This is a genomic window from Streptomyces sp. YIM 121038, from assembly GCF_006088715.1.
Classification (GTDB): domain Bacteria; phylum Actinomycetota; class Actinomycetes; order Streptomycetales; family Streptomycetaceae; genus Streptomyces.
Map to the genome: position 1 here is coordinate 2345406 of NZ_CP030771.1, position 57128 is coordinate 2402533.

Here is a 57128-nt window from a genome sequence, read left to right on the forward strand (position 1 = left end):
GTTGACCCAGCGTGGTCACGCCTAGTCGTCCCCTCGCCGGTCCCCGTTGCAAACACCGGGTGCGAGCGGGCGGTGGGCAGCGGGTGAGGACTAGTCCTGTCCGGATTCCGTCAGTCCGGTGGCGTCGGACGGCACGGCGGGACCGGTGGTTGAAGATTCCACTCCGCTTTCCGGCGGGGCGGCGGCGGGCGCGGGGGCGGCGGCGGGCGCGGGACCCGACGGCCCGGCCCCCGTCTGCGCCCGTTCCAGGAAGCGCAGGAGTTCGACGGGGAAGGGCAGGACGAGGGTGGAGTTCTTCTCGGCGGCGACGGCGACGACGGTCTGGAGCAGGCGCAGCTGGAGGGCGGCGGGCTGCTCTGACATCTCCTTGGCGGCTTCGGCGAGTTTCTTGGAGGCCTGGAGTTCGGCGTCGGCGTTGATGACGCGGGCGCGGCGTTCGCGGTCGGCCTCGGCCTGGCGGGCCATGGAGCGCTTCATGGTCTCGGGCAGGGAGACGTCCTTGATCTCGACGCGGTCGATCTGCACGCCCCAGCCGATGGCGGGGCTGTCGATCATCAGCTCCAGGCCCTGGTTGAGCTTCTCGCGGTTGGAGAGCAGGTCGTCCAGGTCGCTCTTGCCGATGATCGAGCGCAGCGACGTCTGCGCCGTCTGGGAGACGGCGAAGCGGTAGTCCTCGACCTGCACGATCGCGTTGGCGGCGTCGACGACCTTGAAGTAGACGACGGCGTCGACCCGGACGGTGACGTTGTCCCGGGTGATGCCCTCCTGCGCGGGCACGGGCATCGTCACGATCTGGAGGTTGACCCGGCGCATCCGGTCCACGATCGGCACGACCGTCGTGAAGCCGGGGCCGCGCACCGTCTGTTGGAGCCGCCCGAGGCGGAACACGACACCGCGTTCGTACTGCTTGACGACACGCGCCGCGGACAGCAGGTACAGCAGTCCGGCGGACGCGACGGCCGCTCCGGCCGCCACCAGTTCCTCGACCACGACGGCCCCCGGGGTCTCATGGGGCGAATAGGGCATGCAGTACGAAGGTAACGCGCCACCCATCCCAGGGCGAGCCCCGCGTCATGCCAAGGGCGAGCCCCCGCCCGGGAGTTGGGCGGGGGCTCGCCGGGAGCGGCTCGGAGCGCGGCGTCAGAACACGCTGACGTTGTACGCGCGCAGCGCCTCGGTGACCGGCTGGAAGAAGGTCGTACCGCCGGAGGAGCAGTTGCCGCTGCCGCCGGAGGTCAGGCCGAGCGCGGTGGAGCCCGCGTACAGGGGGCCGCCGCTGTCGCCGGGCTCGGCGCACACGGTGGTCTTGATCAGGCCGCTGACGACGTCACCGCCGCCGTAGTTCACGGTCTGGTTGAGGGCGGTGACGCGGCCGCTGTGCGTGCCGGTGGTCGAGCCGCGCCGCGTCACGCTCTGGCCGACCGTCGGGTCGGCGGCGCGGGTGATGTCCTGGCTGCCGACCGTGCCGGACTTGGTGACCGAGTCATTGGTGTACTTGACGATGCCGTAGTCGTTGCCGGGGAAGCTGGAGCCCGAGGTGGTGCCGAGCACCGTCGTCTTCGCGGAGTTGGCCCACCACGTGCCCGCGCCGTCGGTGCAGTGCCCGGCGGTGAGGAAGTAGTAGGTGCTGCCGTTGCGCACGTTGAAGCCGAGCGAGCAGCGCCAGCTGTCGGCGTAGGTCGCGTCGCCGCCGGAGATGTACTTCTGGAAGGTGCCCGGCGTGCGCTCGATCCTGAGGGCGCCCGCCTTGTCGCCCGCCGCGCTCTTCACCCGGGCGATCTCGGCCGCGGACACCGTGCTGTCGGCGGTCACGACGACCTGTCCGGTCTTCGCGTCGACGCCCCATGCGGTGCCCGCCACGTCCGCTTCGAGGACGGCGTCACTGGCGGCCGTGAGGTCGGACGCGCTGTACGTACGGGCCTCGTCGGCGCTGGCGGCGGGCACGGCGAGCGCCGCCGCGGCCACCAGGCCGGTCGCGAGGGCGGCGGTGCGGAGGTGTCTCGTCGGGGTGCCGCGGGGGGTGGTGCGCTTGATCCTCACTGCTGGTTCCTCCCGAGGGAAGTCAGGGGGCCCGTGGGGGCGGGGCCCGTGAGGCGCAGCCATCGGACACGACGGATTCCGGCTACGCCGTGCCCCTGACAAGCGCTGCACGGGAGTATTCGGCGGGGTGACGCACCGCACAAGGTGCCGTTTCCAGCCACCGCGGCCCGATGCCGACGAGCGCGCCCCGAAGGGGCTCGGGGCTGCTTCTCCCAGCGACTCCGCCGGGCGGGCGCGACCGGCCGCGCCGGGGCCGCGGACACCCGACGGCGAGTCGAAGCGTCCCGGCCCCGGCGACAGGTCAGCGAAGCGCCACGTTCCGCTCCCCCGCGGCGATCTCGACGGGCAGCGTGTTGCCGGGCGGCGGGAACGGGCAGATGAAGTGGTCGGCGAACGCGCACGGCGGCAGCAGCACGCGGTTGAGGTCGACCGTGACGCGGCCGTCGGCGCCGGGCGCGGCGGGCCGCAGGAAGCGGAAGCGGTAGCTGGAGCCCCCGCTGGTGGCGTCCGCGAAGACGGCCCACAGCGAACCGTCGGCCTCGACGCTCACCTGGAGCGTGTGGTCCTGCCCGGCGAGGCGGAAGGCGAGTTCGCCGCCGAGCCCGAGCCCGCGCTCCACGCCGTCCGCGTTGGACACCCGCACGGTGCGGTCCTCCCCGTACGGGGTGAAGCGGCCCTCCACCGCGAACCGCGGGTCGTACGAGGTGGCCTCGATGCCCGTGAAGGCGCGGCGCGCCGGTGCGCCGGGGTCGAAGTCGCGCACCGCCCACAGCCCTTCGCGGCGCAGCACGACCAGGCGCCGCTCACCGAGCGCGAGGCGCGCGGCCGTGACCGGGCCGGGGTCCGCGGTGAGCCGGGCCGTGCCGGGGAAGGGCCGTCCGTCGAGGGTGAGGCCGTCCTCGGGGCCCGTGGTCAGGACGACCTCGTCGCCGTCCTCGGCCCAGCGGCCCGGGAGGCCGGGCAGGGCGCCGTCCGGGTGGTCGGCGAGCCAGTGCGTGCCGGTGAGGGACAGCGGGCCGTAGGGCGCGGACACCGTCTCGACGCGCTGTGCGTGCCACTGCTTCCAGTCCCGGAGCGCGTCCTCGGTGGTGCTTGTCGTACTCATGGTGCATCAACCCTTCCGTGCGGGCTCGGACAGCCCGAGGTGTGAGCGCAGCGTCGCGCCCTCGTATTCCGTGCGGAACGCGCCGCGCTCCTGCAACAGCGGCACCACCCGTTCGACGAACTCGTCGAGCCCGCCCGGCGTCAGGTGCGGGACGAGGATGAAGCCGTCGGCGGCGTCGGTCCGTACGAACTCGTCGAGCTGTTCGGCGACGGCGGCGGGCGTGCCGATGAACGACTGCCGCGCGGTCGTCTCGATGACGGTCTGGTGCAGGGACAGGCCCTTGGCGCGGGACAGCGCCCGCCACTTCTCGGCGACGGCCAGCACGTCGCCGACCCGCACCCGGCCCTGGACGAGCGTCGACTCCGGGTCCGGGTCGATGTCGGGCAGCGGCCCGTCCGGGTCGTACGCCGACAGGTCGACGCCCCACACCTGCTCCGCGGCCAGGAGGGCGTTCTGCGGCGAGACCTGTTGGCGGCGGATCTCGGTGGCCCGCTCCTGCGCCTCGGCCGCGGTGTCGCCGAGGACGAAGGTGACACCGGGCATGATCTTGAGGTCCTCGGGCCCGCGGCCGTACCGGGCGAGGCGGCCCTTGACGTCCGCGTAGAACGCGCGGCCCGCCTCCAGGGTGCCGTGCCGGGTGAAGATCACATCGGCGGCCGACGCGGCGAACTCCCGGCCCTCGGGCGAGTCCCCGGCCTGGATCACGACGGGGTGCCCCTGCGGCGGCCGGTCCACGCCGAACTCCCCGGAGATGGCGAAGTGCCGCCCGCTGTGCGCGAAGGGGCGCGGCCCGCCCGGGGCGCCGTCCGCCCCGGGCGTCCAGGAGTCCCACAGCTCCCGGGCCGTGGCGACGAACTCGGCCGCGCGGGTGTAGCGGTCGGCGCGGTCGAGGAAGCCGCCGCGCCGGAAGTTCTCGCCGGTGAAGGCGTCGGAGGAGGTGACGACGTTCCAGGCGGCGCGGCCGCCGCTGAGGTGGTCGAGCGAGGCGAGCCTGCGGGCCAGTTCGTAGGGCTCGTTGAAGGTCGCGTTGACGGTGGCGGCCAGGCCGAGACGGTCGGTGACGGCCGCGAGGGCGCTCAGGACGGTGAGGGACTCGGGCCTGCCGACGACGTCCAGGTCGTGGATGCGGCCCTTGTGTTCGCGCAGCCGGAGGCCCTCGGCGAGGAAGAAGAAGTCGAAGAGCCCGCGCTCGGCGGTCCGGGCCAGGTGCTCGAACGACGAGAACTCGATCTGCGAGCGCGACCGGGGGTCGGCCCACACGGTGGTGTTGTTCACGCCGGGGAAGTGGGCGGCGAGGTGGATCTGCTTGCGCGCGGGGGATCCGGCCGTACGGGACCCCCGCGCGGGAGGCCCTGGCGTACGAGACCCCTGCGCGGGAGGCCCTGGCGTACGAGACCCCTGCGCGGGAGGCCCTGGCGTACGGGGCCCTTGCGGAGCGGATCCGTGGGTGCCGGACGTCATGACGCCTCCCTCGCGTGCGCCGCGTAGCGGTTGGCGGGCCGGGCGAGGCCCAGGTGGTCCCGGAGCGTGGCGCCCGGGTAGAAGGTGCGGAACAGGCCGCGGTGCTGGAGCAGCGAGACCGTGCCGTTGACCAGGCGCTCCAGGTCGCGCCGCGGCTCCACGGGCGTGAGGTGGAAGCCGTCGGCGGCGCCCGCCGCGTGCCAGGCGGCGATGAGGTCGGCCAGGTCGACGGGCCCGCCCCGGTAGAGCGGTCCGTCGGCGGTGGGGTGCGGGCCACCGCCGTGCCCCGGCTGCGCGGCGTGCTCGCCGCCGCCGAGGTCGACGACGAGCGCGGCGAGCACCCGCAGCGCCTCCGGGTCCCGCCCGAGCGCGGCCGCGCGGCCGCGCAGCTCGGCGCGCGCGGCCCCGGCCTGGGCCGGGCTCGCGGCCCGGACCAGGGCGACGTCCGCGTGCCGGACGGCCACGTCCCGGGTGTGCTCGGCGGTGGCGTCGACGACGACCACGGGGTGGCCCTGCGGCGGCCGGGGGACGATGGAGGGCCCGCGCACGGAGAAGGCGGCGCCCTCGAAGTCGACGTGGTGCAGCTTGTCCCGGTCGACGAAGCGGCCGGTGGCCGCGTCCCGGATCTCGGCGTCGTCCTCCCAGCTGTCCCACAGCCGCCGGGCGACGTCGGCGACCTCGCCCGCCTCGCGCCACAGCGCGTCGCGCGGGGCCGCCCGGCGCCGCCCGAACAGCCTGGCCTCGGCCTCGGTCGCGGACACCTCGACGGCCCACCCGGCCCGGCCGTGGCTGACCCAGTCGAGCGTGGCCACGGCCGCCTGCACGTGGAAGGGCTCGGTGTGCGTGGTGGTCACGGTGGGCACCAGGCCGACGCGGCCGGTGGCCGGCGCGACGCGGGAGAGCACGGCGAGCGCGTCGAGCCCGCGGCGGGCGAAGCCGTCGCCGAGGGTCACGAAGTCGAGGGCGCCGTGCTCGGCGAGCCGGGCGAGTTCGACGAAGGGCGCGGCGTCGTGTGCGCCGGGCAGGTCGACGGCGGCCGCGAGATGCAGCGGGCCCCGGCCTGGGGGTGGGCTTGCGGACATCGGAGTACACCTCTCTCGGGCGGCGGTCACCGCCCGGCCTCGTGCAGGAAGGTGAGGACGGCGCGCGCGGTGGCGTCGTTCTGCCGGAAGGAAGGGCTGTTGGTGCGCGGCCGCGTGAAGGCGCCCGCGCCGCGCGCGTCGGTGTGCGGGCCGAGGGCGAAGCGGCGCGGGTGCGGGCTGCCCGCGCGGTCCCGGACACGGCCGTCGGCGGGGTCGACGGCGAGGAGCCCGTCGGGCGTCTCGGCCACCCCCTCGGCGTGCAGGGCGCGCAGCAGCGGGTCGCGGGTGCGGGCGAGCGTGGGCTGCGGAAGGCGCGCCTCGACCAGGGCGCGGGCGTCCACGTGCTGTCCGGGCACGGTGGCGCTCGTCGCCCGGAACACCCCCTCGCGCGCCTCGATGCGCAGGTCCGCGCCGAGGAACCGCACGATCCCCGCGCGGGACAGGGCGAGCAGCTGGCGCAGACGCGGTCCGGGCGGCCCCGAGGCGAGGTAGCTGAAGTAGCCGTGCCACCAGGGCCCGATGTCGCCGAGCCGGGTGAGCTGCCCGTAGACGGAGAGCAGGCCGAGGAAGACGGCCAGGTCGGGGCTGTGCGCGGGGTCGTGACGGCGGGTGAGGTCGGCGGTGACGTAGGCGCGCAGGCCCTCCTGGAGCCCCGCGTACGAGGAGTGGCGGACGCCGTCCAGCGGATGGTCGAGGGCGGTGAGGTCGAGCCGGTCGGCGGGGTCGGGCACGGCGGCGGAGACGAGCGCGTGCAGCTCGGGGCTGCCGGGCGGGCAGGCGGCGTACTTCTCGTCGAAGTCGTGCCAGGCGGTGGCCGTGCGCTCGGGGTGCGCGCCGAACAGGCGGTGGTAGTGGGCGAAGCCCAGCTCCTTCTCGACCAGCGGCCACACGTCGCGCCCGAAGTCGAAGCCGCCGGGTCTGGCGAGCAGCTCGTCGATCTGCGCGGGCCCCAGGTAGCGGGGCAGCGGCGGCCGTTCGCCGTCGTCCCAGGTGTAGCCGAGCTTGGAGTGGTAGGGCACGCCGCGCCGCGAGCCGACGTACAGGACCGGCTCGCGGCCCGAGGGCACATACGTGTCGCCGTCGTAGCGCCCGCCGCGCCCCTCGGTGAGCAGCACCATGAGGTCGACGAAGGCCAGGCCGAAGCCGCGGACCAGCACCTTCTGGCCCGCTTCGAGGGCGCCGAGGTCGCTGTCGGCGGTGAAGTCGGGCGGCAGGTGCACGAGCCCGTGCTCCCGGGCGTGCCGCGCCAGGCGGAGCTGCTCGGCGTCGGGGTCGGCGTCGAGGTGGCCCTGGGCGAGGATCACGAGGTCGCCGAGCAGCGGGCGCGGGCGGCCTTCGAGCCACACCCGCTGGCGGCCCGCGCGGGGCCCGGTCAGACGCAGGGCGCGCCGGGCGTGGTGGTGCACGGTGATGCCCGGCGGCAGCGCGGCCACGGAGGTCTCGTACACCCAGCGCAGATAGGCGCCCTGGGTGCGGCGCCCGGCGAAGGTCTGTCCGTCGACGCCCGCCCACTCGTGCAGCGCGGGGCCCGGCCGGACGGGTCCCGCGAGGTCCACGGTGTCGTCGGTGAAGAGGGTGACGTCCTGTGCGTGCGAGTTCATCCACAGGAGCGGCGACTGCCGCTCCCGCCAGATGCGCCCCGGCCCCGGTGGGTAGGGGTCGACGAGGTGGATGTCCAGGCGCGCCCCGGCGTACAGGGACGGCGCGTTGGCGGCGATGCGCTCGATGAGGCCGGTGGCGCGCGGGCCCGCGCCGACGATCACGAGGGTGGGCGTCCCCGCCACCGTCGACGAGGCCGTCGCGGTGCTCATCGGGCGAGCTCCGAGCCGCGCGCGTAGTGCCGCTCCACGTAGTACTGCCCGACGCTGAGCACGGAGGTGACGGCGACGTACCAGAGCGTGGCGACGAGCAGGAGCGGGATGACCTGGTAGGTGCGGTGGTACACGAGCTGCACGGAGTACAGCAGGTCCTGTACGGCGATGACGCTGACGATCGAGGTGCCCTTGAGCGTGCCGATCAGCATGTTGCCCGCCGGGGGGACGATGGAGCGCATGGCCTGCGGAAGAACGATTCTCCGGAAGCGGCGCGCGCGACCGAGCCCGAGCGACTGCGCGGCCTCGGTCTGTCCCCGGTCGACGGAGAGGATGCCGCCGCGCACGACCTCGGCGGCGTACGCGGCCTCGTGCAGGGTGAGCCCGATGACGGCGATGGTGACGGGCCCGAGCAGGTCGACGGTCTTGATGCCGAGCAGCGTCGGGTACAGCGCGCCGATGTTGAACCAGAAGAGGAGCTGCACCAGGATCGGCATCGACCGGAAGAACCAGACGTAGCCCCAGCTGACCGCCCGCAGAACGGGGTTGCTGGAGAGCCGGCCGAGGGCGAGCAGGGTGCCGAGGGCGAAGCCGAGGACCATCACGACGGCGGTCAGCCACAGCGTGAGCCACAGTCCGCGCAGCACGGCCGCGGTGGTGAAGTAGTCGCCGACGACCCCCCACTGGAAGGCTTCGTTGCGCACGACGGAGTTCAGGGCGAGCGCGAGCGCCGCGACGACGACGGCCGCGGCCGCCCACTGGCCGAGGTGGCGCCGGGGCACGATGCGGGGTTCGGCCGGATGCTGTCCGGGAGGGTCGGGCCGGTGGACGGCCACCTTGGTGAGGGCGTCGGATGACATGCGAAGGCTCCGATGGTGCGAGTGATGCCTTCACATGCGCCGCGTGCGACACGCGGGCCACGGTGGGCCGGGGGCCCGCACGGCGCGAGCCCCTCAGCACGCGTCCGTCTCCTGAGACTACGTGGCACGTCGCGCCCGCTGTCAAGGCCGCCCGCCGCGCCGTCTCACGCGTCTGTCCAGAATATGAGCCGTACGTCTCAACGCAGTTGACGCCTTTCCGGATGCCTGTTCCACTTGTGCTCATGCATCCGCAGCAGTGGCTGGTCACGCGCTCCCACATCGACTTCGGTCGCGTGTGGTCGGCGTCTTGTTGATGCTCCTCTGAGCCGACCGCCCCGCCGCGCCACCGGGCCCTTCGCCCACCGCGTCCCACTCTTCGGACCGGTCGTCTCACCGTTCTCCGGTACTCCCGCACTTCCCCTTCCCGCGTTCCCGCACGTCCGTGCGCGGCGCGCCCGTACCCCCGTACGGACGCCGTCCCGTACGTCCGCCCTGCCGTAACTCCCGCGCGTCCGCGCGCGGTTGCCCCCGTCTTCACACGCGTCCGTGGACGCGGCCACGCCCCTCCCCTCGCCCGCCCCTCCTTCCGCCGCCCTCGTGCCCCGACACCGGAGAACGTCACGCCATGCGCACGTCCCGCACGTCCCTGTCCGCCTTCGCCCTGATCACGACCGCCGCGCTCGCGCTGACCGCGTGCGGCTCCGGCGGCTCGTCCGACGCCTCGGCGGGCGCGGCGCCCGGGGGCAGGAGCGGCAAGCTCCCGACGACGGACGTGGTGTCGTCGGTGACGAAGAACGAGAAGGCCGCGGCGCTCCTGCCCGCCGACGTGCGCGAGCGCGGCACCCTGAGAATCGGCAGCAGCGTCGGCGGCACCCCACCGGGCTCGGCCTATCTGGAGGACGGCAAGACGGTGGTCGGCCAGGACATCGACTTCGCCGATGCCGTCGCCAAGGCCCTCGGGCTGCGCCTGAAACGGGAGACCGCGAGCTTCGAGGCGATCCTGCCGGCGCTCGGCAGCGGCAAGTACGACCTGGGCACCGGCAACTTCGGCGTGACCGAGGAGCGGCGCAGGACGATCGACTTCGTCACCTACATCAACGACGGCCAGGGCTTCGCCGTCCGCGACGACAGCAAGCTCAAGAAGGTCACGGACTTCCGTCAGCTGTGCGGTCTGAACGTGGCCACCGGCGCGGGCACCACGTTCGAGGTGACCCTGGAGGACAACAAGCACGTGTGCGCCGACGCGGGCGAGAAGCCGTACAGCGTCAAGACGTACACCGAGCAGGGCGCGATCTGGGGCTCCCTGCAGCAGGGCCGCAGCGACGTGGTGATGTCGACGATCAACGGCCTGCGGTACGCGGTGAAGCAGCAGCCGGGCCTGAAGTTCCTCGGCGAGTTCCACCGCCTGGACGTGGGCTTCGCGTTCAAGAAGGGCACGAAGCTGGCGCCCGCGTTCCAGGCGGCGGTCAATCAGCTCATCGCGGACGGGACGTACGACCGCATCCTGAAGAAGTGGGGCACGCGGGCGTCGGCGATCGACGCGTCCCGGATCTCACCGCGGGAGATCAAGGACTGACCCGGCGTCACCCCGGCGGGGCCGGGCCGCGGCTAGCAGTCGCACGCGCAGCACTCGCAGCACTCGCACGGGCAGTCGCAGTCCCGGCAGGCGCCCTTGCGCTTCTTCCGGGACCACGGCCCCTCGTACTCGCGGGCGCAGCACAGCTGGCACGTGCAGCACAGGCCGATCGCGACGAGGCAGCCCGCCCAGAACCCGCGCGGCTTCTTCGGCTCCCCCGACCAGGGGCCGAAGCCCCCGCCGCCGTGCCCGCCCCCGCCGGCCGCGCCGCCGTGTCCGCCCCCGGCCGCGTCGCCGTAGGGCGACCCGCCGCCGTACGGCCCGCCGCCGTACGCGCCGGAGCCGCCGTAGGGCCCCTGACCGCTCCCGCCGCCGTACGGACCGGAACCGTCGTACGCCGTCACGGTGTGGCCACAGGACGCCGTCCCGAACGCCCGGTCCACCGACCGGCCCAGCTCGTGCACGAGCAGGAAGTGCGCGAGCTTGGCGTCGGTGAACTCCACCTCGGCGAGGGCGAGCCGGATGCCGTGCAGCGCGTCGTCGGCGAGGCGGCGCGCCTCGGCGGCGGTGGCGCCGGTGGCCGTGATCGGGTTCCAGGCGCCCGCGGCGGCGTCGGCCTGCCGGTCCTCCACGGCGTCGAGCAGATGCGCGAGCCGGCCGAAGAGCCGCCCCGCCTCGGCGAGCGGCTCCGCGTTGCCGGGGCGGCCCGCGAGGACGGCGGTGTGCGCGAAGGCGGCCGCGGTGGCCGTCTCGGTGGGCTCGGTGACGGTGAGCAGGGACGTGCCGGGGCCCGCCAGGGCCTCGATGCCCTCCTGCCGCTCCACGGCGTCGACGAGGACGGCCGTGTCGAAGCCCACGTCGGCGCCGGTGCGCGCGCCCGCCCGGTCCCAGCGCCCGGCGACCCGGCGCGCCGCGGCGGCCACCGGCCTGCGGGCCAACAGGCCGTCACCGTCGACGACGTGGTCGCGCACCTTCGCGGAGGCGAGCACCAGCGACACGGCGGCGGCGAGCCGCGCGCCCTCGCCGCGGGCGACCGACGCGGTGCGCATGCCGCGCAGCGGGCAGGGGCCCGCGGTGCGCCGCCGACCGGTGGTGTGCTCGGCCTGAGCCTCCGTCAGGACCGAGATGATGAGCCCGTCGTAGTTGGTCACGACGCGTGCGAACTGTCCGTGGTCACCGCGCAGCGCGAGGCAGAGCCCGCACAGATGCGCCATCCACTGGTTCTTGAGCCCGTCACCGAGGCGATGGGCACAGGGCCTGACTATTCCGAACAAGACGATTACCCCCGTGTGCTCCCCCGTGCGCCGACGCGTCACATGCGTGGCCCACCGGCGGTCCCGTGCGTGGTCGAACGACTACTGACGGTCCGTCAACGGCAGCTCGGCGCCGCGCCACGGACCCCCCGCGGGCATCGTAGCGACCGGCCCGTTCACCCGGACGCACCGCTCGTCACCCGGACGCCGAGAGAAATCATATTTCACTCACAGTCAGCAGCCGGGAACGGCAATCCCCTTGAAGAACCACGCGTGTCGGCCCGTTGACTGTGCACCAGTACCGTCACGAAACCCCCGTGCGGCGTCTATCCCCTTGGCGCACCATCCGCATCATGGACGACGATAGGGGGGCGGAACACGAGCAGACCGCAGCGAGAGGAGGCGTCCATGGGATCGGTGCGCAAGGCGAGTGCCTGGCTTGGCCTCGTCGACGACAACAACGACGAGCGTTACTACGACGGCTACGAAGACGACGGGGCCGATGGCCCCGAGTCCGACGCCTGGGTCACGGACCCGCGCGTGAAGGTGGCGTCGGACGCGGCCGAGGAGAAGGGCGCCAGGATCGGCACCGTCACGCCGGACAGCTTCCGCGACGCCCGGGGCATCGGCGAGCTCTTCCGTGACGGGGTTCCGGTCATCGTGAACCTCACGGCGATGGAGCCCGCCGACGCCAAGCGCGTGGTGGACTTCGCCGCCGGGCTCATCTTCGGTCTGCGCGGGTCCATCGACCGGGTGGCGCACCGCGTCTTCCTGCTGACCCCGGCCCACACCGAGATCGTCAACGGCGAGGGCCCCGGCCGCCGCGCCGACGGCTTCTTCAACCAGAGCTGAGGCGGGGCCTCACCGGAAGGCGTCGATTCCGGTGAGCGCCTTGCCCAGCACCAGCTGGTGCATCTCGACGGTGCCCTCGTAGGTGAGCACCGACTCGAGGTTCGTCGCGTGCCGCATCACGGGGTACTCCAGGGAGATCCCGTTGGCGCCGAGGATCGTGCGCGCGGTGCGGCAGATCTCGATCGCCTCCCGTACGTTGTTGAGCTTGCCGAAGCTGACCTGCTCGGGCCGGAGGGTCCCGGCGTCCATGCGCCGCCCGAGGTGGTGCGCGAGCAGGATCCCCTTGTGCAGTTCGACCGCCATGTCGGCGAGCTTGGCCTGGGTGAGCTGGAAGCCGCCGATGGGCCTGCCGAACTGCTCCCGGGTCCTGGCGTACTCCACGGCGGCCTCGAAGCTGGCGCGGGCCGCGCCCATCGCGCCCCAGGTGATGCCGTAGCGCGCGTGCGTGAGACAGCTCAGCGGGCCCTTGAGCCCGGTGACGCCGGGCAGCACCGCGTCGGCGGGCAGCCGCACCTCGTCCAGGACCAGCTCACTGGTGACGCTGGCGCGCAGCGACCACTTGTGCTTGATCTCGGGGGCGGAGAAGCCCGGGGCGTCGGTGGGCACCGCGAAGCCGCGGATCCCGTCGTCCGTCTGCGCCCACACCACGGCCACGCCCGCGACCGAGCCGTTGGTGATCCACATCTTGCGCCCGGTGAGCACCCAGTCGGTGCCGTCCTTCTTCGCGTACGTGCGCATGGAGCCCGGGTCGGAGCCGTGGTCGGGCTCGGTGAGCCCGAAGCAGCCGATGACCTCGCCCGCGGCCATGCCCGGCAGCCAGCGCTGCTTCTGCTCCTCGGAGCCGAACCTCCAGATCGCGTACATGGCGAGCGAGCCCTGCACCGAGACGAGCGAGCGGATGCCGGAGTCGGCCGCCTCCAGCTCCAGACAGGCGAGCCCGTACTGCACGGCGCTGGCACCCGCGCAGCCGTAGCCCGTGAGCGACATGCCGAGCGCCCCGATCGAGCCGAGCTCGCGGGCGAGTTCCCGCACCTGGGGCAGTTCGCCGGTCTCGTACCACTCGGCGATGTGCGGGAGCACGCGGTCGGCCGCCCAGGACCGGACGGTGTCGCGGACGGCTAGGTCCTCCGGTGCGAGGAGGTCGTCGACGCCGAGCGGGTCGGCGGGGTCGAAGGGCGGGAACGGCATGGTGGCCTCCAGCGGGACTTAACTAGCACTGGTAGCCAGACGCTACGCGTCCAGGGTGGCCCGCGGCCAGCCCCTCCGGCGATTGAGGAGCGGGGGCCTGGGGGCGGAGCCCCCGGGAGTCGGGAAGGGACGGGCTCGGGGACTCCCGGTGGGGACAGCGGTCAGCGGACCGAGTCGGCGGGGACGGCCGGGGTGTCGCGCGGGGTGGGTATGCCCGGAGCGGTGGGGGCACCACAGTCCATGCGGCGCGGCAGCCGCAGGGCCGCGAGCGCGCCGAGCAGCAGCAGTCCCGCGCTGACCAGGAGGGTCACGTGCAGGCCGTGGACGAAGGAGTTCCGCGCGGCGGACCGCAGGGCCTCGCCCTGTCCCCCGCCGAGCCGGTCGGCGACCTCGTAGGCCTCGCCGAGGGAGTGCCCGGCCGCCGCGCTGTCGGCCGCGGGGACGCCCCGCACGGAGGAGAGGCCGGGCGCGTACGCCGCGTTCATGACGCTGCCGAGCAGGGCGATGCCGATGCCCGCGCCCAGCTGGTAGGAGGTCTCGCCGATGGCCGCGGCACCGCCGGCCTGGGTCTGCGGGGCCTCGCTGAGCATGGACTCGTACGCCCCGAAGAGCGTGGTCTCCAGGCCGAAGCCGAGCAGCACGAAGCCGGTGAGCAGCAGCGGGGCGTTGTCGTCGCCGCCCATGCCGGTCAGCGCGACCACGGCGAGCGCGGTGAGGCCGAAGCCGCAGGCGACCATGCGACGCGGTCCGAAGCGCTGGAGCAGCCGGGAGCCCGCGAGGCCCGCGGCCATGGCGGCGATGGTGAGCGGGAGGAGCCGGAGGCCGGTCTCCAGCGGGGACAGGCCGAGCACCAGTTGCAGGTACTGGGCGGCGATCAGCTCCAGGCCGACGAGGGCGAGCATCGCGAGCACGATGCAGCCGACGGACGTGCTGAACGCGGGCCGCGTGAACATCGCCAGGTCGACGAGCGGATGCGTGCGCCGCCGCTGTCTGCGGACGAAGGCGACGAGCAGCCCGCCGCCGACGGCGAGGGCGAGCAGCGTCGTCGAGCCGAGCGGCGACTCGCCGCCGCCGAGCCGCTTGACGCCGAGGACGAGGCAGAAGAGGCCGCCCGCCGCCATCAGCGCGCCGACGACGTCCCACGGTCCGTCGCGCTCGCCGGTGGACTCCGGCAGCAGCCAGCGGCCGACGGGCAGGCTGACGAGCATCAGCGGGATGTTGATGAGGAAGACCGAGCCCCACCAGAAGTGTTCGAGCAGGAAGCCGCCGAGCAGGGGCCCGACGGCCGCGCCCACGGCGGCCACCGCGCTCCAGATGCCGATGGCCAGCGCCCGCTCGCGCCGGTCGGGGAAGACCTGGCGCAGGATCGACAGCGTCGCGGGCATGATCATGGCGCCGCCGACGCCGAGCAGCGCGCGGGCGATGATGAGCACCTGCGCGGTGTCCGCGAGGGCCGCGACCGCCGAGGCCACGCCGAACAGGCCGTAGCCGAGCAGCAGCACGCGTCTGCGCCCGACGCGGTCGCCGAGCGTGCCGAACAGGATGAGCAGCGAGGCGCAGACCAGCGGATAGATGTCCACGATCCACAGCAGCTCGATCGCGCCGGGCGTGAGGTCCTCGGTGACGGCGGGCACGGCGACGTGCAGGACGGTGGCGTCGACGGCGACGAGCAGCAGGCTGACGCAGAGGACGACGAGCACGACCCAGCGGTTGGCGCCCGCGCCGGGGGGCCGACGGCCGGATGGAGCGGCGGCCGTGGTCGTCCCGGACATGTGCGTACCTCCCAGTGATACCTCGCGAAATGCGGCCCAGCGGGATCCCGTGGGACCCGACGGGATCAGGTCGTCCGGCTGTGGCGGCTGTGAACAGCGAGTGGCCGTCAGCGTACGCGAGTCCCGCGGCGCCGCGCGTGGCGGACCTCTCACGGTTGCCCCGAGAGCCTGTGGCATACGCCACAGCGAAAAGCCCGTCCGGCGCTTGAGGACGAGGCGCGAAGCGCCAACAAGGGGGAAAGGGGCGCAGCCCCATGCGCACGGGACACCCAGGAGGCGGCGGGGAAGGACAAGAGGGGGACGGGGATAATCGCCCGGGTGACCGATCTTGAAAAGCCCCCCGCGGGGAAGGCCACCGAAAGGCGCCGCGCGGCAGTGACCGCACTGCTCGTGTACGCGGGGGTACGCGCTCTGGGACTCGCGGCCCTGGCCGCGTGGTCCGCGGGGACCGGCAAGAGCCCGCACACGCTGCTCTCCGCCCGCTGGGACTCCCTCTGGTACGTGCGCGTGGCCGAGCACGGCTACGGCTGGGAGGTGACCCTGCCGGACGGCAGCGTCCACTCCAACCTCGCGTTCTTCCCGCTGCTCCCCTGGCTGGAGCGGCTGGTGGCGGCGGTCGGCCCACTGAGTCACGCGGACGCGGGCCTGCTGGTGAGCGCGGTCGCCTCGCTGTGCGCGGCGGGCGGCGTCTTCGCCGTCGCGGACCGTCTGTACGGGCGCCGGGCGGGCGTGTGCGCGGTGGCGCTGTGGGCGGTGCTGCCCGTCGGCATCGTGCAGTCCATGGCGTACAGCGAGTCGCTGTTCACGGCGCTCGCCGCCTGGTCGCTGTACGCGGTACTCACGGGACGCTGGGTGACGGCGGGGCTCCTCGCCTCCCTCGCGGGCCTGACCCGGCCGGTGGGCGGGGCCGTGGTCCTCGCGCTGTGGGCGGCGGCGGTCCTGGAGGTGCGCCGCCGGGGCCGCGTCGACGCGCGCGTCGCGCTCGGCGCGCTGCTCGCCCCGCTCGGGGCGGCCGCCTACGTCCTGTGGGTCGGGCACCGCACGGGCGGCGGCCTCCTCGGCTACCTCGACGTGCAGGAGGGCTGGGGCAACGGCTTCGACGGCGGCTACGCCTTCGCGCGGTTCGTCGGCGCCAAGTTCACCTCCGTGCCGGGCGCGCTCGCCGGGCTCGGCCTGATCGTCGGCGTCGCGCTGCTGATCCGGCTGTACGTCGCCGGGGTGCGGCAGCGCCAGCCGCTGCCGCTGCTCGTCTACAGCGGGGTCGTCCTGGTGCTCGCCCTGTGCGCCGCGGGCTACTTCGGCTCCAAACCACGCCTGCTGATGCCCGCCTTCCCCCTGCTCCTGCCCCTCGCGGTGGCGCTCGCGCGGCTGCGGACGTCGAGATCGGTGCTGGTCATCAGTGGTGTGGCCGTGGCCGGCGCGGTGTACGGGGCGTTCTGGCTGAACGGCTCGGGGCCACCCTGATCCCGCCAAGATCATTTATCGAGGGACCGCCCTCCGAGCCGCCCCTTGATCCACCCGGCGCGCATCCGGTGAGCACCCGGAGAATTCCGCACCAGATCCCGGTGAACGAATTCATAAGTGCCCTAAAACCCGGGGAGCGACGATCAACGAATTGGGTATAACGACCCCGATTGAAAAAGCATTCCGGCGGGAATACGCCGGGGCCTGAGAGCAATGCCACATCACATCGTCATCACAACCCCACCGATTCGACCGGGAACGGCGCTCACTCGCTGTAACGTCGATTGGGTGCGTACCGAACGAAACCTGACCCGTCTGGACCGGCTCTTCGCCCGTCTTGACCGTGAGCCGGAACGGCCGGTTCACCTCGATGTGCCGAGGATGAGCCGGCACAGAGTCGTGCTCTTCAGCGCGACCCTGGCGTTCTACCTCGCCATCGTGGTCGCCGTCCTGGTCACCTCCTGGCTCGTGCGGTTCGACTGGCAGGTCATGTTCTTCCGGCCCTACCAGCAGTGGCCCGAGATCCACGGCTTCCTCGACTACTGGGTCGTGCTCGGCCAGCGCGGCCCCACCGCCGTGATGGTCGCGGCCTGGCTGGGCTGGCGCTCCTGGCGGCAGCACACGCTCCGCCCGCTCCTGATGTTCGGTACGGCCCTGCTGCTGCTCAACGCCACGGTGGGCGCCGCCAAGATCGGCATGGGCCGCCTCGGCCCGCACTACGCCACCGTGATCGGCTCGAACGAGATGGGGCAGGGCGGCGATATATTCCCTTCGGGCCACACCGCCAACGCCGTCGTGACCTGGGGAATCCTCGCCTATCTGGCCTCGACCCCGGTGACCCGCCGCTATCTGTCGGCGCTGTCCGCCGTGGTCTCCCTGAGCGTCGGCCTCACCACCGTCTACCTGGGTACGCACTGGCTGAGCGACGTCTTCCTCGGCTGGGCCGCGGGCCTGCTCATCCTGCTCGCGCTGCCCTGGTTCGAGCCGCTCGTCGCCCGGGTCGAGCCGTTCGCGCTCGGCCTCTGGCACCGCTTCCGGGCCCGGCCCCCGGTCGCCGTCGTGCCCGCCCCCGCGCTCGTGCCGCAGCGGTCCGCGGGGGGCGCGGCCCCGGCCCCGGCCTCCGGCAAGGGCTCCGGCGAGCAGCCGCCGGTGCGCGAGCCCGTCGCCGCGGGCCGGAGCCGCACCCCGGCCTATCTCGCCCCCGGCCCGCACACGGCCCGCTGCGAGCGCACCCCGGTGACCCCCGCGGGTCCCCGCCGCCCGCCGCACGCGGACCGGGTGCGCGGCGCGTCGGCCCGGCCCGTCACCGGCGCCTGACCCACCCCTGACCGCGGGACCGGTACGCACGACTGACTCCCGCACCGCGAAGGCCCCGGCTCCGCCAAGGAGCCGGGGCCTTCGTGCGGGACGCCGGGCTCAGCCCTTCCAGCAGCGCTTCACCCGGCCGCCCTCGACCTCGAAGTTGAGCCGCCCCGCGAGGTACTCCATGGTGATGAACGTGCCCGGCGGCAGCGACCTGACGGTGGACCACCCGCGGGCGCGCGCCCGGCTCTCCGCTTCGGCGGCGTCGAGGCCGACATAGGAGTCCGGGGTGTCCTGGGGCTCGGCGGGCGGGGTCGGGATGGGTGCCATACCGGCCACGTTAGGCGGCCGATTCCCGCGGGGGAAGGCCGGAGCGCGGCACCATGCGTCACGGATCCCCCTCCGGTCACGCTTTTGTCACAGGATCACGACGCGCGTTTCGCCCTAACTCCGTCACACGTACGAGCGGTTCCGTCCCCGGTGAGGCGGAATTCCGGCCGAACTCCGAAGCTCTCGCACCCCTCTTGAGGCACCGTCGGAAAAGCCCGCCCGGCCCCGTCCGAGGAGCGTTTGGAACCTCGCGCGAATACTTTCCGAAACCCTCTGCAGATCCTTCGCATTCCGGATTACCGGGCGCCGCGCGGACGGTGACGGAGTGCGGGGAATTCATGATTCCTCTCCCGCTCCCCGCGCGTCCCGCGCCCGCTCACCGCCCCTTCCCCGCGCACTCCCCGCCCCCCGCGCTCCCGCGAGCCGGAGCGCGCCCCGGCGCCGGAGTGCCGTACGCCCTCTGTCGGAGTCGGGGGCACACGAGCATCATGGCCTGTGCTTCGGGCAGCCCAGGACGCGACAGCGAAGGGGCAAGCATGGGGACGCAGACGGTGGGGGCGGCGGCGGAGCGCCCGGCGCGGCGGCGGACGCGGGGCGCGATCCTCGTCGACTGGCTGACCACCACCGACCACAAGAAGATCGGCCACCTCTATCTGATCACGTCGTTCGTCTTCTTCCTGATCGCCGGCGTGATGGCGCTCCTGATGCGGGCCGAGCTCGCCCGCCCCGGGCTCCAGATGCTGACCAACGAGGAGTTCAACCAGCTCTTCACGATGCACGGCACGATCATGCTGCTGCTGTTCGCGACGCCGACGTTCGCGGGCTTCGCCAACGAGATCATGCCGCTGCAGATCGGCTCGCCCGACGTGGCGTTCCCGCGGCTCAACATGCTCTCGTACTGGCTGTTCCTCTTCGGCGGTCTGATGGTGCTCGGCTCGCTGCTCGTGCCGAGCGGCCCGGCGGCCTTCGGCTGGTTCGCGTACGCGCCGCTCAACAGCCTGGAGCGGTCGCCCGGCATCGGGGCCGACCTGTGGATCATGGGGCTCGCGCTCTCCGGGTTCGGCACGATCCTCGGCTCGGTGAACTTCCTGACCACCATCATCGGGATGCGCGCGCCGGGGATGACGATGTTCCGGCTGCCCGTCTTCACCTGGAACGTGCTGTTCACCTCGGTCCTGGTGCTGATCGCGTTCCCCGTGCTCGCGGCCGCCCTGCTCGTCCTGGAGGCGGACCGGCGCTTCCACTCCGTGGTCTTCGACGCCCAGTTCGGCGGTGCGCTGCTGTGGCAGCACCTCTTCTGGTTCTTCGGGCATCCGGAGGTCTACATCATCGCGCTGCCGTTCTTCGGCATCATCACGGAGATCATCCCGGTGTTCAGCCGGAAGCCGATCTTCGGCTATCTGCCGCTGGTCGGCGCGACGATGGCGATCACCGGTCTGTCGGTGGTCGTGTGGGCGCACCACATGTTCGCGACGGGCGCGGTGCTGCTGCCGTTCTTCTCGTTCGTGTCGTTCCTGATCGCGGTGCCCACCGGGGTGAAGTTCTTCAACTGGACCGGCACGATGCTCAAGGGCTCGCTGTCCTTCGAGACGCCGATGCTGTGGGCGGTCGGCTTCCTGGTGTCGTTCCTGTTCGGCGGGCTCACGGGCGTGCTGCTCGCCTCCCCGCCGATCGACTTCCACGTCACCGACTCGTACTTCGTCGTGGCGCACTTCCACTACGTGGTGTTCGGCACGGTCGTCTTCGCGACCTTCGGCGGCTTCTACTTCTGGTGGCCGAAGTTCACCGGCAAGATGCTCGACGAGCGCCTCGGCAAGATCCACTTCTGGGCGCTGTTCGTGGGCTTCCACACCACGTTCCTGGTCCAGCACTGGCTGGGCGCAGAAGGCATGCCCCGGCGGTACGCCGACTATCTGGACGCGGACGGCTTCACGGTGCTCAACACCCTCTCGACCATCGGCGCCTTCCTGCTCGGCATCTCCACGCTGCCGTTCCTCTACAACCTCTGGAAGACGGCCAAGTACGGCGAGAAGGTGGACGTCGACGACCCCTGGGGGTTCGGCCGCTCCCTGGAGTGGGCGACGTCCTGTCCGCCGCCCCGGCACAACTTCGTCACGCTCCCCCGGATCCGCTCCGAGTCCCCGGCGTTCGATCTGCACCATCCGGAGTACGCGGCGTTCCGGGCGCCGGACGACCAGGTGCGCCACCCCGGTCCAGGGCCCGGCTGAGCACGTCCCTGAGGGAGCGGATCCGGTCGAGCACCGCCACGGGCTCGACCACCTCGAACTCGAAGCCCAGGAACAGCACGTGGAAGACCAGGAACTCCAGGCTGGCCGCCCCCGTGCGCAGCAGACAGGTGTGCTCGGTCTCCGCCTCCAGGGTGCCGTCCAGCGGCTTCACCCGCTGCGTGGCCTCCTCCAGGGACACGAAGAGGCGGACCGTGGACTGTTCGGCGTAGGCGCGGGTCGACACGCCCCGGGAGACGTAGGCGGCGAGGTCGTCGGCGGGCGGGGTGCGGGGCGCGCAGCGCGGGCCGTGCGGCGGCCGGGGCGTGATCCGGTCCGCGCGGAACGTGCGCCAGTCCTGCCGGTCCAGGTCCCAGGCGACGAGGTACCAGCGGCGCTCGGTGCACACCAGGCGGTGCGGCTCGACGGTGCGGCGGCTCGAACCGCCGCCGTGGTCGAGGTAGTCGAAGCGCAGGCGTTCGGAGTCCCGGCAGACGGCGGCGAGGTCGGTGAGCACGGCGGCGTCGACGGCCTGCTGCCGGGGCGCGTGCAGCATCGGCACCGTGAAGGCGTTCAGGGCGCCGACCCGGCTCCGCAGCCTGCCGGGCAGGACCTGTTCGAGCTTGCCGAGGGCCCGTACCGAGCTCTCGCCGATGCCCTCGATGCCCTGGCCCGCGGCGGTGCGCAGGCCCACGGCGACCGCGACCGCCTCGTCGTCGTCGAGCAGCAGCGGGGGCAGCTGGGCGCCCGCGCCCAGCTGGTAGCCGCCGCCGGTGCCGGGGCTCGCGTTGACGGGGTAGCCGAGCTCGCGCAGCCGGTCCACGTCCCTGCGGATCGTGCGCGCGGTCACGCCGAGGCGCTCGGCGAGGTCCGCGCCCGACCATTCCCGGTGGGCCTGCAACAGCGAGAGCAGGCGGAGCAGTCGTGCGGAGGTCTCCAACATGCGGCCGATTCTGCCGCCTCTCGCGGACAGCTACGGTCCGCGATGGCGGAGCCCTCCTCCCGGCGCGCGTTCCCTCAGTCGCCGACGGCCGCCCGTACGCGCACCGCCAGGTCGTTGTCGTTGGTGTAGTACGGGCCGGCCTCGACCGGCCCGTCCGGGCCTTCGAGGGCCGTCACCGGGTAGGTGAAGATCGGCTTCTTGTCCGCCACGTCGTCGAGCAGCCGGGCCAGGCGCACCCGCGGCCCCTCGTCGCCCCCGGGCAGCAGCCACAGGTCCCAGGGCCCGCGCCCGGCGGCGAGGTCCTCGTACCGCAGCGTGACGTCGAACTCCGGCCCCTGTGCCGTGACATCGGCGCGCACGACCCGCTCGGGCTCCTTGCGGAACACCGCCTCGACCCGTGCCCGCGCGGCGAGGTCCGTGCCGTACACGCGGCCGCGCGCCGTGAACCCGGCGTCGGTGATGCGCAGCTCACCGGCCTCCGCGTGCGGGGCCCGCACCCAGGCGCGCACCGAGAGGTTGCCCTGCTTGGTGGCGTACGGGATGCGCACCGAGACGTGGCCCCGGCTGCCGCTGGGCGCGCGGTCGACGAGCGAGCGCAGGTCGTTGACCCCGGGCATGAGGCGGCGCGGCTCCCCGCCGTCCACCAGGGCGTACGCGTTCCAGCGGCCCTCGGCGAGCTCGACGCTGCTGGGCAGCGCGGCGCGCAGCCGCCCGTCGCCCGCGGGGGTGAGCGGCAGCCGCACCTCGGCGACGGGGTCGGAGTCCCTGCGGCGCAGCAGCAGATGCGCGGTGCCCGCCTCGCCGGGGTCGGTGACGTCGAAGGTCAGACCGCCCGCGGAGTCGGCGATGCAGTCCGCCCGGGGCGGGGGCGGCTGCCCGGCCCCTCTCGCGTCGTCACTGGATCCGATGGTGTCCTGGGTGGACACGGCCGTCATGCCAAGCGCCCCTTCGTCGGTGCGGTTCTTCCGGCGTCCCGAACGGCGTACGCGCCGCCGAGCAGCGCTCCCCTGGCGCGGTGCATCGTGCCGCGCACCCGGCCGCCCAGCGAGCCGCCGCGCTGGAGCATGCCGTGGAACATCACCTCGTAGCGCTCGGCGATGCGGGCCGGGTCGAAGCGTTCGGAGTCCTCAAGGGCGGCGTACGCCATCCGCTGGCGCAGTGCGTCGTCGTTGATGAGTTCGAGCAGGCCGTCGGCCATGGCGTCGGCGTTGCCGACCTCGACGAGACGGCCGTCGACGCCGTTCTCGATGATCTCGCCGGGGCCGTGCGGGCAGTCGGTGGAGACGACCGGGAGGCCGCAGCGCATGGCCTCGACGATGGTCATGCCGAAGGACTCCAGGCTGGAGCTGACGGCCGCGATGGAGCCCTTGGCCCACTCGGGCTCGATGGGGTGGGCGGGGCCCATGAGGAAGACGTGGTTGTACAGGCCGAGGTCGTCGATCAGCCGGCGCAGCTTCTCCTTCTGGCGGCCGCCGCCGTAGATCCGCAGGCGCCAGTCGGGGCGCTCCCTGCGCACCTTGTCGAAGGCGCGGATCAGCAGGTCGTACCGCTTGACGGGGGCGAGCCGCCCGGCGGCGACGACCCACTTGTGGGAGCCGTCGGCGGGCTCGATGCCGGGCGCGGGCACCGGGTTCGGCACGGCCTGGACGTGCACGCCGGGCAGCCGCATCCGCTTGCGGTAGTCCCGTGCGTCGGCCTCGGTCGTGGTGGTGAGGACGTCGAGGCGGGGGTAGACGCTGCGCAGCTGGAGGCGCAGTTCGTCGGAGTGGCTGTCGAGCGTGAGGTGCTCCTGGCCGACGCGCAGCACGCCGCGCCGGGTCTGCCGGGCGACGTGCACGTTCAGGCCGGGCCTGGTGCCGATGACGACGTCGGACCGCAGGGACTTCAGGTGGGCCTCGATGCGCTCGTCGGTGAGGGCGCTGTACTGCGCGTAGCGGCCCTCGGCGCTCGGGAAGACGCGGGCCGGGGTGGTGTGGGCCGCGCTGTCGCCCTCGTATCCGGGGCTGTCCTTCCTGATGTCCACGAGGTGGCTGAGCCGGATCCGCGGGTCCGGCGCGAAGACCGGCTCGTCGCGGTGGCGCAGCACCGAGACGATCTCCACGTCGTGCTGCTCCGCGAGGGTGTTCGCCAGGTTGTACGTGGTCCGGATCGTCCCTCCGATCCCGTACGCGTTGTGAATCAGGAAAGAGATATGCATACGTACCCGTATTCCGCGTTTACCCGCGGACAGCCGTCTCGTCCGCCTACCGAGGGGTTAGACGGGAATCTCAGGCCAAGGGTTGGGTCGAGATCCCGCCTTGTTCTTGAACGGATGCGCGATCGCAATGCGGAACAGGGAACTCCATGAGTGGTACACCGGTCATGGCTGGTAGGAGAGCTGCGGTACCTCGAAGCAGTTGGCGTTCATGTCGCCTTGTGTGACCCAGCCCTCATCGTCCTTCCAGCGGGCCACGGACACACACGTCCGGCGCGTCCGCGGTGGCTCGGCCCGCCGCTCGTACGTCACCGGCAGCAGCAGGCCGTCGGCGTCGTACGGCTTGCCCCGGCTCATGAAGCGGTCCAGGCAGGCGCGGGTGACGTCCCCGCCCGAGGCCGTGCAGGAGCGGGCGGCGGCCGTGAACCACAGGCCGGCGGCCCAGCCCTCCAGCTGCCACTGGGAGAGCGAGTCCGCCCCCTTGCCCGCCTTCTTCATGCCGGCGCGGAACTCCCGCACGGCCGGGTGGCCGGTGTCCTCGTAGTTGCGGCTGGAACCGGTGGCCCACAGGGCGTTGCGGCAGCGCGGCGCGTCCTTGTAGTCGTCGGCGACGGAGGCTGACCAGTTCTGTACGTTCGTGACCTTCGCGGTGACCTTCGCGCCCACGTCGTCCATGGCCTCGCACAGGCGCGCGTTGCCGTGCGTGTCCATCGCGTCGAAGACCAGGTCGGCGCCCTGGTCCTTGAGGTCGGCCGCGGCGGCGCGGAAGTTCGGCAGCGCGAAGTCGACCTGCTCGGTGACGACCTCGTAGCCCTCGGCCTCCAGGCCGCGCTTCACCAGGCGCGCGTACGCCGCCGACGCGGCCTGGTTGTAGGAGACCACCGCGGCCGTGCGGGCGCCCTGCTCGCGCTTGAAGTAGCGGTAGACCTCGGTGCCGCCGTACAGCTCGCCGCCCCAGCCCGGCTCGCCCGCGCGCGGCGCGAGGCTGCCGTAGATCCCGTACAGGTGCGGATAGGTGTCGTACGCCGGGCCGATCGGCTGCCCGCCGATGTCGGGCACGCCCGCCTCGGAGACCCGGGGCGCGCCCGCGTAGTCCAGGACGGTGGTGGCCACCAGGGCGACGACCTTCTGCTCGTCGAGCAGCTTGTGCACGCACTCGTTGTTGCCGACGCCGCTGCCGCCGTCGTCGCAGGTGCGCACCTCGACCTCGCGTCCGGCGATCCCGCCGCGGTCGTTGAGCCGCTCGAAGTAGGCCTTGGCGCCGTCGCGCGGCCCGGTGAAGGCGGAGCCGCCGACGGGGCTGGTGGCGCTGGTGATGACGCCGACCCGCAGGGGCGGGCCGCCGCGGGGCGGCACCGCCCCTCCCGACGGCGCGCGCCGCTCGAAGTCGCTCTCCGGCAGCCGGCTGCCGCAGGCCGCGCTCCCCAGGAGCGCCGCCACGGCGAGCGCGGCCACGAGGGTCCGTCGGCGGCCCAAGTCTCAGCAGCCCGGACCGGGCGACTTGTTGCCGCTCAGCTGCACCAGCGCGCACAGCGTCTTGACGGACACCTTCCAGGTGCCGTCCTGGTCGACGGCGGTGCCGCTCGCGCTCGGCAGCGCGGTCGCGCCCTTCAGGGTCAGCGCGTACGTCACGTCCGCGTCCTTCGCCGACGTGAACTCGACCTTCGCGACCCGGGCCCGGACCTGCCTGCCGCGCTCGTCCCCGCTGAAGCTCTGCAGGACCTGGCGCATCTCGGCGCCGTTCTCCAGGACGGCCTCCTTGTCCTTCAGGGACACCGCCGGGTCGAAGAACTTCTGCCAGTTCGCCCGGACCTCCTTCTCGGCGGCCGCCGGGTCCGCGGGCTCGTCGGCGTCACCGGCCTTGCTGGTCGTCTCCACGGACGGCTGCGGCGGCGGGCTCCCGCCCTCGTCACCGCTGTCGTCGCCGCAGGCCGCGACGGCCGGGACGAACAGCAGGACCGCGGCGGCCGCGAGGACCGGGCTCCGCACCCGCCCCCGTCGTGGGTCGCTCCCCCGCCTTGGTCCTGTCCAGAGCACCATCTGGCTCACCACCGGATGTCGGACCGGACGAAGGGCGCCCGGTGCTTTCAGGGTCGGCTTCCAGAAGGCATAGTGCAATCCATTGGCTTCCATGAACAGACCCACCAGGCACCCGGGGGGCCTCGATGCGGGCGGCAAGGACGGACGGGACCACTCCCGCGGCGGCGCGGGCCGCGTCCCGCGCGGCCCGGCTGCGGGCGGTCCACCCCATGCTGTGGGCGGCCTTCGCCGCGCTCGCGACCGGCGCGGTCCTGTGCGTCATCGGCTGGTACGGGATCTCCGGAGAGCGCTTCGCCGAGCGGCAGTTGCCCTACCTCGCGTCCTGCACGGTGCCGGGCGCCGCGCTGATCGTCGCGGGCGCGGTGCTCCTCGCGCACGGCCGGGGCGCGCTCGCCGCGGCCCGGGTCGAGGAGCTGTACGGCCTGCTCGTGGCCGTCGATGACCAGGCCCCCGCGGCCGCGGGGGCCGAACGGGCGAAGGCCCCGGTGGCGACGAGCGACGCGCTGCGCGCCGTGCCCGACGGCACGCTGTGGCACCGCGCGGACTGCCCGCTGGTCGCGGGCAGGCCGGAGGCCGTCGCCGTCGACGCCGCGGCCCCGGCGGCGGGCGGCCTGACCCCGTGCCCGATCTGCGCACCGCCGGGGCCACGGCCGCAAGAGTCGCCGGAGGGCTGAGCCGGTGGCCTCCCTGAGCTACGACCTGACCCTGGCCGGGCTCTCCGTCGGCAGCGCGGCGGCCCTCACCGGCATAGGCCTCGTCGTCACCCACCGCGCGACCGGCGTGCTCAACTTCGCGCACGGCGCGATCGCGATGGTCTGCGCCTATCTGCTGCGCCAGCTCACCGTCGACTGGGGCTGGCCGCTGCCGCTCGCCGCGGCGGTGACGCTCCTGGTGGTGGCCCCCGCCATCGGCCTGGTCCTCGAACGCGCCGTCTTCCGCCCGCTCGCCGTCCTGGGCGGCGACCCGGCGCAGACCCTGGTGGCCTCGATCGGCGTCTTCGTCCTGCTCGTCGGCGCGGCGGCGCTGATCTGGGGGCAGGGCGCGCGGGCGGACGCGCCGACGCTCGTCTCGGCCGACCCCTGGGGCCAGCTCGCGGTCGCCGTGGCGCTGGCGCTCGCCGTGGGGGCCCTCACCCGCTTCACCCGCTTCGGCGGGGAGCTGCGCGCGGTGGTCGACGACCGCCGCCTCGCGGTGCTCGCCGGGATCGACGCGGACCGGGTGGCCGCGGCGGGCTGGGCCTTCGGCTCCTTCACGGCGGGCCTGACCGGCGTGCTCCTCGCCCCCTACGTCCGCCTCGACCCGTACGGCCTGCCCCTGCTCGTCATGGAGGTGATGGCCGTCGCCGTGGCGGCCCGGATGCGGAACCTGCCGGTGGCGGTCGTGGTGGCGCTCGGCATCGGCGTCGCGCAGAGCCAGCTCACGCGCCTGCACCCGTCCGGGTGGGGCGAGCCCCTGCTCCAGGCGGTCGGCGCGAACCTCTTCGTCGTGGCCCTGCTGATCGCCGCGCTCGTCCTGCCCGGGGTGGGCACCGGGGACGCGCTGCCCCGCACGGCCACCGCCCGCGTCCCTACCCCGCCCGGCGCCTGGATAGTGGCCGTGGTCCTCTTCCTGCTCCCGCTCGGCTTCGCCGGCTCGGACCTCACCACGTCCGTGCAGGTCCCCGCCCTCGGCGTCATCCTGCTCTCCCTCGTCGTCGTCACCGGCAGGGGCGGCCAGATCTCCCTGGGCCAGGCGGCGTACGCGGGCCTGGGCGCGCTGTTCACCGCGCTGCTCACCGGCGGCCGCTTCCCCGGCCTGCCCGAGCTGCCCGAGCTGCCCGCCCTCGCGGTCGCCGTGCTGCTCGTCGCGCCGCTCGGCCTGCTCACCGGCTGGCCCGCCATCAGCCGGCACGGCCTGGCCCTCGCCCTCGCCACCCTCGCGGTCGGCGTGGGCGTCAGCCGCTTCGTGTTCGCACAGCCGTACGCGACCTCGGGCCTCACCCTGGAGCGGCCCGCCGGCCTCAGCGGCGACCGCGCGTACTACCTGTTCGAACTGGCCCTGCTCGGCGGCGCGCTGTGGTGCGTCGCGGCGCTGCGCCGGGGCCGCGCGGGGCGGGCGCTCGCGGCGATGCGCGACCACGAGGCGGGGGCGGCGGCGGCCGGGGTCCCCGTGCGCACGCTGAAGCTCGCGGCGTTCGTGACCGGCGCGGCGCTCGCCGCCCTGGGCGGCGGGATGCTCGGGATGGGCCTGCGGGCGTTCGACCCCGGCGCGTACGACCCGGTGCGGGGGCTGCTGTGGTTCGCGGCGGTGGTCGTGCTCGGCGCGGACAGCCTGCTCGGCGCGCTGGTGGCGGCGGCGCTGCTGGTGGGGCTCGACGCGGGGGCCAGGGGCGGGGTCGCCGCGGCGGTCATCGGGGTGCTCGCGATACTGGTCGGCCGCTTTCCCGGGGGGCCGTACGAGGCGCTGCGCGCGGCTACGCGGCGGCTGCGGCGGCGGCCCCGGCTCACACCGCTGGGCGCCCGGGTGCGGGGCGCCCTCGTCCCTGCCGCCACGGGCCCTGCCCCGGCCCCGGCCCCGGCCCCGGCAAACAGTGCTGGGCACCTGGCGCTGTGCCCACCCTTCCCCAAGCTCCCGGCTCCGCTCGAGCAGGGGAGACCCCACTCGCCCTGCGGGACGATGGCCCACAGCGAGGAGCGGGACGTCCTTGCCGCTGACGGGCTGTTCCTCTCCTACGGTGGCTTCGCCGTGTTGCGCGGGGTGTCCCTCAGTGTCGTCCCCGGCCAGGTGACGGCTGTCGTGGGGCCCAACGGCGCGGGCAAGAGCAGTCTGTTCCACTGTCTGGCGGGGACGGTGCGGCCCGACCGGGGGCGGGTGGCCTTCGGGGGGCGGGACCTCACCCGGCTGCCCGCGCACGCCCGCACCCGCGCGGGCGTGGCGCGTACGTTCCAGCAGCTGGCGGTCTTCCCGACGCTGACCGTCGCGGAGAACGTGCGCGTGGGCGCCGAACAGGGCCGGGTCCGGGACCCGGCGGCGTCCGACCGGGCGCTGCGCCTGTTCGACCTCACGTCCGTGCGCGACCGCCCGGCCGCGGGCCTGCCGACGGGCACGCTGCGCCGCGTCGAGCTGGCCCGGGCGCTCGCGGGCGACCCGTACGTGCTGCTCCTGGACGAGCCCGCCGCGGGCCTCGACACCGGCGAGGTGGCCGCGCTCACCCGGGTCCTGCGCGCCCTCGCCGCCGACGGCACCGCGCTCCTGGTGGTCGAGCACGACCTGGACCTGGTCGCGGGCCTGGCCGACACGGTGCACGTGATGACGGCGGGCCGGATCGTCGCGTCGGGCCCGGCGGACGAGGTGCTCGACGGCGGGGCCCCATGAGCCCGGCCGCGCGCCCCGGCACCCTCGAACTGCGGGACGCGCGCGTGCGCTACGGCCCCCTGGAAGCCCTGCACGGCGTGAGCCTCGCCGCCCCCGCCCCCGGCCTGACCGTCCTGCTCGGCCGCAACGGCTCGGGCCGCACCACCGCGCTGCGGGCGCTCGCCGGGGCCGTCCCGCTGTCCGGGGGCGCCGTCGTCTGGGACGGCGCGGACGTCACCCGGCTCACGGCGCACGAACGCGCCCGCCGGGGCCTGTGCTTCGTACCGGACCGGCAGGCCGTCTTCGGCGGCCTCACCGTCCGCGAGAACCTGGACCTCGCCGGGGACGACGTGACGCCCGCCCTGACGGCCTACCCGGAGCTGCGCCCGCTCCTGGCCCGCCGCGCGGGCCTGCTGTCCGGCGGCGAGCAGCGCATGCTCGCGCTGTCACGGGCCCTGCTCTCCCGGGCGCGCGTGGTCCTCGCCGACGAGCCGACCCAGGGCATGTCCCCGGCCGTCGCCACCCGTACGTACGCACTGCTCGGGGACCTGGAGGCCTGCGTGGTCCTCGCCGAGCAGCGGCCGCCGCCCGGGCTGCGGGGGCGCGCGGGCCGGGCGGCGGTGGCGTACGAGCTGCGCCGCGGCGAGGTGGTGTTCAGCGGCGAGCTCACGGAGCTCGGGCGGCTGCCGGACGGCGGTGTCAGGCCTTCGCCCGCTCCGGAATGAGCAGGACCGTGCCGATCGCGAGGCGGTCGGGGCGCGGCCCCACGATGTGCCGGTTGGCCCGGTAGAGGGCCTTCCAGCCGCCCTTCACCTGGTACCGCCGGGCCAGGGAGCTGAGGGTCTCGCCGCGCTTGACGACGTGCGTGCGGTCGCCGGGCAGCAGCGCGAGGTGGTCGAGGTTGGCCTCCTTGACCTTCTTCGAGCAGACGGGCCAGGCCTGCCAGCCCTGGTTGAGGAGCACCTTGCGGGCGACCTCGATCTGCTCCTCCCGGGTGGCGAGGTCCGCGCGCGGGGCGTAGGCGAGCCCGCCGTGCTCCTCCCAGGTGGTCTGCTTGAACTGCAGGCCTCCGTAGTAGTTGTTGCCGGTGTTGATGTGCCACCGGCCGCTGCTCTCGCACTCGGCGAGACAGTTCCACGGCCCTTCGGTGCGGGAGCAGTCGTAGAGGTACGTGGTGACGGCCGGGCCCGGTCGCGGCGGCGGGGGCGCGGCCACCGCGGCGGCCGGGGCGGTCAGGGGTGCCGCGAGCGCCAGGGCCGCGGCGGCGAGCGACGTCACGAACCTTGGACGTCTGTTCGACATCGGGTGCGTCGAGTGCATCGGGCCACGTTACGCAGGTCGCGGCCGGGGACCCGCCGTGCCGCGCCGCCGTGCGCGCGGCCCCACCCGGTCAGCGGACGGGGCGGGGCCGCTCGTGGGTTCCGGCTCGCCGGAGGGGACGGCCGGGACCGTCAGATCGCCAGGCGCTGCCCGGGCACGATCAGGTTCGGATCACCGCCGATGACGCCCTGGTTGACGGCGTAGAGCCGCTGCCAGCCGACGCCGTGCGCGGCGGCGATGCGGCTGAGCGTGTCGCCCTGGCGCACGACGTAGCCGCCGGAGCCGCGCGTGGTGCCCCGGTCGGCGTGACCGGGCGCGCGGTACGCGGGCCGCTGCTTGAGGGTCTTCGGCGCGGCCTGCGGTGCGGCCGGTGGCGCCGCCTTGGGAGCGGGCCTGGGAGCGGCCTGGGGCGCGGCCGCGCCGGGAGCGGGCCCGGAGGCACCCGCCCGTGCCGAGCACGACGGCCAGGCGCCCCACCCCTGAGCGCGCTGGACCTTCGCCGCGACGGCGATCTGCTGGGCCCGGGAGGCCCTGTCGGCGGTCGGCGCGTAGGCCGTGCCGCCGTACGCCCGCCAGGTCCCGGCGGAGAACTGGAGTCCGCCGTAGTAGCCGTTGCCGGTGTTGACCTGCCAGTTTCCGCCGCTCTCGCAGCGGGCGATCCGGTCCCACACTCCGCCGTCCGCCGCGGCCTGCCCGGTCGCGGCGAGCAGTGCCAGCGGCGCGAGGAGCGCGGCTCCGCCGATCACTGCCGTCTTGCGAATGTTCCTGGGACGTTCGGACATGGATTTCCCTCTCGGAGGACCCGGGCTCCCCCAGGCCCCGCGGGCCCCGTACGCGTCCGGCGCCGGGGTCCCGCCGAGCCCCGTCCGCCGGGGTGGTGCTGTTCTGCGTTGCTCCGCCGCGCCTGCTGATCGAACCGGCCGGCGCGGCCGGCGGACTTACCCGAGCGGTGCTCGCTGCACACGGCGGTGGAATCTAGAAGCCCTCTCGCCCCGCTATCAACCGACTCCTCGTCATTCCAGGCCAGTTGCCGGTTACCTGGAGTATCGTCGACTTTCGGACAGCCCTTTTATCCCTGCATACGAGTACTTACCACCCTCCCGCCCCGGCGATCTGTGACTCACCTCACCGGTGCAACTTCCGTGTACGCGGCAGGTGTTGGCGCGGAGTGACAAATTCCGTCCCTCAACTCACCCTCTGCTTCGGTTAGTTCAATTCCGCGCCTCCCGTGCGTGACTTGGGCCACTGATCGCCCGTTGTCTCCTTTATGAGCCGGGCACCACCCGGACACCCCACGCATCGATTCCGAGGAGTCACCGTGCCGCGCATGCTCGACCTCAGCGACGAGGTACGCGCCGAGATCGGCGACGAAGAAGCCGACCGCCTGCTCGCCGGGGAGAACGCCCCGGGCGCCTACGACTGCACGTCCTGCCGCACTCCGGGCGACTCCGAGCGCGAGCGCACCAGCACGGTCCTGTTCGTCGGCGACGAGACCGCCGTGCTCGCCTTCGCCCACGCCTCCTGCCTGCCGTCCCAGATCGTCGAGGTCTCCGAGGAGCAGCTCCAGGGCGCCGTACGGTCCATCACCGGCGAGGACACCGTGCCGTCCCAGCGCCCCGCGGACGGCGCCCCCGAACAGGCCGTGCTGGGCGTGACCAGCGGTCTCGTCCTCATCGAAGGCGAGCTGCACCCCGCGCTCGTCGTCGAGCCGACCGGCCCCATCGCCCGCCCGGGCGCGGCGCCCGGCGGCGGTGACGACTTCCTGCCGCTCCTGATCGAGCACGGCTTCATGCCCGTGACCTCGCTCGCGGGCGCGCCCCCGACGCTGCACGGCTGGTCGGTGCTGCTCGCCGTGGGCCAGCTGCACGCCATCCTCCAGCCCGGCACCGGCGGCGGCTCCCCCGTCGCCTGGTGGCAGGCCCACCAGCCGCTCCAGGTCACCGACGGCTGGCGCGCGGCGGCCAACAAGCTCCAGTCCGTCCTGCTGTACGCCACCCCGTCGGGCACCGTCGGCCGCCAGCCCCGCGAGGACCTGCTGCGCGGCGCGCTCGACCGCGCGGCCTCCCGGGGCCAGCTGGTCGCCTGCGCGATGCCGCTCGCGGGCACCTGAGCCACATTGGGGGCCCGGGCCCCGCATCCCGGGAACCCCCCAGGTCGTTGGCCCAGACGTGCACGTATACGACGCCACACACCACCGGCCGTACGCCGGGCCGATCCCGTCCATGCGCGGCGCGCAGGACACCGCGGCCGCCTTCTCGGCCACGCCGATCTACGACGCCCTGTACTCCGAGTACCTCAGGGCGTTCCGGGCCCTGCCCGGCGACCGGACCGGCGAGGAGGAGCTGAGGTTCACCGGCTTCGGCCCCGGGCCGTACGGCAACGCCGGGCACCACGGCGCCATGCGGCACGACCCGCGCCACACCCCCCGGCACGACCCGCGCCACGACCCCCGGCACAACCCCTTCAACGTCGCCCGCTACGGCCAGCCCACCCAGGTCGACCACCACAGCTACGGCCACCTCTTCCCGGCCGCCCTCCCCCCGGGCCCGCGCCGGGGCTGACCCCCCGCCCCTCCTCATGCCGGTGCCCGGCCCTCCGCGTGGAGGGCCGGGCACCGGCACGTACGGACCGCGGACGCCGCGGCTCCCGCTACTTCTTCTTCTGGGTCTTCTGCCCGCGCTTCTCGCGCACCCGCACCGAGATGTGGATCGGCGTGCCCTCGAAGCCGAACTCCTCGCGCAGCCTGCGCTCCACGAAGCGGCGGTAGCCGTGCTCGATGAAGCCCGAGGCGAACAGGACGAACCGCGGCGGCTTGGTGCCCGCCTGGGTGCCGAAGAGGATGCGCGGCTGCTTGCCGCCCCGGACCGGGTGCGGGTGGGCGGCGACCAGCTCGCCGAGGAACGCGTTCAGCCGGCCCGTCGGCACGCGCGTCTCCCAGCCCGCGATGGCCGTCTCGATCGCCGGGACGAGCTTCTCCATGTGCCGCCCCGTGCGCGCCGACACGTTCACCCGCGGCGCCCACGCGACCTGCGCGAGCTCCGTCTCGATCTCCCGCTCCAGGTAGTAGCGGCGCTCCTCGTCGAGCGTGTCCCACTTGTTGTACGCGAGGACGACGGCGCGGCCCGCCTCCACCGCCATCGTGACGATGCGCTGGTCCTGGATGCTGATCGACTCGCTGGCGTCGATCAGGATGACCGCGACCTCCGCCTTCTCCACGGCGGCGGCCGTGCGCAGCGAGGCGTAGTAGTCGGCGCCCTGCTGGAGGTGGACGCGCTTGCGGATGCCCGCCGTGTCGACGAACTTCCAGGTGACGCCGCCCAGTTCGATGAGCTCGTCGACCGGGTCGCGGGTGGTGCCCGCGAGCTCGTTGACGACGACGCGCTCCTCGTTGGCCACCTTGTTCAGGAGGGAGGACTTGCCCACGTTCGGACGGCCGATGAGCGCGATGCGGCGCGGGCCGCCGACGGCCGTGCCGAAGGTCTGCGCGGGCGCCTCCGGCAGGACGTCCAGGACCGCGTCGAGCATGTCGCCGGTGCCGCGGCCGTGCAGCGAGGAGACCGGGTGCGGCTCGCCGATGCCGAGGGACCACAGGGCGGTGGCGTCGGCCTCGCCGCTCTGGCCGTCGACCTTGTTGGCGCAGAGCACCACGGGCTTGTTGGCCTTGCGAAGGAGCCGGACGACGGCCTCGTCGGTGTCGGTGACGCCGACGGTGGAGTCGACGACGAACACGACGGCGTCGGCGGTCTCGATCGCGTACTCGGCCTGCGCGGCCACCGACGCGTCGATGCCGAGGACGTCCTGCTCCCAGCCGCCGGTGTCGACGACCTTGAAGCGGCGGCCCGCCCACTCGGCCTCGTAGGTGACGCGGTCGCGGGTCACGCCCGGCTTGTCCTCGACGACGGCCTCGCGGCGGCCGATGATGCGGTTCACGAGGGTCGACTTGCCGACGTTCGGACGGCCGACGACGGCGAGGACCGGGAGCGGACCGTGTCCGGCCGCCTCGATGGCGCCCTCGACGTCCTCGACGTCGAAGCCCTCTACGGCGGCGAGCTCCATGAACTCCGCGTACTCGGCGTCGCCAAGTGCCCCATGGTCGTGCTCGACGTGCTCCGTCGGCTCGCCCTCGGGCTGGATCTGGTCGTTCATGAAGTCCGTACCTCGTCGTTCATCGTGGTGATCGGTGACCCCTCCGTACGGCGGGTCACTACTGAAAGTCTTACTCAGCGCCCGGTCAGGCGCCTGGCGTTTTCCAGGTGGTCGGTCAGCTTCCCCTGGATGCGCACGGTCGCCTCGTCGAGCGCCTTGCGCGTGCGCCGCCCGCTCCCGTCGCCCGCCTCGAAGGGATCTCCGAAGACGACGTCGACGCGGCTGCGCAGCGGCGGCAGCTGCCGTATCAGCCGGCCGCTGCGCTCCGTGCTGCCCAGGACGGCGACCGGGACGATCGGCGCCCCGGAGCGCACCGCGAAGTACGCGAGGCCCGCGCGCAGCGAGGCGAAGTCGCCGTCGCCCCGGGTGCCCTCCGGGAAGATCCCGAGGACGCCGCCCCGCGCCAGGACGCCGAGCGCGTCGGTGATCGCCGTGCGGTCGGCCGTCGAGCGGTCGACCTTGACCTGGCCGATGGCGCCCAGGAACGTGCCGAGCGGGCCGACGAACGCCTCCTTCTTGATCAGGAAGTGCGCCGGCCGGGGCGCCACGCCCATGACCATCGGGCCGTCGACGTTGTGCGAGTGGTTGACGGCCAGGATGACCGGGCCGCTCGCCGGCACCCGCCAGGAGCCGAGCACGCGGGGCTTCCACAGGCCGTACATCAGACCGACGCCGATGCGCCGCCCGACCTCGGCCCCGCGCTCGGATGCCCCGGAGGTCACTTCCCGGCCCGCTTCTCCTCAACGAGGGTGACGACGCACTCGATGACCTGCTGGAGCGAGAGCTCGGTGGTGTCGACCTCGACGGCGTCGTCGGCCTTGGCGAGCGGCGACGTCTTGCGGCTGGAGTCGGCGGCGTCGCGCTTGATCAGGGCCTCGCGGGTGGCGTTCACGTCGGCGCCCTTGAGCTCGCCGGAGCGGCGGGCGGCACGGGCCTCCGGGGACGCCGTGAGGAAGATCTTCAGGTCGGCGTCCGGGAGGACGGTGGTGCCGATGTCCCGGCCCTCGACGACGATGCCCTTCGCCGCGCCGAGGGCGATGGAGCGCTGCAGCTCGGTGATCCGGGTGCGCACGTCGGGGACGGCGCTGACGGCGCTGACCTTGGAGGTGACCTCCTGCGTGCGGATCGGGCCCGCCACGTCCGTGCCGTCGACCGTGATCGTCGGGGCGGCCGGGTCCGTGCCGGAGACGATCTCGGGCTTGCCCGCCGCGGCGGCGATCGCGCCGGGGTCGGTGAGGTCGATGCCGTTGCTGACCATCCACCACGTGATCGCCCGGTACTGGGCGCCGGTGTCCAGGTAGCTCAGGCCGAGCTGCGCGGCGACGGCCTTGGACGTGCTGGACTTGCCCGTGCCGGACGGCCCGTCGATGGCGACGATCACGGTGCCTGCGGCAGCGCTGTTTTCCAGGGTTTCCACGGGCTGCGGGTGCCTTTCTCGGGGCGCGGGTCGGGTGGGGGACGCCTACGACGCCCCGCACAAGGTTACTGGCTCCCGCCCCGGCCCTCGCCTGGCCACCCGCCCGCCGCCGCTCCCGTGCGCGACGACCACCGCTCCCGCGCGCTACGGCCGCCGCTCCCGCGCGTCACGGCCGCAGCGACCAGCCCCGCTCCCGCAGCGCCGCGGCCAGCGGGGCCGCCGCCGCGGGCTCCACCATGAGCTGGACCAGACCGGCCTGCTGGCCGGTGGCGTGCTCGATGCGGACGTCCTCGACGTTGACCCCGGCGCGCTCGGCGTCGGCGAAGATGCGGGCCAACTGTCCGGGCTGGTCGTTGATGAGCACGGCCACGACCTCGTACGCGGACGGGGCGGAGCCGTGCTTGCCGGGCACCCGGGCCTGGCCCGCGTTGCCGCGCCGCAGCACGCCCGCGACCCCCGCGGCGCCCTCGTGCCGCTTGCCCTCGTCGGCCGAGGCCAGGCCCCGCAGCGCGGCGACGGTCTCCTGGAGGTCGGCGGCGACGTCGGCGAGCAGGTCGGCGACCGGCCCCGGGTTGGCGGAGAGGATGTCGATCCACATCCGCGGGTCGGACGCGGCGATGCGCGTGACGTCGCGGATGCCCTGGCCGCACAGCCGGACCGCCGACTCCTCGGCGTTCTCCAGGCGGGCCGCGACCATGCTGGAGACCAGGTGCGGCATGTGCGAGACGAGGGCGACGGCCCGGTCGTGGGCGTCGGCGTCCATGACGACGGGCACGGCCCGGCACTGGGCCACCAGCTCCAGGGCGAGGTTCAGCACCTCGGTGTCGGTGTCCCGGGTGGGCGTGAGCACCCAGGGGCGGCCCTCGAAGAGGTCGGCGGACGCGGCCAGGGGGCCGCTGCGCTCGCGCCCCGACATGGGGTGCGTGCCGATGTACGGCGTCAGGTCGAGGCCGAGCGACTCCAGCTCGCGGCGCGGGCCGCCCTTGACGCTCGCCACGTCCAGATAGCCGCGGGCGCGGCCGCGGCGCATGGCGTCGGCCAGGGTGGCGGCGACGTGCGCGGGCGGCACCGCGACCACGCACAGGTCGACGGGGCCCTCGGGCTCCGCCGCGGTCCCGGCGCCGAGCGCGGCGGCCGTGCGGGCCTGCTCGGTGTCGTGGTCGGCGAGGTGGACGGCGACGCCGCGGCGGGCCAGGGCCAGGGCGGCGGAGGTGCCGATCAGGCCGGTGCCGATGACGAGGGCTGTTCTCACTGGGCGATGTCCCCGTAGCTTCCGTGCGTTGCGCACATCGGGTCGAGATGTACGTACCGCACATCGGGTCTTGACGGACGTACAGCCTAGTCACCACCCGTGACGCGGCCGCGCGGCGCCCGCCTGCCGAGACGGTCGCCGCGCACCGGCCGCGTGCGGCCTCAGAGCTGCTGCTGCCTGATGATGTCCTCCAGGGAGCCGGTCGGCACCTGTCCGCTCGGGGTCAGCTTGTCGACGACCTGCGGCAGCTGCTGCGCGATCTCGTCGGCGGCCTGCTCGGGCGAGACCCCGGCGTCCTGGGCGACCTGCTGGAGCGTGTCGTCGGGCAGGGCCTCCTTGACCTGCGCGCCGGACACCGGCTGGTTCTCGCCGGAGCCGACCCACGACTGGGCCTGGTCGGCGAGCCCGGCCTTGGTCAGCCCGTCGAGGAGGCCGCCCAGCGGGTTGTTCCCGCCGCCGCCCTTGCTCATCAGCGCGCCGAGCAGGGCGCCGAGGATGTTGGCGCCGCCCCCGGACTGGCCCGTGCCCTGCTGGCCGCCGCCGAGGAGACCGCCCAGGAGGCCGCCCAGATCGTTACCCGCCATGGTCGTGCCTTTCGCTTCGATGGCCGGGCCCCGCCCTTGCGGGCCAAGGGCCCCGGACCCTGCCAATGTCACCCGGACCGCCGCGCCCCGCCACTCGGAGCGACCGGCGCGGAACCCCTCCGCATCACGAGCGCACAGCCCCCGTGCGCCCCTGGACGCCGGGGTGCGGTTCGGCTTGCATGGAAGGGCAGGCCGCGCGCCTCGGGGGGACGCATGAAGCGCTCAGGACCGTTGTTCACGCTGCTCGGGGGGCTGCTGCTCGCCCTGTTCATGCTGACGCTCAACGCGACCACGGGGTCGGGCAGTTCGTCGTACGGCGACTCCTCGTCCGGCGCGGCGAAGCCCGCAGCGCCGCCCGCCGCGAGCGCGAGCCCCTCGGCGAAGCCGTCCCCCTCGAAGAAGCCGTCCCCTGCGAAGAAGCCGCGGCCGCCCGCCGACGGCAAGTACACGGGCCGCACGGACGACGACACCGCCTCCGTGGCCATCACGCTGCGCGGCGGCAGGGCCACGGCGTACTTCTGCGACGGCAGGACCACGGAGTCCTGGCTGAAGGGCGACGTCGAGGACGACGGCTCGCTGCGCCTGACCGGCGAGGGCGGCGCGAAGCTCGACGGGCGCGTCAAGGGCGACACGGTCCGCGGCACGGTCGACGTCCGCGGCGGGCCCCGGCCCTTCACCGCCCCCCGGACGGAGAAGAAGCCGGCGGGGCTGTACCGCGCGCGGGCCGAGGTGCGCGGCGAGCGCCTCGACGGCGGCTGGATCGTGCAGCCCGACGGCAGCCAGGTCGGCCTCCTCAGCCGTGACGGGAAGCCCGCCGCCGCCCCCCGTCTCGACCCCGGCACCGGCGCCGTCCGGCTGCCCGGCGGCGGCCGGCTCACCGCCCGGCCCGTCGTGCCCTGAGCACCCCGCCGCACCCATCCGCGCCCGCCCCGGGAGGCCCCGTGAGCGTCGACCCCAACGCCCCCACCCAAGGAGCCGGGTTCCCCGCGGGCCCGCGCCGTGAGCATCCCGCCCGCTATCTGGTGCCCGCCGTGGTCGCGGCGGCCGTCGCCGTGGGCCTGGGGGCGTACGGAAAGGCCCACGACCCCGAGGGCACCGCGTTCAACCTCGCGGGCTTCAGCTCCACCAGCGCCGTGAAGTCCTGGCTCGCCACCACCGCGTTCGGCTTCGCGCTGATCCAGGTCGGCTCCGCCCTCATGGTCTACGGCAGGCTGCCCGGGCCGTCCTGGTCGGCGGCGCTGCACCGCTGGTCGGGCCGGATCGCGTTCCTGGTGGCGGTGCCCGTCGCGGTGCACTGCCTCTACGCGCTCGGCTACCAGACGTACTCGACGCGCGTGCTGTGGCACTCCTTCCTCGGCTGCTTCTTCTTCGGCGCGTTCAGCGCCAAGATGCTGCTGCTCCGCTCGGCCCGGCTGCCCGGCTGGCTCCTGCCGCTGGTGGGCGGCCTGGTCTTCGCGGTGCTCACCCTGGTGTGGGTGACGTCGGCGCTGTGGTTCTTCCGTACGGTCGGGGTGACGACGTGAGCGGCGGCGGGCCCGCGGCGGGCCCCACGCGGCGCACGGCCCTGCTGGCGGGCGCGGCCGCGGCCCTGACCGCCTGCGACAAGTACGGCGATGAGGGCGCGGAGCCGGACCCGCCGAAGTCCACGCCCGCGTCCTCCGGGCCCTCGGGCGGGAAGCCGTCCGAGGCGCCGCCCCTGGCCGAGAAGTCCGAGATCCCGGTCGGCGGCGGCAAGGTCTTCGAGAAGGAGAAGGTGGTGGTCACCCAGCCCGAGGAGGGGGACTTCAAGGCGTTCTCCGCGGTCTGCACGCACCAGGGCTGCACGGTCCGCGACGTGTCCGGCGGCACGATCAACTGCCCCTGCCACGGCAGCAAGTACCGGGTGGCGGACGCCTCGGTGGCGGACGGCCCGGCGCCGCGCCCGCTGGCCCCACGCTCCATCGAGGTCACGGGAAACGCGATCAGGCTCACCTGACCAACCGCGTACGCTCCAGAGATGGACAACCCCCAGGACCTGGTCCGCGACCACACGATCTACGCCTGTGTCATGGGGTCGCGCGCCTTCGGCCTGGCCACGGACGACAGCGACACCGACCGCAGGGGCGTCTTCCTCGCGCCGACCCCGCTGTACTGGCGCTTCGAGAAGCCGCCCACGCACGTGGAGGGACCGGCGGACGAGCAGTTCAGCTGGGAACTGGAGCGCTTCTGCGCCCTCGCGCTGCGCGCCAACCCGAACATCCTGGAGTGCCTGCACTCCCCCCTCGTCGAGCACCTCACGGACACCGGCCGCGAGCTGCTCGCGCTGCGCGGGGCGTTCCTGTCCCGCCGCGCGCACGAGACCTTCGCCGCGTACGCCCTCAGCCAGCGCAAGAAGCTCGACGCGGACGTCCGCACCTTTCCCCAAGCTCTCGGCTCCGCTCGAGCAGGGGAGACCCCATTCGCCCCGCGCTGGAAGCACGCCATGCACCTGCTGCGGCTGCTGACGAGCTGCCGCGACCTGCTGCGCACCGGCGAGCTGCGGATCGACGTGGGCGACCTGCGCGAGCCCCTGCTCGCGGTCAAGCGCGGCGAGGTGCCCTGGCCCGAGGTGGAGTCCCGGATGACCCGCCTCGCGGCGGAGTGCGACGCGGCGACCGCCCGCACCCCGCTTCCCCCGGAGCCGGACCACCGCCGCGTCGAGGACTTCCTGTACCGCGCCCGCCGGGCGTCAGCCGCCCAGGCGCACGCGGACGACGAGGTCGTGCAGGGCGTCGTGGGCGGTGTGCGCGCCCGGCAGGGCTGAGGCCGCCCGCGCGTCGTCCAGCACGGCGCGCAGCCGCTCGACGGCGACGGCCGCCCGCGCCAGGAGGCGGGGGCGGCCGTCGTCGTGTCCGGTGTGAGGACTACGTGTCCGGTGTACGGACTACGTGTCCGGTCTCCGGTGTGCGGTCTAGAGGTCGACTTCCTTCATCAGCATGCCGACCTCGGTGTTGGACAGGCGGCGCAGCCAGCCCGACTTCTGGTCGCCGAGCGTGATCGGGCCGAAGGCGACCCGCACCAGCTTGTCGACGGGGAACCCGGCCTCGGCGAGCATGCGGCGCACGATGTGCTTGCGGCCCTCGTGCAGGGTGACCTCGACCAGGTAGTTCTTGCCGGTCTGCTCGACGACGCGGAAGTGGTCCGCGCGCGCGTAGCCGTCCTCCAGCTGGATGCCGTCCTTGAGCTGCTTGCCCAGGTCTCGCGGGATCGGGCCGACGATGTGCGCGAGGTAGACCTTCTTCACGCCGTACTTGGGGTGGGTCAGGCGGTGGGCCAGTTCACCGTGGTTGGTGAGCAGGATGACGCCCTCGGTCTCGGTGTCGAGCCGCCCCACGTGGAACAGCCGCGTCTCGCGGTTGTTCGTGTAGTCGCCCAGGCACTGGCGCCCCTCGTTGTCCTCCATGGTGGAGACGACACCGGCGGGCTTGTTCAGCGCGAAGAACTGGTACGACTGCGTGGCCACGGTCAGGCCGTCGACCTTGATCTCGTCCTTCTCGGGCTCCACGCGCAGGCCCTGCTCCAGGACGATCTCGCCGTTGACCTCGACGCGGGCCTGCTCGATCAGCTCCTCGCAGGCGCGCCGGGAGCCGTAGCCCGCGCGGGCCAGGACCTTCTGCAGACGCTCGCCCTCCTGCTCGGCGCCCGGGAAGGTCTTGGGGAGCTTGACGTCCTTCTTGCCCGCGTACCGCTCGCGGTTGCGCTCCTCAGCGCGCGTCTCGTACTCGCGGGAGTACGAGGGCGCCGGGCGGCCGCGACCGGCGCCGCGCTGGTCCTGGGAGCGCTTGGGGCCGCCCTTGGCGCCGCCGCGCGCCGAGGCGCCGCGGCCCGACTTCGGGCCGTCCTGCGAGGCGGCCGGGCCCACGTCGTAGCGGCGCTCCTCGGGGCGGGGCTTGCTGGGGCGGCCGCTGCCCTGCCGGTCGTCGCGACCGCCACCGGCACCCCGGTGGTCGCCGCGGCCACCGCCACCGCTGCTGCTGCCGCGGCCACCGCCGGTGGGGCGCCCGCCGCTGCCGCCCCGGCCGCCACCGCCGGGGCGCCCGCCGCTGCTGCCGCGGCCGCCGCTGTTGCCACCACGGCTCCCGCCGTTGTTTCCGCTGCTGTTCCTGCCGCTGCTGCTTCGCATCAAAGTTCCGTCTTAGGTCGTCTGCGTCTTCTCGTCCGGGGCGTCGGGCGCGTCCGGATCGAACGACGGAAGTCCTTCCTGCGTCTCGGCCTCGATCGCCTCCGCCTCCGGGAGGAAGGGCGCGAGCTCCGGGAGCTCGTCCAGGCCGCGCAGGCCCATCCGCTCCAGGAAGTAGTTCGTCGTCCTGTACAGGATCGCACCTGTTTCGGGTTCCGCGCCCGCCTCCGCCACCAGACCCCGCTGGAGCAGGGTGCGCATGACCCCGTCGCAGTTCACTCCGCGCACCGCGGAGACCCGGGAGCGGCTGACCGGCTGGCGGTAGGCGACCACGGCGAGCGTCTCCAGGGCCGCCTGGGTGAGCCGGGCGTGCTGCCCGTCCAGGACGAAGCCCTCGACCGCGGGCGCGTACGCGGGGCGCGTGTAGTACCGCCAGCCGCCCGCCACCAGGCGCAGCTCGAAGCCCCGGCCCTGGGCGGTGTACTCGTCGGCGAGCTCGCGCAGCGCCTCCGCGACGGCCCGCCGGGGCCGCTGGAGGACCTTCGCCAGGTGTTCCTCGGTGGCGGGCTCGTCGACGACCATGAGGACGGCTTCCAGGGCGGGCCGCAGCGCCAGCTCGGCGACCTCGGACCGCAACTCCCCGACCGGGCTCTCCATGCTGCTCAACGCTTCTCCTCCTGCGGCTCGGGGGCCCGGTCGAACTCGTCGGTGACGGTCGGCTCGCCGTCGCCCTCGCCGCCCGTCCAGCGCACCACCAACTCGCCGAGCGCGTCCTCCTGCTCCAGGGCGACGGCCTTCTCCCGGTACAGCTCCAGGAGCGCCAGGAAGCGCGCCACGACGGTCAGGGTGTCGTCGGGCCCCAGCTCCTCGATCAGCCCCCGGAAACTCATCTCGCCGCGTTCCCTGAGCCGCGCCACGACCACGGCGGCCTGCTCCCGCACGGAGACCAGCGGCGCGTGGATGTGGTCGACGTACACCTGCGGCTCGGCCCGGGGCTGCATCGCCTTGACGGCGAGCCTGGCGAACCCCTCGGCGCCGATGCTGATGACGACCTCGGGCAGCAGCTCGGCGTGGTGCGGTTCGAGCCCGACGGTCCGCGGGTAGCGGCGCGCCTCGTCGTCGAGCCGCCCGCTGAAGATGTCCGCGATCTGCTTGTACGCGCGGTACTGGAGCAGCCGCGCGAACAGCAGGTCACGGGCTTCGAGCAGGGCCAGGTCGGCCTCGTCCTCGACCTCGGCGGCGGGCAGCAGCCGCGCGGCCTTCAGATCGAGCAGGGTGGCGGCGACCACCAGGAACTCGGTCGTCTGGTCCAGGTCCCAGTCCGGCCCCATGGCCCGGATGTGCGCCATGAACTCGTCGGTCACCTTGGAGAGCGCGACCTCGGTGACGTCCAGCTTGTGCTTGGCGATGAGCTGGAGGAGCAGGTCGAAGGGGCCCTCGAAGTTGGCGAGCCGGACCGTGAACCGCCCGTCGTCGGGCGCGGGGTCCGCCGGAGCCTCGGCGGGCCCGTCCTGCGCGGCCTCGGCGGGCCCGTCGTGCGGGCGCGGGGGCTCGCTCCCGGTCTCGGCAGGGGGCGGGCTCGGGACGGCCTCCGTGCCCGGCCCTCGGCCCAGGGCGCGCCGACGGGCGGGCGGCGGTGCGGACGTGCTGCTCGTCGAGGTGGTGGACATTACGCGGAAAGGTACCGCTACCGCCCGCGCAGCCGTCGTACGAGGATGCTCGCGTCCCCCCGCGATTCCAGGTCGGCGAGGACGACGGCGACGGCCTCGCGCACGATGCGCCCGCGGTCCACCGCGAGCCCGTGCTCCCCGCGCAGCACGAGCCGCGCGTGCTCCAGGTCCATCAGTTCCTCGGCGGAGACGTAGACCGTGATCTTCTCGTCGTGCCGCTCGCGCCCGCTGGGGCGCCGGTTGGCGGCCCGGCCGCGCTTGCGCGTCTGGGTGGCCGTCGAGGCCGCGTTCTTGCCCGTGCCGGAGCTGCCAGAACCTTCCTGCGCCGAGCGGCGGCCCTGCGCGTCGTCGCCGCGGCCCTGCTCCGCCTCGCCCGCGGGGTGCTCGGCGGACTCGCCGTCACCCTGCGCGGCGGCGGAGGCGTGCGACTCCTCGGCGGCGGCCTCGTCGCTCTCGCCCGCGGGCGCGGGCACCCTCGCCTCGCCGTTCGTCTGCCGCCGAGGCGTCGAGGCCTGCAGCGCCGTGCCCCCGGTCGTACGGAACAGCTCGTCGGCCCCGGGCAGACTCACTCGGCGTGACACCGGGCGAGCACCTCCCTGGCGAGCTGGCGATAGGCGGCCGCACCGACCGAGTTCGAGGCGTACGTCGTGATCGGCTCACCGGCGACCGTGGTCTCCGGGAAGCGCACCGTCCGGCCGATCACCGTGTGGTAGACGTGGTCGTCGAACGCCTCGACCACGCGCGCGAGGACCTCGCGGCTGTGCACCGTGCGCGAGTCGTACATCGTCGCGAGGATGCCGTCGAGCTCCAGGTCGGGGTTGAGCCGCTCCTGGACCTTCTCGATGGTCTCGGTGAGCAGCGCCACACCGCGCAGCGCGAAGAACTCGCACTCCAGCGGCACGATGACCTTGTGCGCCGCGGTGAGCGCGTTGACCGTGAGCAGGCCGAGCGAGGGCTGACAGTCGATCACGATGTAGTCGTAGTCGGCCATGAGCGGCTTCAGGGCGCGCTGCAGCGTGGACTCGCGCGCGACCTCGCTGACGAGCTGCACCTCGGCGGCGGACAGGTCGATGTTGCTCGGCAGCAGGTCCATGTTGGGGACCGCGGTCTTCAGGAGCACCTCGTCGGCGGACATGCCCCGCTCCATGAGCAGGTTGTAGACCGTGAGGTCGAGCTCCATCGGGTTCACGCCGAGGCCGACCGAGAGCGCGCCCTGCGGGTCGAAGTCGACGAGCAGGACCCGGCGTCCGTACTCCGCGAGCGCGGCACCCAGGTTGATGGTCGACGTGGTCTTGCCGACGCCGCCCTTCTGGTTGCACATCGCGATGATCTTCGCGGGGCCGTGGTCGGTCAGGGGTCCCGGGATCGGGAAGTACGGCAGCGGACGCCCGGTCGGGCCGATGCGCTCGCGGCGCTGGCGCGCGGCGTCGGGGGCGAGCGTGGCCGCGTACTCGGGGTCGGGCTCGTACTCCGCGTCGGGGTCGTAGAAGTGACCCTGGGGCAGTTCCTCGTAGTCGGCGAGGGGGGTAGGGGTGGTGTTGTCGCCACTCCGGTCGCCGGCCATGGCGTTCACGTGTTGGCCATCCATGCTCTGGGGTGCTGACGGTGTCGGACTCTGGCGGGCTTCGAAGGTGCGGACAGCGACGGAGCCGACAGCCTCGAGCCCGACGGGGCCCTGGCCCCGTCCAGACATTCCTGGTTGACCACCCCCGGGAGCAAATGTCGACTCATTCACAAGTCGTCTTACCTCCTTGGTGACCAGGAAATTTCTAGATAGGTCAGCGTGGCACCATGCCGACGGTTGGCGACTCTATGGCGTGTCACCGCTCCGCAGCAACACAATCCGCCGGACCCGGCCCGATGTGTCGGCAACGGAACACCCCGGTGTCAAGGGCGTATGCCGCTTCGTCGGCACGATTCCGGGGTGCGCGAAACGGTTAAAGGGTAAGTTTCACGGCGAGTTGACCGTGTTCGCGCCGAACCGGCGGCGGCCGGACCCCTCACAAGGTCCGGCCGCTGGCGTGAGATTGACGACTTTTGTTGACGTTCGCCGAGATCAGCCGAGCAGGGAGGCGAGCTCCAGGTGCTCGTAGCCGTGGGCCTCGGCGACCTCCTTGTAAACGACCTTGCCGTCATGCGTGTTGAGACCCAGGGCCAGCGCCGGGTCGCGGCGCAGGGCCTCGACCCAGCCGTTGTTGGCCAGGGACACGATGTACGGCATCGTCGCGTTGGTCAGCGCGTACGTGGAGGTGTTGGGCACCGCGCCGGGCATGTTGGCCACGCAGTAGAAGACCGAGCCGTGCACCGGGAAGGTCGGCTCGGCGTGCGTGGTCGCGCGCGAGTCCTCGAAGCAGCCGCCCTGGTCGATCGCGATGTCGACAAGAACACTTCCGGGCTTCATGCGCGAGACCAGCTCGTTGGTGACGAGCTTGGGGGCCTTGGCGCCCGGGATGAGGACGGCGCCGATGACGAGGTCGGCCTCCAGGCAGGCCTTCTCCAGCTCGAAGGCGTTGGAGACGACGGTCTGGATCTTCGTGCCGAAGATCTTGTCGGCTTCCTTGAGCTTGTTGATGTCACGGTCGAGCAGGGTGACGTGGAAGCCCATGCCGATGGCGATCTGCGCGGCGTTCCAGCCGGAGACGCCACCGCCGATGACGACGGCCTTGCCCGCCGCCACACCCGGGACGCCGCCGGGCAGCACGCCGCGGCCGCCGACCGCGCGCATCAGGTGGTAGGCGCCGACCTGCGGGGCGAGACGGCCCGCGACCTCGGACATCGGGGCGAGCAGCGGCAGGGCGCGGCTGGGCAGCTCCACCGTCTCGTACGCGATGGCCGTGGTGCCCGACTCCAGGAGCGCGTCCGTGCACTCCTTGGAGGCGGCCAGGTGCAGGTAGGTGAAGAGCGTCTGGTCCTTGCGGAGGCGGTGGTACTCCTCCGCGATCGGCTCCTTGACCTTCAGGAGCAGGTCGGCCGAGGCCCAGACCTCGTCGGCGGTCTCGAGGATCTCGGCGCCCGCGGCGACGTACTCGTCGTCCGTGATCGACGAGCCGACACCGGCGTTGCGCTCGATGACGACCTGGTGGCCATGGCGCACCAGCTCGTGCACGCCGGCGGGGGTGATGGCCACCCGGAACTCGTTGTTCTTGACCTCGCGGGGGATGCCGACCTTCACGTCGATCACGGTCCTTGGCTCAGGGGGATTTAGGGCAAAGCGGTACATACCGGTACGCACATGAGCGCATCGGAAGACACCACGTAGACACGCGGCGGAGCCATTCTAATGAAGGAGTTCTCGCTGTCTAGCCTTTCAAAGCATCAATCTCGACCGGATGCACTACGGATTTCGTAGGCGGAGGCCGGGGCTCCATCCACCGGGGCAGGGCTCCCGACCTCGGCGGACTCACCGCTCAGCTCACTTCCAAGGATGCGCTCGGCGGCCGCGCGGTGCAGCCGGGCCGCGGCCGGGTCGCCGAGCCGGTCCAGGGTGTCCGCGAGCCGCAGCTGCAGCGCCGCGAGGAGCCGGGTGTCCGCCGCCTGCCGGGCCAGGTCGATCGCCTCCCGGCAGGTGCGCAGGCAGTCCTCGGGCCGCCCCGCGTACTCCTGGACCCGCGCCAGCTCGCCGAGGGCCCGCGCCCGGGCCGGGAGGTCCCCCGTCCTGCGGTGGCCCGCGACGGCCGAGCGCCAGTTGCGCAGGGCCTCGCCGTAGCGGCCCGCGTAGGTGTGGGCGGTGGCGATGCGGCCGTGCAGCCGGGCGGCGTCGGCCCGCTCGTCCCGGGCCTGGCGCTCGGCGAGGGCCCTGCCGTACCAGTCGGCGGCCCGGGGGTAGTCCCCCAGCTCCTGGTAGGCGCCGCCGACGGATTCCATCGCACGCCCGGTCGCGTACGGGTCGCCCGCGGCCCGGGCGCAGTCGAGGGCGGCGCGGTAGCGGGCCAGCGCCTCGTGCGTACGGCCGGTGCGCGCGTCCAGGTCCGCGAGGTTGAGGAGCGCGGCCGCCTGCTCGCGCGGCAGGTCGCGGCGCTCGGCCACGTCGAGGACGAGCTGGTGGATGCCGTACAGGTCGGGGGCGGCGGCCTCGGTGCCCCAGTGCGCGGCGAGCGCCCGGGTCAGGGCCGACATCAGCCGCCGGGCGAGCGTGTCGAGCTCGCCGTCCGCGACCGCGAGCCGGGCCGCGGCGAGCAGCGCGGGCCTGCGGATGCGCAGCCAGTCGGCGGCCGCGCGCGGGTTCGGGAAGCGCAGGGCGCGGGGCAGTCCGGCCAGCTTCTTGCGCGCGGCCGAGTCGCCGGGCTCGGTGATCGCACGGCAGGACTGGAGCAGCCGCACGGTCCGCTCCAGCATCCGGGCGCGCGCCAACTGCACCTCCCCGGGCCGGTCCTGCGCCTCCATCAGTTCCCGGAGCAGCGGCACCAGACAGCCCGGCACGTCGTACTGCGGCAGCGGCGAGTCCACGGTGCGCAGCAGGCCGAGCGCGACGAAGTCGTCGAGCGCGGCGCGCGCCGCGTTCACCGAACAGCCCGCGAGCGCGGACGCGGTGTGCGGGTCGACGTACCCGGCGGGGGCGAGGCACAGCAGACGCAGTATCCGCGCGGCGGGGCCGGGGAGTCCGGCGTAGGCCTGCCGGAAGACGCGGGCGAGGCCCGAGTCGGCCGCGCCGTCCTCGGGGAGCTCGCGCAGCTGTTTGGCGAGGTCGGCGACGGCCGCCTTGGGCCGGGCGGCGAGCCAGCCCCCGGCGATGACGAGGGCCGCCGGGTGGCCGCCGCAGGCCTCGACCAGGCTCTCCGCGGAGCGCGGGTCGACGGTGATGCGCACCGAGCCCGCGCTGCGGGTGAGCAGGTCGAGCGCGGCCTTGGTGTCCAGGCCGCCGAGGGTGCAGGGCCGCACGTCGGGGATCCCGGTCAGCGGGCCGCCGGACACGGCGACGACCAGGCAGTCGGGGGTGTCCGGGAGCAGCGGGTCGACCTGGGCGGCCCCGGCGGCGTCCACGGCGTCGGCGTCGTCGGCGCCGCTCTCGGCGGCACCCTCGGCGGGGGCCGGGGCGGCGGTCTCCGCGACGTCGTCCAGGAGCAGCAGCGCCCGGCGGTCGGCGAGGGCCGCGCGCAGCGTCGCGGTCAGGTCGTCCTCGCCCGCGCCGGCGGGGGCGGGCACGGCGAGCGCGTCGAGGAGTTCGCGGGCGGTGCGCTCGGTGGGTACGGGCGTGCCGTCGGGGTCGCGGAGGCGGGCGCGCAGGATGCCGTCGGGGTAGGCGTCGGCGAGCTGCCGGGCCAGCTCCTCGGCGAGGGCGGTGCGGCCCGAGCCGGGGCGGCCCGCGATGAGCAGGACGCGGGCGCGGGGGGCCTTGCGGCCCGAGAGGGTGTCGAGCCCGGCGCGGTCGATGTCGGCGCGGAGTTCCTTCAACTCCCGGTGGCGGCCCACGAACCGGGCCCCGTCGGCACCGGCCGCCGCGCTCGTGGGCGGCGGCACGGCACCCCGCGCCGCACCGTCCGTGTCGACCGCCTGATCCGTCACGGGTAACGCTCCCGTCCGCCTGCGCACGAGCCCGCCGGAACTCCGGGCGGGACGCTTGCAGAGCCTAGTTCAGGCCCTGCCGCCACCCCGGTGCCACGGCGCGCGGAAGTCGCCCGATCGGATCAGGAGATGGTCACACCGCACGGGGTGTCCCGCGGGCCCGGACGGGCGCGCCGCCGGAGCCCGGCGGCGCGGCCGCTACGCCTGGAAGGGCCGCGCGGGCCACGGCGCGTCGGCCGGGCGCAGCGCGTCCAGGCCCTCGCCGCGCAGCGCGGCTGTAAGCGACATGACGCCCACGACCAGGCAGTTGTTGTGCAGCTCACCGGCCAGGACGCCGCGCACGAGGTCGTCGAGGGGGACGCGCGCGATCTCCATGTCGGCTTCCTCCTCCTCGACCTCGAAGCGCTCGCCCTCGGCCTCGGACAGATCGCGGGCGAGGAAGACGCGCACGGCCTCGTCGCAGCCGCCGGGCGTGGTGTAGACGTCGGTGAGGACCCGCCAGTCCTCGGCCTTGATGTGCGCTTCCTCGTAGAGCTCGCGCTGGGCGGCGTGCAGCGGGTTCTCGCCGGGCACGTCGAGGAGGCCCGCGGGGATCTCCCAGAGCTTGTGGCGCACCGGGTGGCGGTACTGGCGCACCAGGACGACGCGGCCGGACTCGTCGAGGGCCAGGACGGCGACGGAACCGGGGTGGACCTGGTAGTCGCGACGGGAGACCGATCCGTCGGGCATGACGACGTCGTCGGTGCGCACGGAGGTCTTGTTCCCGACGAACGGCGTGGCCGTCGCCGTGATCCGCCACTCCTCCGCGGTGTCCTTGATCGTCATGTCGTCCTGCCCCTTCCACACGTCCATACGAAAGCCGGGGCACGCGCCCCGAAGGGCCGTACCCCGGCAACCGTATCGCTCTTGTGCTACTTGCCCGTCTTGCGCTCCACCGCGGCCTTGACCAGGCCCGCGAACAGCGGGTGCGGACGCGTCGGGCGCGAGCGCAGCTCCGGGTGCGCCTGGGTGGCGACCAGGTACGGGTGGACCTCGCGCGGGTACTCGACGTACTCGACGAGCTTGCCGTCCGGCGAGGTGCCGGAGAACTGGATGCCCGCGTTCTTCTCCAGGTCCGCGCGGTAGGCGTTGTTCACCTCGTAGCGGTGGCGGTGGCGCTCCTCGACGTACTCCTTGCCGTCGTACACCTCGCGCACGATGGAGCCCTCGGCGAGCTTGGCCGGGTACATGCCCAGGCGCATCGTGCCGCCCATGTCGCCCTCACCGGCGACGATGTCGAGCTGCTCGGCCATCGTGGAGATGACCGGGTGGGCGGTGGCGGCGTCGAACTCGGTGGAGTTGGCGTCCGGGATGTCCGCGAGGTTGCGGGCGGCCTCGATCACGATGCACTGCAGGCCCAGACAGATGCCGAGCAGCGGGATCTTGTTCTCGCGGGCGTACTGGATGGCGCCGACCTTGCCGGAGACGCCGCGGTCGCCGAAGCCGCCGGGGATCAGGACCGCGTCGACGTCGCCGAGCTGCTTCTTGGCGCCCGCCGGGGTCTTGCAGTCGTCCGAGGTGACCCACTTGACCTTGACGCGCGCCCGGTTGGCGAAGCCGCCGGCGCGCATCGCCTCGGTGATGGAGAGGTAGGCGTCGGGCAGGTCGATGTACTTGCCGACGAGCGCGACCGTGACCTCGTGGTCGGGGTTGTGGACGCGGTCGAGCAGGTCGTCCCAGGTCGACCAGTCCACGTCGCGGAACGGCAGGTCGAGCTTGCGCACGACGTAGGCGTCCAGGCCCTCGGTGTGCAGGACCTTCGGGATGTCGTAGATCGACTTGGCGTCGATCGCGGCCACGACGGCGGCCTCGTCGACGTCGCACATCAGCGAGATCTTGCGCTTGATGGCGGTCGGCACGTCGCGGTCGGCGCGCAGCACGATCGCGTCCGGCTGGATGCCGATGTTGCGCAGGGCGGCGACCGAGTGCTGGGTCGGCTTGGTCTTCAGCTCGCCGGAGGGGCCGATGTAGGGCAGCAGCGAGATGTGCACGACGAAGACGTTGTCGCGGCCGACCTCGTGGCGGACCTGGCGGACGGTCTCCAGGAAGGGCAGCGACTCGATGTCGCCGACCGTGCCGCCGACCTCCGTGATGACGACGTCGACGTCGTCGGTGGCCATGCGGCGGATGCGGTGCTTGATCTCGTTGGTGATGTGCGGGATGACCTGCACGGTGTCACCGAGGTACTCGCCGCGCCGCTCCTTGGCGATGACCTGCGAGTAGACCTGGCCGGTGGTGACGTTGGCCGAGCCGTCGAGGTCGACGTCCAGGAAGCGCTCGTAGTGCCCGATGTCCAGGTCGGTCTCGGCGCCGTCGTTGGTGACGAACACCTCGCCGTGCTGGAAGGGGTTCATCGTGCCCGGGTCCACGTTCAGATACGGGTCGAGCTTCTGCATCGTGACCCGAAGGCCCCGGGCCTTGAGGAGCGCACCCAGGCTCGAGGCCGTCAGGCCCTTGCCGAGCGAGGAGGCGACGCCCCCGGTGACGAAGATGTGCTTGGTCGTCGTGGATGTGGGTGGCATGGCCAAGAGGGGGCTCCCGTGCGTCGCGGTCTGGGGTGCGTACCGGCGTCCGCTCCGTGCTTGCTTCTCCGCTCGGAGGGAGGTGCCGTCGCTGCGGTTCGGGGGTTCGATGACCACCGGCTCACGGGCTACCAGGGTATCAGCGTCAAGAGGGGCCTGCTTCCGGCCACCCCTTGACACGCGCATTCACGTCACGTACACGATCTTCACCGCGTACACATGTGCGTGCCGCAACTCGTTCGGCCTAGCCACGTTGGCTGGACGAGGGGGCAGATTGCGGCGGTGCCGATGTATGTTGCTCGGACACTTGCTGCCGACCCACGCGCGCGGGCGGAACCATCCCCCGTCGCCATTTCTGGAGACCACCGGAAACACTCGGGCCCGGCAGTTCGTTCTTTGCAGCGAACCCTTGACCGTAGAACGAGCGCCCCGAGAGCGGGCGAACGTGGCCGTTTGAATGGGGATGCACGTGGCCGGGCGCATCGAGGATTACGCACTGATCGGAGACATGCAGACCGCGGCGCTGGTCTGCCGGGACGGCACGGTCGACTGGCTGTGTCTGCCCCGCTTCGACTCCCACGCCGTCTTCGCGGGCCTCCTCGGCACGGAGGAACACGGCTTCTGGCGCCTCGGCCCCGCGCATGCTCCGGGCGCGCGGCCCGAGGCCGCGAGCCGGCGGACGTACCGCGGGGACTCACTGGTCCTGGAGTCCGAGTGGGACACCCCGCGCGGCACGGTCCGGGTGATCGACTTCATGCCTCCGCGGGACAGCGACGCCCCCCAGCTGGTGCGGATCGTGGAGGGCGTCAGCGGCCGCGTGCCGATGCGCTCGGCCCTGCGGATGCGCTTCAGCTACGGCCGCGTCGTGCCCTGGGTGCACAAGGTCGACGGCCGCACGGTCGCCGTGGCCGGGCCGGACTCGGTGTGGCTCGACACCTCCGCCGAGACCTTCGGCAAGGACCTGACGACGTACTCGGACTTCACCGTCGGGCCCGGCGACCGCATCGCCTTCACCCTCTCCTGGCAGCCCTCCCACAAGCAGCCGCCCGCCCACCCCGAGCCGGAGGCCGCCCTCACGGCGACCGAGGACTTCTGGCGCGAATGGGTCGAGCACTGTACGTACCACGGGCCCTACCGCGAGGCGGTGGTGCGCTCCCTGATCACGCTCAAGGCCCTGACGTACGCGCCCACCGGCGGCATCGTCGCCGCCCCCACCACCTCCCTGCCGGAGGACATCGGCGGCTCCCGCAACTGGGACTACCGCTTCACCTGGCTGCGCGACGCGGCCATCACCCTCTCCTCGCTCCTGCGCACCGGCTACCGCGAGGAGGCCCGCGCCTGGCGCGAGTGGCTCCTGCGCGCCGTCGCGGGCGACCCGGAGAACCTCCAGATCATGTACGGCATCGCGGGCGAGCGCGAGCTGGGCGAGGCCGAGCTCGACTGGCTCCCGGGCTACGAGAACTCCGGCCCGGTCCGCGTGGGCAACGGCGCGGCGCACCAGCTCCAGCTCGACGTCTACGGCGAGGTCACCGAGGCCCTGCACCTGGCCCACATGACGGGCCTCGCCCGCAACGACTACGCCTCGCTGCTCCAGCTCAAGCTGATCCGCTACCTGGAGACGCACTGGAACGAGCCGGACGAGGGCATCTGGGAGGTCCGCGGCCCCCGCCGCCACTTCGTGCACTCCAAGGTGATGGCCTGGGTCGCCGTCGACCGCACCATCAAGCTCATCGAGTCCGGCGACGCCGACGGCCCCCTGGAGCGCTGGCGCGAGCTGCGCGACGACATCCACCGGGACGTCTGCGACAAGGGCTACGACAAGGAGCGCAACACCTTCACGCAGTCCTACGGCTCCAAGGAGCTGGACGCGTCCCTGCTGCTCATCCCCCAGGTGGGCTTCCTGCCGCCGGACGACAAGCGCGTCATCGGCACCATCGAGGCCATCCAGCGCGAGCTGTCCACGCCGGACGGATTCATCCTGCGCTACCCGACGTCCGGTGACGACGCGGGCGTGGACGGCCTGGAGGGTGACGAGGGAGCGTTCCTCGCCTGCTCGTTCTGGATGGCCGACGACCTGGCGATGATCGGCCGCGTGGACGAGGCCCGCAAGCTCTTCGAGCGCCTGCTCGCCCTGCGCAACGACCTGGGGCTGCTCGCCGAGGAGTGGGACCCGCGCCTGAAGCGCCAAGTGGGCAACTTCCCGCAGGCGTTCAGCCACGTGCCGCTCATCGACACGGCCCTGCGGCTCACGGCGTCGGGCGCGTACGGCGGCTGAGACCGCACGCACGGGTGGCGGCCGGGTGAAGTCCTGGCCGCCAGGACAGGGCGGGACGGCGGCCGCGCGGCCCCCGGACGGCGGCCGGTGCCCGGGCCCAGGTCAGGTAGCGTCCGCCCCATGGAAAGTCAGGACACTCAGGGCGGCATCACCGTACAGCGGGCACTGGAGCTTCCGGGCCTGCGCGGCGGCCTTCCGGAGGTCCTCGCGGGCGCCGACCGGCTGCACCGGACGGTGCGCTGGGTGCACGCGGGCGAGGTGCCGAACATCGCCTCGCTCCTCAAGGGCGGCGAGCTGCTCCTGACCACGGGCCTCGGCCTCGGCACCCGCCCCGCCGACCAGCGCGCCTTCGTCCGCGACCTGGCCGAGCGCGGCATCGCCGCCCTGGTCGTCGAGCTCGGGCCGCGCTTCTCCCGGCTGCCCGCCGCGCTCGTGGACACGGCGCGCGCGGCGGGGCTGCCCCTCGTGCAGCTGCACCGCGAGGTGCCGTTCGTGACGGTCACCGAAGAGGTGCACACGGAGATCGTCAACGGCCACTACGCGCTCCTGCGCCGCGCCGAGGAGGTGCACCGGCGCTGCACCGAGGCGCTCCTCGGCGGCGGTGGCGTGCCCCAGGTCCTGTCCGTCCTCGCGGACTTCAGCGGCAACCCGGTCTTCCTGGAGACGGCCGAGGGACAGCTCCTGTACGCCGCCGGGGCGGGCGGCGCGTGCGCGGACCCGCTCCAGGTGTGGGAGGGCCTGCGCGGGCGGCAGGCCGACCGGGACGAGCCGCCCGCGGGCGCCGTGTTCGTCGACGTGCCGGGCGGCGGCCCCGGGGCGGGCTCGGTGCGGGCCCGGCTCGTGCTGCTCGCCGTGGAGTCCGCGCTGCTTCCCGTGCACCGGATCGCGGCCGAGCGCGCCGCGGGCAGCCTCGCGGTGGTCCTGATGCAGGCGCGCCAGGACGAGGAGCTCGCCGCGCGCGGCCGGGGCGACTTCCTCACCGACCTGGCCGAGGGCCGCATCACCGCCGACGACGCGCCCGCGCAGGCCCGCGTGCTCGGCTTCAAACCGGGCCGCGGCCCGCTCCTGCCGGTCGTGATGCGCCTGGCCGGAGCCGCCGCAGGGGCGCCGTCCGGCAGCGGCTGGGCGGTGCTCGCGCGCGCGGTCGCGGAGGAGCTGACGGCGGTGGGCGTGCCGGTGCTGCTCGGCGTGCGCCCCGTAGAGGGAAGGGTTCCGCTCCTGCTCGGTCTGCGGGCCGAGGCGGAGCGCGCCACGGTCGCTGACCGGGTCGCCGCCGCCCTGCGGGCCGGGGTGGAGCGGGCGGGCATGCAGCGAGCGGACGCGCCGCCTCCGGTCGTGGTGGTGGGCGTCGCGGGCGGCTGGGCGGCGGCGTCGGCGGGGCTCCGGCACGCGGCCGAGACCGCGACGGCGGCGCAGGGCCTGCCGGAACGCCCCTGGTACGACGCGCGGCGCCTGGACATCGACCTGCTCCTGTGGCGGCTGCGGGCCCACCCCGACCTGGCGGCGTTCGTCGACCGCGCGATCGGCCCGCTGCGCGCCCACGACCAGCGCTCCAAGCCGCCGCTGCTGCCCACCCTCGAGACGTACCTGGCCCACGCGGGCCGCAAGGCGGAGACCGCCCGCGAACTCCATCTGAACCGCCAGACCCTCTACAACCGCCTCGCCCGGATCAGCGAACTCCTGGGCACCGACCTCGACGACCCGCAGACGGTCCTGGCCCTGAGCCTGGCCCTGCGGGCCCGCAGACACGTACCGGGGACGCCGACCGGCACGGCCTGACCACGTCCGGGGGCCCGGTGCCCACGTCCGGGGCTGCGGTGACTACGTCCGGGGCTCCGGCGCTCAGTACGACGTGAGGGGCTGCGTCAGCTCGTCGTAGACGCTGAGGACCTGGGTGACCGTCTCGTCCTCGGTGGGCCAGGAGGCCGCCTGGGCCGCGCCCAGGTCCCTCAGCTCCCGACGGCGCGCGTCGTCGGTGAGCAGCCGTACGACGGCGTCGGCGAGCGCCCGGACGTCGCCGTAGGGGACGAGCTCGGCGGCGTCGCCCACCAGCTCGGGGATGCCGCCCACGGCGGTCGCCACGAGCGGCACGCGCGCGTGGAGGGCCTCCTGGGCGAGCAGCGAGCGCGACTCCCAGCTGCTCGGCAGCAGCGCGAGGTCGGCCGCCGCGAGCAGTTCGGGTACGTCGTCACGCCGCCCGAGCAGGCGCGCGGGCAGCTCCTCGGCGTCGATGCGGGCCTGGAGCGCGGACCGCCGCGCGCCCTCGCCCGCGATCACGAGCAGCGGGACCGGATCGAGCCCGTTCCAGGTCCGGGCGGCGTCCAGGAGCACGTCGTGGCCGCGGTGCGCTTCGAGGGCGCCGACCGCCAGGAGCAACGGCCGGTCCACGGCACCCAGTTCGGCGCGGACCTTGTGCCGGGGCAGCTCCGGCTCGTGCTCCGGGGCCCGCGCGCCCCGGGGCGCCGGAAGCGCGACCGGCGCGAGCCGGGCGTCGCGCGCGCCCCTGCGGCGGGCGCGGTCGACCAGGTCGGACGAGGTGCCGAGGACCACGGCCGCGGCCCTGGCGACGCGCCGCTCAAGGAGGCGCAGGACCTGGGCGCGGGGACCGGACGCGTGGGCGCGGGTGTGCCAGGTGACCACGAGCGGCACCCGGCGCCCCGTCAGGGCGATGGCGGCGCGCAGCCCGGCGTGCAGCCCGTGCGCGTGCACGAGGTCGGCGTCCGCGCAGGCCGCCCTGAGCGCGGCCACCGACGCGGGGTCACTGCGGCGCGGCACCGCCAGGTGCTGGGCTCCGGTGCCCGCGAAGTCGTAGACCTCGTCGGCCTCGGCGGGGGCGCACACCGTGACGCGCACGCCCCTCGCGGCGAGGCCGGTGGCGAGCGACCGGACGTGCGCGCTGCTTCCCGCGCTGCCGCCGCCCAGGACTTGCACGGTGTGCAGCGGCGTCTGGCCCTGCGGTACAGGGGTGCTCACGTGGCTCACGTGGCCGGGACTCCTGGGTCGGGTCGGCGGGCGGCGCGCCGACGGAACGGGTGGGCGCCGGCGGTCCGGGCGGTCGGTCCCCGCCCGTCACCGCGCCAAGGATGCCAGTCCGTACGGCCGTTCCGGCACAGCCGAAAGGCCCCCTTCCGGATCGGGCCGGACAACTCCGCGTAAGGGATCACTCTCACGGATGAGCACGCGCTCGACCCGGCCCCGGCGTCCACCCACCACACGCCCCCTCCCCCGTCGGCCCCCGCATCTTCGCAAGACCGCCCCCTCGACAGGAAGCCTCTGACGAATCCGACGTGCTCGCCGGGCGTGTTGGAGGGCGGCCCCGGCGCGCGCCGGGGGCTAGCCGTCCGCCCGGGCCGCCGCGAGGAGCTCCTCCGCGTGGGCCCGTGCCGTCTCGGAGTCCTCCTGGCCCGCCAGCATCCGCGACAGCTCGCGCAC

The 57128-nt window shown here is 73.6% G+C and carries 50 protein-coding genes (1 of these 50 only partly in view); 16 read left to right on the plus strand and 34 right to left on the minus strand.

Annotation, left to right across the window (positions count from 1 at the left end; translation table 11 throughout):
- Positions 1-90 precede the first annotated feature (90 nt).
- The 7 genes from C9F11_RS09525 to C9F11_RS09555 all read right to left on the minus strand — a co-directional run bounded on the left by C9F11_RS09525 (position 91) and on the right by C9F11_RS09555 (position 8359).
- A complete protein-coding gene (locus C9F11_RS09525) occupies positions 91-1026 on the minus strand; it encodes a slipin family protein (protein ID WP_138958848.1) in 936 nt (311 codons plus the stop codon).
- A gap of 114 nt (positions 1027-1140) precedes the next feature.
- Positions 1141-2040, minus strand: coding sequence for a S1 family peptidase (locus tag C9F11_RS09530; RefSeq protein WP_138958849.1), 900 nt, complete (start codon positions 2038-2040; stop codon positions 1141-1143).
- 301 nt (positions 2041-2341) lie between these two features.
- Positions 2342-3145, minus strand: a complete 804-nt coding sequence (locus C9F11_RS09535) for a DUF1684 domain-containing protein (protein ID WP_138958850.1) — start codon at positions 3143-3145, stop codon at positions 2342-2344.
- Between the two features lie 6 nt (positions 3146-3151).
- Complete coding sequence (locus C9F11_RS09540) at positions 3152-4606, minus strand: NtaA/DmoA family FMN-dependent monooxygenase (protein ID WP_249401658.1); 1455 nt, start codon at positions 4604-4606, stop codon at positions 3152-3154.
- A complete protein-coding gene (locus tag C9F11_RS09545; protein ID WP_138958851.1) occupies positions 4603-5688 on the minus strand; it encodes an LLM class flavin-dependent oxidoreductase in 1086 nt (361 codons plus the stop codon). The genes C9F11_RS09540 and C9F11_RS09545 overlap by 4 nt, the downstream gene beginning before the upstream one ends.
- 26 nt (positions 5689-5714) lie before the next feature.
- Positions 5715-7499, minus strand: a complete 1785-nt coding sequence (locus C9F11_RS09550; protein WP_138958852.1) for an FAD/NAD(P)-binding protein — start codon at positions 7497-7499, stop codon at positions 5715-5717.
- Positions 7496-8359, minus strand: coding sequence for an amino acid ABC transporter permease (locus tag C9F11_RS09555; protein WP_138958853.1), 864 nt, complete (start codon positions 8357-8359; stop codon positions 7496-7498). Before C9F11_RS09555 ends, C9F11_RS09550 begins: the two co-directional genes overlap by 4 nt.
- Positions 8360-8984: 625 nt before the next feature.
- On the opposite strand from C9F11_RS09555, the gene C9F11_RS09560 reads away from it, so the two are divergent.
- Entirely contained in the window at positions 8985-9935 is a 951-nt protein-coding gene (locus tag C9F11_RS09560; RefSeq protein ID WP_138958854.1) for an ABC transporter substrate-binding protein, read from the plus strand.
- Positions 9936-9967: 32 nt separating this feature from the next.
- Here the strand turns inward: C9F11_RS09560 and C9F11_RS09565 are convergent, their stop codons facing one another.
- Positions 9968-11209, minus strand: a complete 1242-nt coding sequence (locus C9F11_RS09565; protein ID WP_171075683.1) for a DUF5685 family protein — start codon at positions 11207-11209, stop codon at positions 9968-9970.
- Between the two features lie 387 nt (positions 11210-11596).
- Between C9F11_RS09565 and C9F11_RS09570 the strand changes: the two genes are divergently transcribed.
- On the plus strand, positions 11597-12040 hold the full coding sequence (locus C9F11_RS09570; protein WP_138958856.1) for a cell division protein SepF: 444 nt from the start codon (positions 11597-11599) through the stop codon (positions 12038-12040).
- Positions 12041-12049: 9 nt separating this feature from the next.
- On the opposite strand, the gene C9F11_RS09575 is transcribed toward C9F11_RS09570, so the two are convergent.
- Positions 12050-13228, minus strand: a complete 1179-nt coding sequence (locus C9F11_RS09575; RefSeq protein ID WP_138958857.1) for an acyl-CoA dehydrogenase family protein — start codon at positions 13226-13228, stop codon at positions 12050-12052.
- A 161-nt stretch (positions 13229-13389) separates the two neighbouring features.
- Positions 13390-15000, minus strand: coding sequence for an MFS transporter (locus tag C9F11_RS09580; RefSeq protein ID WP_138958858.1), 1611 nt, complete (start codon positions 14998-15000; stop codon positions 13390-13392).
- Positions 15001-15375: 375 nt separating this feature from the next.
- Here C9F11_RS09580 and C9F11_RS09590 point away from each other — a divergent pair, with 375 nt between their 5' ends.
- Together C9F11_RS09590 and C9F11_RS09595 are read left to right on the plus strand one after the other, a co-directional pair.
- The gene (locus C9F11_RS09590) at positions 15376-16464 is read left to right on the plus strand and encodes a glycosyltransferase family 39 protein (RefSeq protein WP_249402156.1); all 1089 of its coding nucleotides are present in this window, start codon (positions 15376-15378) and stop codon (positions 16462-16464) included.
- Between the two features lie 288 nt (positions 16465-16752).
- A complete protein-coding gene (locus C9F11_RS09595; RefSeq protein WP_138958861.1) occupies positions 16753-17781 on the plus strand; it encodes a phosphatase PAP2 family protein in 1029 nt (342 codons plus the stop codon).
- Positions 17782-17880: 99 nt separating this feature from the next.
- Here C9F11_RS09595 and C9F11_RS09600 read toward each other — a convergent pair whose 3' ends face one another.
- Positions 17881-18096 (minus strand): I78 family peptidase inhibitor, encoded by a 216-nt coding sequence (locus tag C9F11_RS09600; RefSeq protein ID WP_138958862.1) that lies wholly within the window; start codon positions 18094-18096, stop codon positions 17881-17883.
- A gap of 536 nt (positions 18097-18632) precedes the next feature.
- Between C9F11_RS09600 and ctaD the strand changes: the two genes are divergently transcribed.
- The gene (gene ctaD / locus C9F11_RS09605) at positions 18633-20324 is read left to right on the plus strand and encodes a cytochrome c oxidase subunit I (protein WP_138958863.1); all 1692 of its coding nucleotides are present in this window, start codon (positions 18633-18635) and stop codon (positions 20322-20324) included.
- Here the strand turns inward: ctaD and C9F11_RS09610 are convergent.
- The 5 genes from C9F11_RS09610 to C9F11_RS09630 form a co-directional block, all read right to left on the minus strand.
- Positions 20209-21264 carry a YafY family protein gene (locus tag C9F11_RS09610; RefSeq protein ID WP_138958864.1) on the minus strand — a complete coding sequence of 352 codons (1056 nt, stop codon included), beginning with the start codon at positions 21262-21264 and terminating at the stop codon, positions 20209-20211. The two genes, ctaD and C9F11_RS09610, sit on opposite strands and share 116 nt — an antisense overlap.
- A gap of 74 nt (positions 21265-21338) precedes the next feature.
- On the minus strand, positions 21339-22199 hold the full coding sequence (locus tag C9F11_RS09615) for a hypothetical protein (RefSeq protein ID WP_249401659.1): 861 nt from the start codon (positions 22197-22199) through the stop codon (positions 21339-21341).
- Positions 22196-23461 carry a glycosyltransferase family 4 protein gene (locus C9F11_RS09620; protein ID WP_138958865.1) on the minus strand — a complete coding sequence of 422 codons (1266 nt, stop codon included), beginning with the start codon at positions 23459-23461 and terminating at the stop codon, positions 22196-22198. The genes C9F11_RS09615 and C9F11_RS09620 overlap by 4 nt, the downstream gene beginning before the upstream one ends.
- Positions 23462-23623: 162 nt before the next feature.
- Complete coding sequence (locus tag C9F11_RS09625; protein ID WP_249401660.1) at positions 23624-24913, minus strand: ABC transporter substrate-binding protein; 1290 nt, start codon at positions 24911-24913, stop codon at positions 23624-23626.
- 24 nt (positions 24914-24937) lie between these two features.
- On the minus strand, positions 24938-25447 hold the full coding sequence (locus C9F11_RS09630; RefSeq protein WP_138958868.1) for a hypothetical protein: 510 nt from the start codon (positions 25445-25447) through the stop codon (positions 24938-24940).
- A 260-nt stretch (positions 25448-25707) separates the two neighbouring features.
- On the opposite strand from C9F11_RS09630, the gene C9F11_RS09635 reads away from it, so the two are divergent.
- From C9F11_RS09635 to C9F11_RS09645, 3 genes are read left to right on the plus strand one after another with little or no spacing between them, the layout of a single operon-like run.
- Positions 25708-26172, plus strand: coding sequence for a hypothetical protein (locus C9F11_RS09635; protein ID WP_138966277.1), 465 nt, complete (start codon positions 25708-25710; stop codon positions 26170-26172).
- 4 nt (positions 26173-26176) lie between these two features.
- Positions 26177-28852, plus strand: coding sequence for an ATP-binding cassette domain-containing protein (locus C9F11_RS09640; RefSeq protein ID WP_138958869.1), 2676 nt, complete (start codon positions 26177-26179; stop codon positions 28850-28852).
- A complete protein-coding gene (locus tag C9F11_RS09645) occupies positions 28849-29556 on the plus strand; it encodes an ATP-binding cassette domain-containing protein (RefSeq protein ID WP_138958870.1) in 708 nt (235 codons plus the stop codon). The genes C9F11_RS09640 and C9F11_RS09645 overlap by 4 nt, the downstream gene beginning before the upstream one ends.
- Here the strand turns inward: C9F11_RS09645 and C9F11_RS09650 are convergent.
- Positions 29531-30151, minus strand: coding sequence for a transglycosylase family protein (locus tag C9F11_RS09650; protein WP_171075684.1), 621 nt, complete (start codon positions 30149-30151; stop codon positions 29531-29533). The genes C9F11_RS09645 and C9F11_RS09650 overlap by 26 nt on opposite strands.
- Before the next feature lie 131 nt (positions 30152-30282).
- The gene (locus C9F11_RS09655) at positions 30283-30933 is read right to left on the minus strand and encodes a transglycosylase family protein (protein ID WP_138958872.1); all 651 of its coding nucleotides are present in this window, start codon (positions 30931-30933) and stop codon (positions 30283-30285) included.
- A gap of 536 nt (positions 30934-31469) precedes the next feature.
- On the opposite strand from C9F11_RS09655, the gene C9F11_RS09660 reads away from it, so the two are divergent.
- Positions 31470-32261 carry a hypothetical protein gene (locus C9F11_RS09660; protein ID WP_138958874.1) on the plus strand — a complete coding sequence of 264 codons (792 nt, stop codon included), beginning with the start codon at positions 31470-31472 and terminating at the stop codon, positions 32259-32261.
- Between the two features lie 58 nt (positions 32262-32319).
- The gene (locus C9F11_RS48565; RefSeq protein ID WP_249401661.1) at positions 32320-32712 is read left to right on the plus strand and encodes a hypothetical protein; all 393 of its coding nucleotides are present in this window, start codon (positions 32320-32322) and stop codon (positions 32710-32712) included.
- 88 nt (positions 32713-32800) lie between these two features.
- On the opposite strand, the gene der is transcribed toward C9F11_RS48565, so the two are convergent.
- The 5 genes from der to C9F11_RS09690 form a co-directional block, all read right to left on the minus strand.
- The gene (der, locus tag C9F11_RS09670; protein ID WP_138958875.1) at positions 32801-34297 is read right to left on the minus strand and encodes a ribosome biogenesis GTPase Der; all 1497 of its coding nucleotides are present in this window, start codon (positions 34295-34297) and stop codon (positions 32801-32803) included.
- Positions 34298-34371: 74 nt separating this feature from the next.
- Complete coding sequence (locus tag C9F11_RS09675) at positions 34372-34959, minus strand: lysophospholipid acyltransferase family protein (RefSeq protein ID WP_171076069.1); 588 nt, start codon at positions 34957-34959, stop codon at positions 34372-34374.
- Between the two features lie 56 nt (positions 34960-35015).
- Positions 35016-35705: a (d)CMP kinase gene (gene cmk / locus C9F11_RS09680; RefSeq protein ID WP_138966282.1), complete on the minus strand. Its 690-nt coding sequence runs from the start codon at positions 35703-35705 to the stop codon at positions 35016-35018.
- A 175-nt stretch (positions 35706-35880) separates the two neighbouring features.
- Positions 35881-36966 carry a prephenate dehydrogenase gene (locus tag C9F11_RS09685; RefSeq protein ID WP_138958878.1) on the minus strand — a complete coding sequence of 362 codons (1086 nt, stop codon included), beginning with the start codon at positions 36964-36966 and terminating at the stop codon, positions 35881-35883.
- 161 nt (positions 36967-37127) lie between these two features.
- A complete protein-coding gene (locus tag C9F11_RS09690; protein ID WP_138958880.1) occupies positions 37128-37550 on the minus strand; it encodes a YidB family protein in 423 nt (140 codons plus the stop codon).
- Positions 37551-37763: 213 nt separating this feature from the next.
- Here C9F11_RS09690 and C9F11_RS09695 point away from each other — a divergent pair, with 213 nt between their 5' ends.
- From C9F11_RS09695 to C9F11_RS09710, 4 genes are read left to right on the plus strand one after another with little or no spacing between them, the layout of a single operon-like run.
- The gene (locus tag C9F11_RS09695) at positions 37764-38450 is read left to right on the plus strand and encodes a hypothetical protein (protein ID WP_138958881.1); all 687 of its coding nucleotides are present in this window, start codon (positions 37764-37766) and stop codon (positions 38448-38450) included.
- Between the two features lie 41 nt (positions 38451-38491).
- The gene (locus tag C9F11_RS09700) at positions 38492-39073 is read left to right on the plus strand and encodes a DUF6529 family protein (protein WP_138958883.1); all 582 of its coding nucleotides are present in this window, start codon (positions 38492-38494) and stop codon (positions 39071-39073) included.
- A complete protein-coding gene (locus tag C9F11_RS09705) occupies positions 39070-39525 on the plus strand; it encodes a Rieske (2Fe-2S) protein (protein WP_138958884.1) in 456 nt (151 codons plus the stop codon). Before C9F11_RS09700 ends, C9F11_RS09705 begins: the two co-directional genes overlap by 4 nt.
- A gap of 21 nt (positions 39526-39546) precedes the next feature.
- Complete coding sequence (locus C9F11_RS09710) at positions 39547-40332, plus strand: nucleotidyltransferase domain-containing protein (protein ID WP_138958885.1); 786 nt, start codon at positions 39547-39549, stop codon at positions 40330-40332.
- A gap of 147 nt (positions 40333-40479) precedes the next feature.
- On the opposite strand, the gene C9F11_RS09715 is transcribed toward C9F11_RS09710, so the two are convergent.
- The 9 genes from C9F11_RS09715 to C9F11_RS09755 form a co-directional block, all read right to left on the minus strand.
- Positions 40480-41691 carry a pseudouridine synthase gene (locus tag C9F11_RS09715; protein ID WP_138958886.1) on the minus strand — a complete coding sequence of 404 codons (1212 nt, stop codon included), beginning with the start codon at positions 41689-41691 and terminating at the stop codon, positions 40480-40482.
- A 12-nt stretch (positions 41692-41703) separates the two neighbouring features.
- Entirely contained in the window at positions 41704-42345 is a 642-nt protein-coding gene (scpB, locus tag C9F11_RS09720; protein ID WP_138966284.1) for an SMC-Scp complex subunit ScpB, read from the minus strand.
- Positions 42346-42350: 5 nt separating this feature from the next.
- A complete protein-coding gene (locus tag C9F11_RS09725; RefSeq protein WP_138958887.1) occupies positions 42351-43358 on the minus strand; it encodes a segregation/condensation protein A in 1008 nt (335 codons plus the stop codon).
- A gap of 17 nt (positions 43359-43375) precedes the next feature.
- On the minus strand, positions 43376-43939 hold the full coding sequence (locus C9F11_RS09730) for a hypothetical protein (protein WP_171075685.1): 564 nt from the start codon (positions 43937-43939) through the stop codon (positions 43376-43378).
- Positions 43924-45051, minus strand: a complete 1128-nt coding sequence (locus C9F11_RS09735) for a ParA family protein (protein ID WP_138958888.1) — start codon at positions 45049-45051, stop codon at positions 43924-43926. The genes C9F11_RS09730 and C9F11_RS09735 overlap by 16 nt, the downstream gene beginning before the upstream one ends.
- Before the next feature lie 363 nt (positions 45052-45414).
- Positions 45415-46539 carry an alanine dehydrogenase gene (ald, locus tag C9F11_RS09740; protein WP_138958889.1) on the minus strand — a complete coding sequence of 375 codons (1125 nt, stop codon included), beginning with the start codon at positions 46537-46539 and terminating at the stop codon, positions 45415-45417.
- A 134-nt stretch (positions 46540-46673) separates the two neighbouring features.
- Positions 46674-48749 (minus strand): tetratricopeptide repeat protein, encoded by a 2076-nt coding sequence (locus C9F11_RS09745; protein WP_249402157.1) that lies wholly within the window; start codon positions 48747-48749, stop codon positions 46674-46676.
- 309 nt (positions 48750-49058) lie between these two features.
- Positions 49059-49685 (minus strand): NUDIX hydrolase, encoded by a 627-nt coding sequence (locus tag C9F11_RS09750; RefSeq protein ID WP_138958891.1) that lies wholly within the window; start codon positions 49683-49685, stop codon positions 49059-49061.
- An 86-nt stretch (positions 49686-49771) separates the two neighbouring features.
- Positions 49772-51421 (minus strand): CTP synthase, encoded by a 1650-nt coding sequence (locus C9F11_RS09755; RefSeq protein WP_138958892.1) that lies wholly within the window; start codon positions 51419-51421, stop codon positions 49772-49774.
- 463 nt (positions 51422-51884) lie between these two features.
- On the opposite strand from C9F11_RS09755, the gene C9F11_RS09760 reads away from it, so the two are divergent.
- Together C9F11_RS09760 and C9F11_RS09765 are read left to right on the plus strand one after the other, a co-directional pair.
- On the plus strand, positions 51885-53696 hold the full coding sequence (locus tag C9F11_RS09760) for a glycoside hydrolase family 15 protein (RefSeq protein WP_138966288.1): 1812 nt from the start codon (positions 51885-51887) through the stop codon (positions 53694-53696).
- Positions 53697-53816: 120 nt separating this feature from the next.
- The gene (locus tag C9F11_RS09765; protein WP_138958893.1) at positions 53817-55475 is read left to right on the plus strand and encodes a PucR family transcriptional regulator; all 1659 of its coding nucleotides are present in this window, start codon (positions 53817-53819) and stop codon (positions 55473-55475) included.
- 63 nt (positions 55476-55538) lie between these two features.
- Here C9F11_RS09765 and C9F11_RS09770 read toward each other — a convergent pair whose 3' ends face one another.
- Entirely contained in the window at positions 55539-56678 is a 1140-nt protein-coding gene (locus C9F11_RS09770) for a glycosyltransferase family 4 protein (protein ID WP_138958894.1), read from the minus strand.
- A 351-nt stretch (positions 56679-57029) separates the two neighbouring features.
- A protein-coding gene (gene recN / locus C9F11_RS09780; protein ID WP_138958896.1) for a DNA repair protein RecN crosses the window boundary here: on the minus strand, positions 57030-57128 show its end. Its footprint extends 1644 nt past the window's final position; the window shows 99 of its 1743 coding nt (coding positions 1645-1743); its start codon lies off the right edge, out of view; it ends in the stop codon at positions 57030-57032.

Bases quoted from the DNA above. Each gene is read 5' to 3' on its own strand.
- C9F11_RS09525 (WP_138958848.1), bottom strand. From the start codon at position 1,026: ATGCCCTATTCGCCCCATGAGACCCCGGGGGCCGTCGTGGTCGAGGAA.
- C9F11_RS09535 (WP_138958850.1), bottom strand. From the start codon at position 3,145: ATGAGTACGACAAGCACCACCGAGGACGCGCTCCGGGACTGGAAGCAG.
- C9F11_RS09540 (WP_249401658.1), bottom strand. From the start codon at position 4,606: ATGACGTCCGGCACCCACGGATCCGCTCCGCAAGGGCCCCGTACGCCA.
- C9F11_RS09545 (WP_138958851.1), bottom strand. From the start codon at position 5,688: ATGTCCGCAAGCCCACCCCCAGGCCGGGGCCCGCTGCATCTCGCGGCC.
- C9F11_RS09550 (WP_138958852.1), bottom strand. From the start codon at position 7,499: ATGAGCACCGCGACGGCCTCGTCGACGGTGGCGGGGACGCCCACCCTC.
- C9F11_RS09555 (WP_138958853.1), bottom strand. From the start codon at position 8,359: ATGTCATCCGACGCCCTCACCAAGGTGGCCGTCCACCGGCCCGACCCT.
- C9F11_RS09560 (WP_138958854.1), top strand. From the start codon at position 8,985: ATGCGCACGTCCCGCACGTCCCTGTCCGCCTTCGCCCTGATCACGACC.
- C9F11_RS09570 (WP_138958856.1), top strand. From the start codon at position 11,597: ATGGGATCGGTGCGCAAGGCGAGTGCCTGGCTTGGCCTCGTCGACGAC.
- C9F11_RS09575 (WP_138958857.1), bottom strand. From the start codon at position 13,228: ATGCCGTTCCCGCCCTTCGACCCCGCCGACCCGCTCGGCGTCGACGAC.
- C9F11_RS09580 (WP_138958858.1), bottom strand. From the start codon at position 15,000: ATGTCCGGGACGACCACGGCCGCCGCTCCATCCGGCCGTCGGCCCCCC.
- C9F11_RS09600 (WP_138958862.1), bottom strand. From the start codon at position 18,096: ATGGCACCCATCCCGACCCCGCCCGCCGAGCCCCAGGACACCCCGGAC.
- ctaD (WP_138958863.1), top strand. From the start codon at position 18,633: ATGGGGACGCAGACGGTGGGGGCGGCGGCGGAGCGCCCGGCGCGGCGG.
- C9F11_RS09610 (WP_138958864.1), bottom strand. From the start codon at position 21,264: ATGTTGGAGACCTCCGCACGACTGCTCCGCCTGCTCTCGCTGTTGCAG.
- C9F11_RS09615 (WP_249401659.1), bottom strand. From the start codon at position 22,199: ATGACGGCCGTGTCCACCCAGGACACCATCGGATCCAGTGACGACGCG.
- C9F11_RS09620 (WP_138958865.1), bottom strand. From the start codon at position 23,461: ATGCATATCTCTTTCCTGATTCACAACGCGTACGGGATCGGAGGGACG.
- C9F11_RS09635 (WP_138966277.1), top strand. From the start codon at position 25,708: ATGCTGTGGGCGGCCTTCGCCGCGCTCGCGACCGGCGCGGTCCTGTGC.
- C9F11_RS09645 (WP_138958870.1), top strand. From the start codon at position 28,849: ATGAGCCCGGCCGCGCGCCCCGGCACCCTCGAACTGCGGGACGCGCGC.
- C9F11_RS09650 (WP_171075684.1), bottom strand. From the start codon at position 30,151: ATGCACTCGACGCACCCGATGTCGAACAGACGTCCAAGGTTCGTGACG.
- C9F11_RS09655 (WP_138958872.1), bottom strand. From the start codon at position 30,933: ATGTCCGAACGTCCCAGGAACATTCGCAAGACGGCAGTGATCGGCGGA.
- der (WP_138958875.1), bottom strand. From the start codon at position 34,297: ATGAACGACCAGATCCAGCCCGAGGGCGAGCCGACGGAGCACGTCGAG.
- C9F11_RS09675 (WP_171076069.1), bottom strand. From the start codon at position 34,959: ATGTACGGCCTGTGGAAGCCCCGCGTGCTCGGCTCCTGGCGGGTGCCG.
- C9F11_RS09690 (WP_138958880.1), bottom strand. From the start codon at position 37,550: ATGGCGGGTAACGATCTGGGCGGCCTCCTGGGCGGTCTCCTCGGCGGC.
- C9F11_RS09695 (WP_138958881.1), top strand. From the start codon at position 37,764: ATGAAGCGCTCAGGACCGTTGTTCACGCTGCTCGGGGGGCTGCTGCTC.
- C9F11_RS09710 (WP_138958885.1), top strand. From the start codon at position 39,547: ATGGACAACCCCCAGGACCTGGTCCGCGACCACACGATCTACGCCTGT.
- C9F11_RS09715 (WP_138958886.1), bottom strand. From the start codon at position 41,691: ATGCGAAGCAGCAGCGGCAGGAACAGCAGCGGAAACAACGGCGGGAGC.
- scpB (WP_138966284.1), bottom strand. From the start codon at position 42,345: ATGGAGAGCCCGGTCGGGGAGTTGCGGTCCGAGGTCGCCGAGCTGGCG.
- C9F11_RS09725 (WP_138958887.1), bottom strand. From the start codon at position 43,358: ATGTCCACCACCTCGACGAGCAGCACGTCCGCACCGCCGCCCGCCCGT.
- C9F11_RS09735 (WP_138958888.1), bottom strand. From the start codon at position 45,051: ATGTCTGGACGGGGCCAGGGCCCCGTCGGGCTCGAGGCTGTCGGCTCC.
- C9F11_RS09750 (WP_138958891.1), bottom strand. From the start codon at position 49,685: ATGACGATCAAGGACACCGCGGAGGAGTGGCGGATCACGGCGACGGCC.
- C9F11_RS09755 (WP_138958892.1), bottom strand. From the start codon at position 51,421: ATGCCACCCACATCCACGACGACCAAGCACATCTTCGTCACCGGGGGC.
- C9F11_RS09760 (WP_138966288.1), top strand. From the start codon at position 51,885: ATGCACGTGGCCGGGCGCATCGAGGATTACGCACTGATCGGAGACATG.
- C9F11_RS09765 (WP_138958893.1), top strand. From the start codon at position 53,817: ATGGAAAGTCAGGACACTCAGGGCGGCATCACCGTACAGCGGGCACTG.